Annotated in this window: 60 protein-coding genes and 1 pseudogene (2 of these 61 running past the window's edge); 30 read left to right on the forward strand and 31 right to left on the reverse strand. The window is 67.8% G+C overall.

Annotation, left to right across the window (positions count from 1 at the left end):
- From VFE83_RS05730 to VFE83_RS05760, 7 genes are all read right to left on the reverse strand, one after another.
- Window positions 1–45 carry the 5' end (the start) of an RNA polymerase sigma factor gene (locus VFE83_RS05730; protein ID WP_324903970.1) on the reverse strand. Its footprint begins 1,236 nt before the window's first position, so only the first 45 of its 1,281 coding nucleotides appear in the window; it begins with the start codon at window positions 43–45; its stop codon lies beyond the left edge, outside the window.
- Between the two features lie 53 nt (window positions 46–98).
- The gene (locus VFE83_RS05735) at window positions 99–647 is read right to left on the reverse strand and encodes an SRPBCC family protein (RefSeq protein ID WP_324903972.1); all 549 of its coding nucleotides are present in this window, start codon (window positions 645–647) and stop codon (window positions 99–101) included.
- A 14-nt stretch (window positions 648–661) separates the two neighbouring features.
- Window positions 662–1,084: a YciI family protein gene (locus tag VFE83_RS05740; RefSeq protein WP_324903974.1), complete on the reverse strand. Its 423-nt coding sequence runs from the start codon at window positions 1,082–1,084 to the stop codon at window positions 662–664.
- A 42-nt stretch (window positions 1,085–1,126) separates the two neighbouring features.
- On the reverse strand, window positions 1,127–1,534 hold the full coding sequence (locus VFE83_RS05745; protein ID WP_324903976.1) for a VOC family protein: 408 nt from the start codon (window positions 1,532–1,534) through the stop codon (window positions 1,127–1,129).
- 166 nt (window positions 1,535–1,700) lie between these two features.
- Entirely contained in the window at window positions 1,701–2,114 is a 414-nt protein-coding gene (locus VFE83_RS05750) for a VOC family protein (protein WP_324903978.1), read from the reverse strand.
- Between the two features lie 72 nt (window positions 2,115–2,186).
- A complete protein-coding gene (locus VFE83_RS05755; protein WP_324903980.1) occupies window positions 2,187–2,612 on the reverse strand; it encodes a YciI family protein in 426 nt (141 codons plus the stop codon).
- Window positions 2,613–2,725: 113 nt separating this feature from the next.
- Window positions 2,726–3,610 carry a LysR substrate-binding domain-containing protein gene (locus VFE83_RS05760; RefSeq protein WP_324903982.1) on the reverse strand — a complete coding sequence of 295 codons (885 nt, stop codon included), beginning with the start codon at window positions 3,608–3,610 and terminating at the stop codon, window positions 2,726–2,728.
- A gap of 132 nt (window positions 3,611–3,742) precedes the next feature.
- Between VFE83_RS05760 and VFE83_RS05765 the strand changes: the two genes are divergently transcribed.
- From VFE83_RS05765 to VFE83_RS05775, 3 genes are all read left to right on the forward strand, one after another.
- The gene (locus VFE83_RS05765; RefSeq protein ID WP_324903984.1) at window positions 3,743–4,156 is read left to right on the forward strand and encodes a cupin domain-containing protein; all 414 of its coding nucleotides are present in this window, start codon (window positions 3,743–3,745) and stop codon (window positions 4,154–4,156) included.
- Window positions 4,157–4,189: 33 nt separating this feature from the next.
- Entirely contained in the window at window positions 4,190–5,086 is an 897-nt protein-coding gene (locus tag VFE83_RS05770) for a DMT family transporter (protein WP_324903986.1), read from the forward strand.
- Window positions 5,087–5,341: 255 nt separating this feature from the next.
- Complete coding sequence (locus VFE83_RS05775) at window positions 5,342–6,229, forward strand: cyclase family protein (protein ID WP_324903987.1); 888 nt, start codon at window positions 5,342–5,344, stop codon at window positions 6,227–6,229.
- Between the two features lie 30 nt (window positions 6,230–6,259).
- Here the strand turns inward: VFE83_RS05775 and VFE83_RS05780 are convergent, their stop codons facing one another.
- The 6 genes from VFE83_RS05780 to VFE83_RS05805 all read right to left on the reverse strand — a co-directional run bounded on the left by VFE83_RS05780 (window position 6,260) and on the right by VFE83_RS05805 (window position 14,238).
- On the reverse strand, window positions 6,260–7,621 hold the full coding sequence (locus tag VFE83_RS05780; protein WP_324903990.1) for a DUF3999 domain-containing protein: 1,362 nt from the start codon (window positions 7,619–7,621) through the stop codon (window positions 6,260–6,262).
- Entirely contained in the window at window positions 7,618–10,287 is a 2,670-nt protein-coding gene (locus VFE83_RS05785; RefSeq protein ID WP_324903992.1) for a DUF2339 domain-containing protein, read from the reverse strand. The genes VFE83_RS05780 and VFE83_RS05785 overlap by 4 nt, the downstream gene beginning before the upstream one ends.
- Before the next feature lie 137 nt (window positions 10,288–10,424).
- Entirely contained in the window at window positions 10,425–11,750 is a 1,326-nt protein-coding gene (locus VFE83_RS05790) for an NTP/NDP exchange transporter (protein ID WP_324903994.1), read from the reverse strand.
- A 7-nt stretch (window positions 11,751–11,757) separates the two neighbouring features.
- The gene (locus tag VFE83_RS05795; RefSeq protein WP_324903996.1) at window positions 11,758–12,726 is read right to left on the reverse strand and encodes an aldo/keto reductase; all 969 of its coding nucleotides are present in this window, start codon (window positions 12,724–12,726) and stop codon (window positions 11,758–11,760) included.
- Window positions 12,727–12,994: 268 nt separating this feature from the next.
- Window positions 12,995–13,813, reverse strand: coding sequence for a DUF72 domain-containing protein (locus VFE83_RS05800; RefSeq protein ID WP_324903998.1), 819 nt, complete (start codon window positions 13,811–13,813; stop codon window positions 12,995–12,997).
- A 2-nt stretch (window positions 13,814–13,815) separates the two neighbouring features.
- Entirely contained in the window at window positions 13,816–14,238 is a 423-nt protein-coding gene (locus tag VFE83_RS05805) for a VOC family protein (RefSeq protein ID WP_324904000.1), read from the reverse strand.
- Between the two features lie 128 nt (window positions 14,239–14,366).
- Between VFE83_RS05805 and VFE83_RS05810 the strand changes: the two genes are divergently transcribed.
- Window positions 14,367–14,717: a GFA family protein gene (locus VFE83_RS05810; RefSeq protein ID WP_324904002.1), complete on the forward strand. Its 351-nt coding sequence runs from the start codon at window positions 14,367–14,369 to the stop codon at window positions 14,715–14,717.
- Window positions 14,718–14,939: 222 nt separating this feature from the next.
- Here the strand turns inward: VFE83_RS05810 and VFE83_RS05815 are convergent, their stop codons facing one another.
- The 4 genes from VFE83_RS05815 to VFE83_RS05830 all read right to left on the reverse strand — a co-directional run bounded on the left by VFE83_RS05815 (window position 14,940) and on the right by VFE83_RS05830 (window position 20,169).
- Complete coding sequence (locus tag VFE83_RS05815) at window positions 14,940–16,763, reverse strand: DUF885 domain-containing protein (protein ID WP_324904005.1); 1,824 nt, start codon at window positions 16,761–16,763, stop codon at window positions 14,940–14,942.
- A 126-nt stretch (window positions 16,764–16,889) separates the two neighbouring features.
- The gene (fdhD, locus tag VFE83_RS05820) at window positions 16,890–17,693 is read right to left on the reverse strand and encodes a formate dehydrogenase accessory sulfurtransferase FdhD (RefSeq protein ID WP_324904006.1); all 804 of its coding nucleotides are present in this window, start codon (window positions 17,691–17,693) and stop codon (window positions 16,890–16,892) included.
- Window positions 17,690–17,926 (reverse strand): hypothetical protein, encoded by a 237-nt coding sequence (locus VFE83_RS05825; protein ID WP_324904008.1) that lies wholly within the window; start codon window positions 17,924–17,926, stop codon window positions 17,690–17,692. Before VFE83_RS05825 ends, fdhD begins: the two co-directional genes overlap by 4 nt.
- A complete protein-coding gene (locus VFE83_RS05830; RefSeq protein ID WP_324904010.1) occupies window positions 17,923–20,169 on the reverse strand; it encodes an FdhF/YdeP family oxidoreductase in 2,247 nt (748 codons plus the stop codon). Before VFE83_RS05830 ends, VFE83_RS05825 begins: the two co-directional genes overlap by 4 nt.
- A 132-nt stretch (window positions 20,170–20,301) precedes the next feature.
- Here VFE83_RS05830 and VFE83_RS05835 point away from each other — a divergent pair, with 132 nt between their 5' ends.
- From VFE83_RS05835 to VFE83_RS05845, 3 genes are all read left to right on the forward strand, one after another.
- Window positions 20,302–21,087 (forward strand): DUF4349 domain-containing protein, encoded by a 786-nt coding sequence (locus VFE83_RS05835; protein WP_324904012.1) that lies wholly within the window; start codon window positions 20,302–20,304, stop codon window positions 21,085–21,087.
- The gene (locus VFE83_RS05840; RefSeq protein ID WP_324904014.1) at window positions 21,087–21,971 is read left to right on the forward strand and encodes a DUF2785 domain-containing protein; all 885 of its coding nucleotides are present in this window, start codon (window positions 21,087–21,089) and stop codon (window positions 21,969–21,971) included. Before VFE83_RS05835 ends, VFE83_RS05840 begins: the two co-directional genes overlap by 1 nt.
- A 100-nt stretch (window positions 21,972–22,071) precedes the next feature.
- Window positions 22,072–22,500: a hypothetical protein gene (locus tag VFE83_RS05845; protein WP_324904016.1), complete on the forward strand. Its 429-nt coding sequence runs from the start codon at window positions 22,072–22,074 to the stop codon at window positions 22,498–22,500.
- A 61-nt stretch (window positions 22,501–22,561) separates the two neighbouring features.
- On the opposite strand, the gene VFE83_RS05850 is transcribed toward VFE83_RS05845, so the two are convergent.
- Complete coding sequence (locus tag VFE83_RS05850; protein WP_324904018.1) at window positions 22,562–22,855, reverse strand: hypothetical protein; 294 nt, start codon at window positions 22,853–22,855, stop codon at window positions 22,562–22,564.
- A 145-nt stretch (window positions 22,856–23,000) separates the two neighbouring features.
- Here VFE83_RS05850 and speG point away from each other — a divergent pair, with 145 nt between their 5' ends.
- The gene (gene speG, locus VFE83_RS05855) at window positions 23,001–23,546 is read left to right on the forward strand and encodes a spermidine N1-acetyltransferase (RefSeq protein WP_324904020.1); all 546 of its coding nucleotides are present in this window, start codon (window positions 23,001–23,003) and stop codon (window positions 23,544–23,546) included.
- A gap of 96 nt (window positions 23,547–23,642) precedes the next feature.
- Here speG and VFE83_RS05860 read toward each other — a convergent pair.
- Together VFE83_RS05860 and VFE83_RS05865 are read right to left on the reverse strand one after the other, a co-directional pair.
- Window positions 23,643–24,660 (reverse strand): annotated as a pseudogene (locus VFE83_RS05860) (peptidylprolyl isomerase); the annotation flags it as partial.
- Window positions 24,661–24,702: 42 nt separating this feature from the next.
- On the reverse strand, window positions 24,703–25,269 hold the full coding sequence (locus VFE83_RS05865; protein ID WP_324904022.1) for a HupB: 567 nt from the start codon (window positions 25,267–25,269) through the stop codon (window positions 24,703–24,705).
- A 151-nt stretch (window positions 25,270–25,420) separates the two neighbouring features.
- Between VFE83_RS05865 and VFE83_RS05870 the strand changes: the two genes are divergently transcribed.
- From VFE83_RS05870 to VFE83_RS05880, 3 genes are all read left to right on the forward strand, one after another.
- The gene (locus VFE83_RS05870) at window positions 25,421–25,786 is read left to right on the forward strand and encodes a PadR family transcriptional regulator (protein WP_324904024.1); all 366 of its coding nucleotides are present in this window, start codon (window positions 25,421–25,423) and stop codon (window positions 25,784–25,786) included.
- The gene (locus VFE83_RS05875) at window positions 25,783–26,715 is read left to right on the forward strand and encodes a sensor domain-containing protein (protein WP_324904026.1); all 933 of its coding nucleotides are present in this window, start codon (window positions 25,783–25,785) and stop codon (window positions 26,713–26,715) included. Before VFE83_RS05870 ends, VFE83_RS05875 begins: the two co-directional genes overlap by 4 nt.
- 129 nt (window positions 26,716–26,844) lie before the next feature.
- Window positions 26,845–27,063, forward strand: a complete 219-nt coding sequence (locus VFE83_RS05880; RefSeq protein ID WP_324904028.1) for a DUF6289 family protein — start codon at window positions 26,845–26,847, stop codon at window positions 27,061–27,063.
- Window positions 27,064–27,132: 69 nt separating this feature from the next.
- On the opposite strand, the gene VFE83_RS05885 is transcribed toward VFE83_RS05880, so the two are convergent.
- The 3 genes from VFE83_RS05885 to VFE83_RS05895 all read right to left on the reverse strand — a co-directional run bounded on the left by VFE83_RS05885 (window position 27,133) and on the right by VFE83_RS05895 (window position 29,456).
- Entirely contained in the window at window positions 27,133–27,435 is a 303-nt protein-coding gene (locus tag VFE83_RS05885; RefSeq protein ID WP_324904030.1) for a zf-TFIIB domain-containing protein, read from the reverse strand.
- An 82-nt stretch (window positions 27,436–27,517) separates the two neighbouring features.
- Entirely contained in the window at window positions 27,518–28,759 is a 1,242-nt protein-coding gene (locus VFE83_RS05890) for a polyhydroxyalkanoate depolymerase (protein WP_324904032.1), read from the reverse strand.
- An 88-nt stretch (window positions 28,760–28,847) separates the two neighbouring features.
- Window positions 28,848–29,456 carry a class I SAM-dependent methyltransferase gene (locus tag VFE83_RS05895; RefSeq protein ID WP_324904034.1) on the reverse strand — a complete coding sequence of 203 codons (609 nt, stop codon included), beginning with the start codon at window positions 29,454–29,456 and terminating at the stop codon, window positions 28,848–28,850.
- A gap of 189 nt (window positions 29,457–29,645) precedes the next feature.
- Between VFE83_RS05895 and VFE83_RS05900 the strand changes: the two genes are divergently transcribed.
- Window positions 29,646–30,065, forward strand: coding sequence for a CopD family protein (locus VFE83_RS05900; protein ID WP_324904036.1), 420 nt, complete (start codon window positions 29,646–29,648; stop codon window positions 30,063–30,065).
- 178 nt (window positions 30,066–30,243) lie between these two features.
- Here the strand turns inward: VFE83_RS05900 and VFE83_RS05905 are convergent, their stop codons facing one another.
- Window positions 30,244–31,947 (reverse strand): alkaline phosphatase, encoded by a 1,704-nt coding sequence (locus VFE83_RS05905; protein ID WP_324904038.1) that lies wholly within the window; start codon window positions 31,945–31,947, stop codon window positions 30,244–30,246.
- Window positions 31,948–32,095: 148 nt separating this feature from the next.
- On the opposite strand from VFE83_RS05905, the gene VFE83_RS05910 reads away from it, so the two are divergent.
- Genes VFE83_RS05910 through VFE83_RS05920 form a run of 3 tightly spaced genes read left to right on the forward strand, consistent with a single transcriptional unit; the run spans window position 32,096 to window position 34,385 of the window.
- Window positions 32,096–33,394 (forward strand): dicarboxylate/amino acid:cation symporter, encoded by a 1,299-nt coding sequence (locus tag VFE83_RS05910; RefSeq protein WP_324904040.1) that lies wholly within the window; start codon window positions 32,096–32,098, stop codon window positions 33,392–33,394.
- Window positions 33,394–33,810, forward strand: a complete 417-nt coding sequence (locus VFE83_RS05915) for a GNAT family N-acetyltransferase (protein ID WP_324904042.1) — start codon at window positions 33,394–33,396, stop codon at window positions 33,808–33,810. Before VFE83_RS05910 ends, VFE83_RS05915 begins: the two co-directional genes overlap by 1 nt.
- A gap of 29 nt (window positions 33,811–33,839) precedes the next feature.
- Window positions 33,840–34,385 (forward strand): hypothetical protein, encoded by a 546-nt coding sequence (locus VFE83_RS05920; protein WP_324904044.1) that lies wholly within the window; start codon window positions 33,840–33,842, stop codon window positions 34,383–34,385.
- A gap of 18 nt (window positions 34,386–34,403) precedes the next feature.
- Here VFE83_RS05920 and VFE83_RS05925 read toward each other — a convergent pair whose 3' ends face one another.
- From VFE83_RS05925 to VFE83_RS05935, 3 genes are all read right to left on the reverse strand, one after another.
- A complete protein-coding gene (locus VFE83_RS05925) occupies window positions 34,404–34,892 on the reverse strand; it encodes an 8-oxo-dGTP diphosphatase (RefSeq protein ID WP_324904046.1) in 489 nt (162 codons plus the stop codon).
- Window positions 34,892–35,773 (reverse strand): subclass B3 metallo-beta-lactamase, encoded by an 882-nt coding sequence (gene bla / locus VFE83_RS05930; RefSeq protein WP_324904047.1) that lies wholly within the window; start codon window positions 35,771–35,773, stop codon window positions 34,892–34,894. Before bla ends, VFE83_RS05925 begins: the two co-directional genes overlap by 1 nt.
- 99 nt (window positions 35,774–35,872) lie before the next feature.
- Window positions 35,873–36,298, reverse strand: coding sequence for a hypothetical protein (locus VFE83_RS05935; RefSeq protein WP_324904049.1), 426 nt, complete (start codon window positions 36,296–36,298; stop codon window positions 35,873–35,875).
- 128 nt (window positions 36,299–36,426) lie between these two features.
- On the opposite strand from VFE83_RS05935, the gene VFE83_RS05940 reads away from it, so the two are divergent.
- Window positions 36,427–37,026, forward strand: coding sequence for an NAD(P)H-dependent oxidoreductase (locus VFE83_RS05940; protein WP_324904051.1), 600 nt, complete (start codon window positions 36,427–36,429; stop codon window positions 37,024–37,026).
- Window positions 37,023–37,517 (forward strand): acyl-CoA thioesterase, encoded by a 495-nt coding sequence (locus VFE83_RS05945; protein WP_324904053.1) that lies wholly within the window; start codon window positions 37,023–37,025, stop codon window positions 37,515–37,517. The genes VFE83_RS05940 and VFE83_RS05945 overlap by 4 nt, the downstream gene beginning before the upstream one ends.
- Before the next feature lie 65 nt (window positions 37,518–37,582).
- Here VFE83_RS05945 and VFE83_RS05950 read toward each other — a convergent pair whose 3' ends face one another.
- The gene (locus VFE83_RS05950) at window positions 37,583–38,209 is read right to left on the reverse strand and encodes a C40 family peptidase (protein WP_324904056.1); all 627 of its coding nucleotides are present in this window, start codon (window positions 38,207–38,209) and stop codon (window positions 37,583–37,585) included.
- A gap of 180 nt (window positions 38,210–38,389) precedes the next feature.
- Entirely contained in the window at window positions 38,390–38,941 is a 552-nt protein-coding gene (locus VFE83_RS05955) for a C40 family peptidase (RefSeq protein ID WP_414674695.1), read from the reverse strand.
- An 87-nt stretch (window positions 38,942–39,028) separates the two neighbouring features.
- Between VFE83_RS05955 and VFE83_RS05960 the strand changes: the two genes are divergently transcribed.
- From VFE83_RS05960 to hutG, 5 genes are all read left to right on the forward strand, one after another.
- A complete protein-coding gene (locus VFE83_RS05960) occupies window positions 39,029–39,508 on the forward strand; it encodes a peptidylprolyl isomerase (RefSeq protein ID WP_324904058.1) in 480 nt (159 codons plus the stop codon).
- Window positions 39,509–39,714: 206 nt separating this feature from the next.
- Window positions 39,715–40,971, forward strand: coding sequence for a DUF418 domain-containing protein (locus tag VFE83_RS05965; protein WP_324904060.1), 1,257 nt, complete (start codon window positions 39,715–39,717; stop codon window positions 40,969–40,971).
- A gap of 10 nt (window positions 40,972–40,981) precedes the next feature.
- Entirely contained in the window at window positions 40,982–42,238 is a 1,257-nt protein-coding gene (locus VFE83_RS05970) for an NAD(P)/FAD-dependent oxidoreductase (RefSeq protein WP_324904062.1), read from the forward strand.
- A complete protein-coding gene (gene gorA / locus VFE83_RS05975) occupies window positions 42,235–43,596 on the forward strand; it encodes a glutathione-disulfide reductase (RefSeq protein WP_324904064.1) in 1,362 nt (453 codons plus the stop codon). The genes VFE83_RS05970 and gorA overlap by 4 nt, the downstream gene beginning before the upstream one ends.
- A 9-nt stretch (window positions 43,597–43,605) precedes the next feature.
- Entirely contained in the window at window positions 43,606–44,403 is a 798-nt protein-coding gene (gene hutG, locus VFE83_RS05980; protein WP_324904066.1) for an N-formylglutamate deformylase, read from the forward strand.
- Between the two features lie 7 nt (window positions 44,404–44,410).
- On the opposite strand, the gene VFE83_RS05985 is transcribed toward hutG, so the two are convergent.
- Both VFE83_RS05985 and parE read right to left on the reverse strand, forming a co-directional pair.
- Entirely contained in the window at window positions 44,411–44,836 is a 426-nt protein-coding gene (locus VFE83_RS05985) for a hypothetical protein (protein WP_324904068.1), read from the reverse strand.
- Between the two features lie 56 nt (window positions 44,837–44,892).
- A complete protein-coding gene (parE, locus tag VFE83_RS05990) occupies window positions 44,893–46,800 on the reverse strand; it encodes a DNA topoisomerase IV subunit B (protein WP_324904070.1) in 1,908 nt (635 codons plus the stop codon).
- 298 nt (window positions 46,801–47,098) lie between these two features.
- Between parE and VFE83_RS05995 the strand changes: the two genes are divergently transcribed.
- The 8 genes from VFE83_RS05995 to ispF all read left to right on the forward strand — a co-directional run.
- Window positions 47,099–47,353, forward strand: a complete 255-nt coding sequence (locus VFE83_RS05995; protein WP_324904072.1) for a hypothetical protein — start codon at window positions 47,099–47,101, stop codon at window positions 47,351–47,353.
- 233 nt (window positions 47,354–47,586) lie between these two features.
- Window positions 47,587–48,048 carry a hypothetical protein gene (locus tag VFE83_RS06000; protein ID WP_324904074.1) on the forward strand — a complete coding sequence of 154 codons (462 nt, stop codon included), beginning with the start codon at window positions 47,587–47,589 and terminating at the stop codon, window positions 48,046–48,048.
- A gap of 138 nt (window positions 48,049–48,186) precedes the next feature.
- Window positions 48,187–49,851: a CTP synthase gene (locus VFE83_RS06005; RefSeq protein WP_324904076.1), complete on the forward strand. Its 1,665-nt coding sequence runs from the start codon at window positions 48,187–48,189 to the stop codon at window positions 49,849–49,851.
- 135 nt (window positions 49,852–49,986) lie between these two features.
- Entirely contained in the window at window positions 49,987–50,820 is an 834-nt protein-coding gene (kdsA, locus tag VFE83_RS06010; RefSeq protein ID WP_324904078.1) for a 3-deoxy-8-phosphooctulonate synthase, read from the forward strand.
- A gap of 141 nt (window positions 50,821–50,961) precedes the next feature.
- The gene (eno, locus tag VFE83_RS06015) at window positions 50,962–52,248 is read left to right on the forward strand and encodes a phosphopyruvate hydratase (RefSeq protein ID WP_324904080.1); all 1,287 of its coding nucleotides are present in this window, start codon (window positions 50,962–50,964) and stop codon (window positions 52,246–52,248) included.
- Window positions 52,249–52,266: 18 nt separating this feature from the next.
- Entirely contained in the window at window positions 52,267–52,611 is a 345-nt protein-coding gene (ftsB, locus tag VFE83_RS06020) for a cell division protein FtsB (RefSeq protein ID WP_324904083.1), read from the forward strand.
- On the forward strand, window positions 52,608–53,291 hold the full coding sequence (ispD, locus tag VFE83_RS06025; protein WP_324904085.1) for a 2-C-methyl-D-erythritol 4-phosphate cytidylyltransferase: 684 nt from the start codon (window positions 52,608–52,610) through the stop codon (window positions 53,289–53,291). The genes ftsB and ispD overlap by 4 nt, the downstream gene beginning before the upstream one ends.
- Window positions 53,288–53,427, forward strand: the 5' end (the start) of a protein-coding gene (ispF, locus tag VFE83_RS06030; protein ID WP_324904087.1) for a 2-C-methyl-D-erythritol 2,4-cyclodiphosphate synthase. The gene runs 355 nt beyond the window's last position; only the first 140 of its 495 coding nucleotides appear in the window; the start codon lies at window positions 53,288–53,290; the stop codon falls past the right edge of the window. Before ispD ends, ispF begins: the two co-directional genes overlap by 4 nt.

A 53,427-nucleotide genomic window follows, 5' to 3' on the forward strand; every position in this document is an offset into this window, starting at 1 on the left:
GCGCCAGACAGCATCGATGGTGCGGTGGATGTCGGTCGCCGTCATGGCGACCGATCAGACCACCGCACCTGCGTGCGTGCAAGTGCGAAGCGTCGCGTTCAGCCGTGCGCCGGCGTATCGGCGGTCTCGGCGATGCGTTCGAGGTTGCGCAGGCCTTCCTCGAGGTCCTTGCCGATCATCTTGTCCATGTCGAACACGAGCCCGAACAGCCGCGTCACATACGGCGCCGGACCGTGCATCGCCCAGGTCACACGGCTGGCGTTCCCTTCGGGGACGATGTCGAGTTCGGCCGTGCTGGTGTTTTCCATCGGCCGCACGAAATCCAGGCGGATGCGCACGCGCGAGGCGGGCACGGCCTCGACGATTTCCATCCGTCCGGCGCCGGCGTTGCGGTTGCCATCCCAGGCATATACCGCGCCGACTCCATTGGGCGCACCGGCGATCTCGCGCTTCATCGCCGGATCGAGCTTCTCGTACGGCGACCACGCCTGCCAGCGATGGAAATCGTGGATCTGGTCGTAGATGCGCTGCGGCGGGGCCTGGATCACCAGGCTGCGCTCGACGCGGAAGGTGTCGGGCCGTACCGCCGCGACCACCAGCACCAGGGCGATGACGGCCGCGACGACCAGGGCAATGATCTTGAACATGCGTGCGGGCTCCGTCAGTTCTTCTTCGTGGTCTGCGACTGCATGTCCTGGAAGCCGGCCGCGGCTTCCTGCACGTCGGCGGGGAAATCGTCGAACTCCTGCACCTGGCGTACCTCGATCACCTCGTTGTCGCTGGCCGGGCAACGCGAGGCCCACGCGATGGCTTCCTCGCGCGATTTCACCTGGATCATCCAGTACCCGCCCAGCACTTCCTTGGCCTCGCTGAAGGGGCCGTCGGTCACCGTGGGCTTGCCGTCGCTGAAGCTGACGCGCGCGCCCATCGACGGCGGATGCAGGCCATCCAGCGCCAGCAGCACGCCGGCCTTCTGCAGGGCTTCGTTGTATTTCATCATCGCGGCGACGCGATCGGCCGGCGGCATCGTGCCCGGGTCGGCCGATTCGTAGCCCTTGGGGATCATCAGCATCATGAAGCGCATGGGTGTTCTCCTGGAGTCGTTGTCGGGCGTTGTCGTTGCGGGTTACTCGGCCTTGGGCGGCATGCCGCTCATGTGCACGAACTCCCACAGGTGGCCGTCCAGGTCCTCGAATCCGTGCCCGTACATGAAGCCGTGATCCTGCGGTGCGTTGGGCGTCTTCGCGCCACCGGCCACCGCCTTGGCGACGATCTCGTCCACTGCTTCGCGGCTGTCCAGCGACAGGCAGACGATGGCCTCGGTGGTCTTGTGCGCGTCGGCGACGGGCTTCTTGGTGAACCCGGCGAAGAACGGCTCGGTCAGCAGCATCACGTAGATGCCGTCGGTGACGACCATCGAGGCGGCGTTGTCGTCGGTGAAGTCCGGATTGAAGCTGTAGCCCAGCGATTCGAAGAACGCCTTGGAGCGCGGCAGGTCCTTGCAGGGCAGGTTGACGAAGATCTGGGTGGCCATGATGTGTTCCTTTGATCGAGTGAGTGGTTGATTGAGAGAGCCTGGTGGTTCTGCGGGCAGCAGACGCCCGTTCCCCGTGCAGCAGGGAGTTTTGCGAAGGGTCGCCCTCATCGAGGGCGCGATTGCCGGTGTCGCGGAAGCGAAGCAGGAAGGCGCGCGGCTGCGCTCAGCCGTCCTTGTCGCAGTTCACCATCCACGACACACCGAAGCGGTCGACGAACATGCCGAAGCGCGCGGCCCAGAACGTCTGGTCCAGCGGCATGATCACGTGCCCGCCTTCGGACAGCGCGTTGAACACGCGTTCGGCCTCGGCGACGGAGTCCACGTTGAGCGCGATCGAGAACCCCTTGATCGGCTCGTACGGATGTTCGGGCACGGAGTCCGAACCCATCAATGCCTGGTCGCCCACGACCAGGCGTGCGTGCATGATGCGGTCGCGATGCGAGGCGGGCACGTGTTCGCACGCGGGCGTGTCGCCGAAGCGGTTCAGCGCTTCCAGCGTGCCGCCCAGGCACTGCTGGTAGAAGCGGAAGGCTGCCTCGCACTGGTCGTCGAAGGTGAGGTAGGCGTTGATCTTCATGATCCGGAGTCCATGTGGTGTGGCGCGCGCCATGGGGCGCCGTGGCGGGTTATGCGGGTGTGATCGCGGTACTTACTGGCGTGCGGCCAGTTGCTCGGCGATGCGCTGCTGCTGGGCGAGCAGTTCGGGCGTGAGCTCGGCGCCGCAGGTGTGGGATTCGTAGACGCGGCGGATCTCGATCTCGCTCTGCCCGCCGTCCGGATTGGGGCAGCGCTTCACCCATTCGATCGCTTCCTGCAGCGACGCGGTCTGGAACAGCCAGTAGCCGGCGATGAGTTCCTTGGTTTCGGCGAAGGGCCCGTCGATCACGCTGCGGCGGTCGCCGTCGAAGCGAACGCGCGCGCCCTGCGAACTGGCGTACAGGCCTTCGCCGCCCAGCATCACGCCGGCCTTGGCCAGCTCCTCGTTGTAGCGGCCCATCTGGGTGAGCAGTTCCTCGCTCGGCATCTGGCCGGCTTCGGACTCAAGGGAGGCCTTCACGATCACCATGAATTTCATCGTCGTCTCCTGGTGGAGGAAGCCGGCCCCTTGCCGGCTCTTGTCATGACGACGAAGCGGGGCGCGCGGAATCGACACGCTCCCGAAAAAAATTTTTCGCGCTGAGGGCAGGCCTACTGGCGGGCCGCTTCCAGCAGCCAGTCGACGAAGGTCCGCGCGGCCGGGCGCAGGCGCCGGTGCGCCGGGTAGACGACGTAATACGACCAGCGCGCCGTCAGGGGCGGAACCGGCAGGCGGACCAGCTGGCAGCGTTCGAGGTAGGGCGCGACGATGCGCGAGCGGGCCAGGGCGATGCCCAGTCCATGCACTGCGGCGTTCAAGGCGTCCGTGGTGTCGCTGAAGGTGTAGCGCTCCTCCACGCGCGCGCCGTGCACGTTGGCGCCGCGGAACCAGTCGTGCCAGCCCTGGCGGGCATGGTCGGCAATGAGCGGATGGCGGACGATGTCCGCGGCGGTGGCGAGGTCGGGCAGTCCGGCATACGCGGGCGAGACGACGGGAAACAGCGCCTCGTCCATCAGGAAATGCGCGGTCAGTCCCGGCCAGTGCCCCGGCCCGTGGCGCAGGCCCAGGTCGGGTCCGCCGTCGTCGAAGCGGGTCAGTGCGATCTCGGTGTCCACGCTCAGGCGCAGCTGCGGATGCGCGCGGGCGAAGCCGGGCAGGCGCGGCAGCAGCCAGGTGTAGGCCAGCGAGTGCAGGGTGGTGATGCGGATGCGGTCGCTTTCCTCGCGCCCGGTATGCAGGCTGCGCAGCACGCCTTCGACGTCCGCCAGCGCGGTGCCCGCCGCGTCGGCCAACTGGCGGCCCTCGGCGGTCAGCGAGACGCCGCGTGCATGGCGCTGGAACAACGCCACGCCCAGGCGCGATTCCAGCTTGCGCACGTGATGGCTGACCGCGCTGGCGGTGAGGTGCAGCTCTTCGGCGGCATGCGCGAAGTTCTGGTGGCGTGCCGCGGATTCGAACGCCGTCAGGGCCGGGAGCCAATCTGCGCGCAGCGCCATATGAGCCTCAAATATGATTCAAGTCTGCCTGTGAAAGTATGCGCTTGTAAGGCGCGGCGACGGAATCAGAATGGGCGTTCCGGCATGAGCCAGATTGTTGGTTCGCCGCAGGTGATGTCCCATCGGAGAAGCATGAGCCGCGCGCTGGATCTGGAACACCACACCGTAGTTCCGCCGCTAATGCAGGCGCTGGACGTCGACTCGGTGCCCGCGATCGAAGTCGGCGAAGGCTGCACGCGGCGCGATCTGCCGGCCGGTCCCGGCGTGCGCATGTGGGTGGTCGACATGGCGGCCGGTGCGCAATGGCCGGTGCTGGACCATCACGAGACCGGCGAGTCGTACTACGTGATCAGCGGCGAGGTGATCGAAGGGGACGCGCGCCACGGCGCGGGTACCTACGTGTACTTCGCGCCCGACAGCCGCCATCGTCCGCATACCGAAACCGGCGTGCGCCTGATCGGCCTCAACCTGGGCGATGCCGCGTTCCTCGCCGCTGGCGGCAGCCCCGATTCCATCGTCCACTGCTACCACCCCACGCAGGGTTGAGCAGCCTTCCGATTCCTCCCCACGAGGTTCCGCATGAACACCGTCGCATCCGCCTCCGGTCTGCCCGATACGCGCGAACGTGGCTGGCTCACCCCGGTCGAACTTGGCGTACTCGGCGCGATCTGGGGCGCCTCGTTCCTGTTCATGCGCGTCTCCGCCAACGACTTCGGTGCGGTGCCGCTGGTCGAGGTGCGCCTGGCACTGGGTTCGCTGGTGCTGCTGCCGTTCCTGTGGCGCGCGCGCGGGCAGTTCCCGCTGGGCCTGTGGCCGAAGATCGCGCTGATCGGCGCCATCAACTCCGCCGTGCCCTTCCTGCTGTTCGCATGGGCCGCGCAGCGTGCGCCGGCCGGTATCGGCGCCATCGCCAACGCGATGACGGTGCTGTTCACCGCGCTGGTCGGTTTCATGTTCTTCGGCGAGAAGATCGGCTCACGCCGCGCGGTGGCGCTGGTGGCGGGCTTTGCTGGCGTCGTGGTGCTGGCGGGCGACAAGACTGCCGGTGGCGACCAGGTCGGCTGGGCGGTGGCCGCCGGCGCAACAGCGGCCTTCCTGTACGGCATCGGCATCAACCTGGTGCGCCGCCACCTGACGGGCCTGCCGCCGGCTGCGGTGGCCTCGGCGACGCTGGGAACCTCCGCGCTGCTCACCTTGCCGTTCGCGATCGCCTACTGGCCCGCCGATCCCATCCCGATGAAGTCATGGTTCTCGGCCGGCATGCTCGGCGTGGTCTGCACGGGGCTGGCGTTCGTCATGTACTACCGGCTGATCGCCCGCATCGGTGCGAGCCGCGCGTCCACCGTGACCTACCTGATCCCCGTGTTCGGCGTGGCCTGGGCCTGGCTGCTGCTGGACGAGCCCCTGACGATCAAGATGGGCATCGCCGGCGCGATGATCCTGGGCAGCGTCGCGCTGAGCCAGCGGGCGAAGTAACGATCCGGCCCGCGGCCGCGCGCGGCTGCGGCTTTGCCGGATCGTTATCCCGGCGAAAGCCGGGATCCAGAGCTTCCCCTTCCTGTGCAGAAGCTGTCCGAATGGCAGGTGAGGGGTAAGCAACTGCGCGGCCCGCACCCGCCGTACCGATGAGCGTCACACGGAAAATCCTCTCCGGCGCTTCGCGGCGCCACCTCCTCAGCCCTGCACTGCACGAGGAGCGCCAGAACCCCTTCACCCATGACCGGAACCTCCATGACCGACAAGCGCGTCGTCTTCGATTTCGAATTCGAGTTCACCAACGGTGGCGGCATCCAAGGCCAGGACTTCCGCCTGGACATCGACGGCGACGACATCGACGATGCGGCGCTGGTCGACTACATCGTGCGCGACCTGCGGCTGCTGATGGTCGGCCCGACCCGCATCCTCAACAAGAAGATCATCGTCGAGCCGCACAAGCGCAAGGCACAGTCGGATGGCGCGCGACGCGCGTACGTGGAGCTCAGCCACGTGATCGAGGATGGACTGGTGACGTATCCCGGCCTGCCGGCGGCGCGCATCTGCGATTACCTCAGCCGCGAGCGCTCGCGCGAGGTGTACGCGCCGGGAACGGAATTCCAGATCGCGAAGATCGAGATGGTGGCCAACACCGGCACGTATCTGGATTGCCCGTCCCACCGCTACGAACACGGCCACGACCTGTCACAGATCGGTCCGGAGGCGTTCTGCGATCTGGAAGGCATCGTCATCCGCGCCGACCATCGCCAGGTGCGTGCCATCGACGCGTCGTGGTTCCGCGAGCGCGAACTGCGCCGCCGCGCGGTGCTGGTGCACACGGGCTGGGATGCGTACTGGCGCGAGGACGCGTATGCGGTCGAGCATCCATTCCTCACCGAGGACGCGGCGCACTATCTGCGCGACTGCGGCGTGAAGCTGGTCGGCATCGATTCGATGAACATCGACGACACCCGCGGCAGGTCGCGTCCGGTGCATTCCGTGCTGCTGGGTGCCGACATCCTGATCGTCGAACACCTGTGCAACCTGCGCGCGCTGCCGGACGAAGGCTTCGAGTTCAGCGCGATGCCGCCGAAGGTACGCGGCGCGGGGACCTTCCCGGTACGGGCGATGGCGCGCCTGCGCTGAGCCGGCCGGGACATCCGGCCGGCGTTGGCATCACGCGTCGCGCGATGCCGGTTTGCGCAGCAGGCTGAGCGCCAGCGTGACGACCACGGCCGCGCCGCCGACCAGCAGGCCCCACAGCAGCCACTGCTTCCAGTCCAGCGGTTTGGCGCGTGGCTGCAGTGCCTGTTCGCCAGCGAGCGGCTGGCCCTGCGAGAGCGTGGCAGACGCAGGCTGCCAGTCCGCTCCGCGCGAGTCGCGCAGCGCCTGCAGCAGTTGCGGCATCGGTGCGGCGGCACGCTGGGCCACGGCGCTGCCTGCGACGAGCGACCACGGTGCCTGGCCCTGCGCGAGGAACACGACCGATTCCGGTCGATAACCCAGGCGCAGCGTCGGGGATTGCGCGGGCATGCCACGCGTGGCCGACAACCGCCACTGCCGGTCGCGGACCGGTGCACCTTCCACCGCGACGGCGGCCGATGCGGTGACGCCGCCACTGCCGTCCACGCGGAATGCCATCCACGGCCCAGCGCGCCAGCGCCACGGTGCGTCGTCGCCGTCGCGACTTTCCAGCGTCCATTCCACGGCGGAGTTGCCGGCGACGATGTCTGCACGCTCCATCGGGAAGCGGCCCTCCAGCACGTACACGTGGTAATCGCGGTTGCCTTCGCGCAGCGCGCGGCCTGACAACGTCTCCCACTGCAGCGGAGACTGCGCCGGGGCGGTAGAAAGGCGGGCCGACGCCTGGGCGATGGGCAAGGGCGGACCGCTTTCGAGCAGCGTGATGCGGACGTAACGCGCGCTGCCCTGCAACGGAATCTCGTTCTGCTGCAGGCGACGGCCGCCCTGCGTCAGCGCTAGCAGCGGCTGGCGTTCGGACACGGTGTTCCAGCGCTGCAGGTCGTCGCTGGTTTCGACGCGAAAGGCGGCATCCACCACGGTGCCAGGCGTCCATTCCAGTTCCAGCGCCGAAACGCTGGAGCGGATCGCGCTGAGATCGAACAGCACGGCACCGCCGCGCGCACCGGCGGTGGATGGCGAACCGTCGGTGCTGGCCTGCAGCGACAGGATGCGGCCCTGCGCGTCGCGCTGCGCGATCAGCGCCAGCGATGCCGGTTCGCCCGCACGCGCACCGGGTACCGCGAACCACGGCACGGTCACGCGCTGGGCTGCCGGCGTCGCCGGTGCATCGGCACCGAGGATTCCCGCCGACACGGTGCGGCTGGTCGCATCGATCACGTCCACGTCCAGCAGCGTGGGCGACACGGCGGTCCGGTAAACCTCGCGGTCCAGTTGAACCCGGTACGCGCCTTCGTGTTCGCGAACCGGCTGTAGCGGCCATTGCCGCGAGTAGTCCTCGCGCGGCCCGGCGAGGGCCGTCATCGGCAGTACGATCAGCCACGCCAGATGCTTCATGCGGTCGCCTCCTCCTCGTGCGCACGCGGCGGCGCCGGTGCAAGGTAACCGACGACCGTGCACAGCAGGCCATACGCAATGAACGACGCGATGCCCAGGCCGTTGCCCAGGTTGCCGCGGTCGACGACGATGAGCTTGACCAGCACGACCGCCATCAGCACCGCGCCGACCACCCACAGCGGGCGGTTGCCGCGCCGCGAACCCAGCACCCAGCCGATCACGCCCAGCACGCTCCACGTCACGGTCAGCGTGGTCTGAGCCAGGCTGGCGCCGATCAACGCGCCGTTCCACGGCAGGCCGCCCCAGTGGTGCACGGCATGCAGCGGAATGGAGGTGATCAGCGCGAAGGTCAGCGCCGCCAGAACCGGCACGCGCACGCCCGCCAGCGTTGCCGGCGCATGGCCGGACCACATCCAGAGTGCGGCCAGCAACACCGCCATCAGCTGCGCCAATTCCAGCGGGTTGAGCAATGGCACCCACGGCAGCGGCGCACTGCCGCCCGCGGAAACAAGCGATGCCAGCCAGCCGATCACCGCGATGGCGAAGTACAGCGACTGCAGCACCGGCCGCATCGCATCGAAGCGTTCCTGCAGCGGCGTGCGCAGCCACGACCAGCGGACCAGGCTGATGGCGATCACGATCAGCCACGGCAGTGCCGTCGCGGCGATGCGCCAGCCTTCATCCAGCGCAAACCGTCCGCCCAGCCAGGCCAGCGACAGCGACGCGGCGAAAGGCAGCACCAGCCACCAGACCAGCTGCGCCCACGGCGCGAGTGGATGCTCGCCCTGGCGCAGGCAGACCAGGCTGCGCAGGCCCAGCGCGATGTAGACCGCCCACGCGACGGCGCCATAGCCGGCGAAGGGCTGCGCGTGCGCCTGGCTCTGCAACATCGCCAGCGGCGCGGCCGCCGCGAGCGCGGCCAGCGTGGTGCCGATCAGCACCAGATCAGGCTTGCGCCGATGCACCTCGGCAGCCAGCCAGCCGGTGAGTGCCGCGCAGGCCAGCGCCACGTCGGCGGCTGCATCGGCGCGGACGAAGCGCTCGATCTCGGTGAGCACATTGCCGCACCACCAGGTCAGGCCCCAGAGATAGGACAGTTGCGCCGAGACGATCCGCCCCGCGCCACGGTAAGCCCACGCCGTGGCCAGCGCGGCCGCCGCGATCAGCAGCGCACTCATGAAGCCCGCGTTGGCGATCGCCATACCGCCGGCTCGCTCGCCGGCGCCGATGCCGAACGCGATCGCCGCCAGGAATTGCAGCGCAATGCCCGAGAACTCCGGCAGCCTGCGTTGCTGGCGCAGGCCCAGCCACACCAGTGCCGCGCCTTCCAGCGCGAACACGCAGCCGGTCGCACGCGCCGACAACGCCAGCGGCACGGCCAGCGTGGCGAAGCCGACCGCCAGTAGGGCGTACGACGTGCCGAGCACGCCGAAGCCCTCGCGCCGGCGCAAGGCCCACGCCAGCGCCGCGTACACAGCGGCGAGTCCCAGCGCATTGAACGCCAGCGGCATGCGTGCGCCGTGCAGCAGGCCGGCCTGCAACGAGAACGCGATCAGCGGCGTGCCGAACACCAGACAGCCGTCGATGAAGTCGCGTCGTCCGGCCGGCTGCCGGCGCGCGAACAGCAGCGGGATCAGCAGGTACAGGGCGAAGAACAGCAGCAGGAAGGGTTCGGTGCTGGCGAACTTCGAGGCGTCGTAGTCCAGCACGCCCCACGCGATGCCGATGCCGAAGGTGAAGGCGAAGCCCAGCAGGTTGAGCACGCGCCAGGCTTTCCACCACGCGATCGCGAAGATGGCCGCGTTGAGCACCGCGTAGTACGAGAACAGCGCGACGTGGTTGCCGCTGCCGGTGGACAGCCAGATCGGCGCGAGGAAGCCCGCCAGTACCGCGAAGAACGCCAGCGCCTTCGCGTCCTGCAGTACCGCCAGCATGCCGGCGCCGGCCACCAGCACCACGCTCAGTGCGAAGGCCGCGGGTGCGTTCAACAGCCCGTACAGCTTGAACGCAGCGAACACCACCAGCAGCAGCACGCCGATGGCACCGCCCTGCAGGCTCAGCGCGAACACGCGATGGGCTTCGCGCTTGCGCCACGCGAACACCAGCGCGGCCAGCGCACCCGCGGCGACTCCGGCCAGGCGCAGCTCGATCGGTGCGTTCAGCCAGCCCTGGTCGGCCGCGTACTTGAGCAGCGCGGCCACGCCGGCGAAGAGCACGAGGATGCCGATCTTCACCGGCACGTTGCCGACGGTGAACCAGCGCTTGATCGCCAATCCCACCTTGTCGAACACGTCCGGCTCCCGGGGTTCGCGCCGAGCCGGCTTGACGCGCGGCGCTTCGGACTCTGCCTGCTGGTAGGCGGGCGGCTCGTGGTAGGCCGTCCGGGGCAACGGCGGTGGCACCGGTCGTGCCGCTCGCTGGGGTGCGGGCTCCGGTGGCGGACTCGAGGGCGGGCTCGGCCGGATCGGTTCCGGCGTGAGTTGCACATCGAACCGGGCATCGCCCTGCGGCGCCGGTTTTTGCGGGCGGGCAATGCGTAGGTCCGCGACCTCGCCTTCGAGCATCGCGACGCGTTCCTTCAGCCGGCTGAGGCCGACGAGCGCCGCGATCAGCAATACGGGGACGGCCAGTACGGCCAGTCCGATCAATACCAACAAGCCTTCCATCGCATCCCCTGGGTCCATGGGTGCGCGGCCCGCCGTCGGGCGTCCGCGTCCTGCGCATTGAGCCGCCAGAGCGGCTCAAACGCAATCGGACGATTCGCGGCCTCGAAAAAGGAACGAAGGGACGGCGTTGCGCCGCGTCAGCGACGCAGCCCCTCGCCGGCGACGTCGAGCCCGTCCGGCAACGATTCCCGGTCGGCAATACGGGCCTGCGCGCGTGCCAGTCCCGCGCCGGTGAGGCCCCAGGCCAGCGCGATGGCCGCGCCGATCAGTGCCGCGATCGCCGGCTGCTGTGCCAGGATGTCCACCAGCGCCTTCGCCCAGCCACTGACCGCATCGGCACCGCGATACACCACGCTGTCGATGAAGTTCTTTGCCTTGTACTTGGCTTCGGTCGGGACGACGGTGAACAGCATCTCGCGTCCCGGCCGCACGAATGCGTACTCGCCGGCGCGGCGCACCACCATCACCACCGCCAGTACCGCGAACGTCGGCGCCAGCGCCAGCCAGACGAAGCCGAGCATCGCCACGGCGGGCACCGCCACCAGCAGCACGCCCAGGCCCAGCCGCTGCACCAGCCGGCCGGTGATGAACAGCTGCGACAGGATGGTCAGGCTCTGCACCACGACGTCGATGGTGCCGAACACGCGCGTCTGGTCGGCTCGATCAGGGAACGTCAGTTCGACCAGTCGGGCCTGTTCGAAGTACAGGAACGTGCTGACGCTGGCCAGCAGCAGCACGAACAGCGAAATGCCCAGCAAGAACGGCGAACGCAGCACCGTGGTGAAGCCGGCGAAGGGGCTGCCGCCGAGCGGACGGCGCCGTGCATCGGCGGTGAGCTCCTCGCGCACCGGTTGCGCATCGCGCCAGCGCTGCAGGTGCCGTGCGACTGCGATGCCGGCCACCAGCAAGATCGAGGCCAGCCACAGCAGTCCCGCGTGGCCGATCACGCCCACCAGCGCGATGCCGAGCAGCGGTCCGACCAGTCCGCCCAGGCTGGCGCCCGCGGCCATCAGCGCGAACACGCGCTTGGCCTGCGCCATCGGGAACAGGTCCACGCACACGCTCCACACCACGGAGATGGCGATCAGGTTGAACACCGACAGCCAGATGTAGAACGTGCGCGCGATCCACAGGTTGTCGGGCTGCAGGTGGAAGCAGACCGCGAACAGCGCCAGGTTCAGCGCGAAGAATCCAAACGTCCACGGCAGGATGGTGCGTCGCGGCACCTTCGCGGCGATCCAGCCGAACAGCGGCATCGCCGCGAGCGTGGCCAGGAACGTCCCGGTGAACAGCCACTGCAGGTTGTCCACGCCGCCGGCCACGCCCATCGTCTCGCGCACCGGGCGCAGCATGAAATAGCCGGCGAAAAGCATGAAGAACAGCAGCGCGCCGGTCATCACCGGACGCGCTTCGTGGTCGGCGATGCCGAAGACGCGCGCGATGCGGACCTGCCAGGTCGTCATGCGGGACTCAGGCCAGTGCCGCGATCAGCGCCTGGCGCTGCTTCTCGTCCAGCAGCTTGCCGGTGCCGGCACGCAGGTTGTCGACCTGATGACGCACCTTCGACGTGGCCGGAATCACCACCGTCACCGCCGGATGGCTCAGCACGAACTTCAGGAACAGCTGCGCCCACGAATCCGCACCGACATCCTTGGCCCATGCCGGCAACGGCTTGTCGCGCACCTGCGAGATCAGCCGCCCGTCCTCGAAGGCGCGGTTGATCATCACAGCGCAGCCCAGTTCGCGCGCTAGCGGAAATACCGTCTGTTCCGCGCCGCGCGACACGGGCGAGTAGTTGATCTGGATGAAGTCGGGCTTGTGCCTGCGCATCTCTTCGGCGAGTTGCGCCTGGCCGTCCTCGCGGTAGTGGGTGAGGCCGACATAGCGCGTCTTGCCCTGCGCCTTCAGTTCGCGCGCCAGGGCGATCTGCGTGGCGGTGTCGCGCAGGTTGTGCACCTGCAGCAGCTCGACCTTGTCGGTGCGCAGCCGGCGCAGCGTGTCGTTGAACTGCGCCAGGCCTTCCTGCTTGCCGGTGACGCCCGACAGCTTGGTCGCGACGAACAGCTTCTGCCGCGCCTTGGCCTCGGACATCAGGTCGCCCAGCACGTCTTCCGCGGTCGAATAGGTGGGCGCGGTGTCGATGAGCGTGCCGCCCGCGGCGACGAAGGCGTCGAGGACTTCGCGCAGCGGTGCGCGCGCCGCTGCATCAGTGCCGACCTCGAAGCTGCCCGACGTGCCCATGCCGATCACGGGGATCTGTTCACCGGTGGACGGGATCGGTCGCGTGATCAGCTTGCCGCTGAACGGCCTGGGCGCCGGCGTCGCGGCGGACTGCGCGCGCGGCGTGGGCGATTCCTGGCTGCACGCGGCCAGCGGTGCCAGTGCCAGGCCGGCGGCGGCGAGGGAGACAGTGGAGATGAACTCGCGACGGTGGGTCATGGCGCTCTCTCTTCACGGCGAACGGTAGGTTCGACTCTGCCGTTGATAGTGTCGAGAAGGCGCGCAGGGGAGTGCCGTTCGGCACGGTCGGCGCGACGAAGCGCCGGGTTCCTGCGATGAACCGTGTCGTCAGGCCGTCATTCCCGCACAGCCGGGAATCCAGCCATCCCCGGCTCACGCCTCCGGACGAATGCCGCGGCTGTCTGGATTCCCCGTCTCGTACAGGGATGATGGCAAACGGCCAAGCCGACGCCTCGTGATGAAACCGCTACAGCCGCTCGATCAACGCCATTGCCGCGGCGGGGTTGCGTTCCTTGGCCGCGCTGATGAAGAACACGAACACGTCACGCTTCTGCTTCGCCGGTGGGTTGGCGGGGTCGAGATAGGGAAGGCTTTCCGGCTGCCCGCCCGCCGCCCACTCGCGTGCACGCGCGGCCCAGGCGTTCAGCTCGCCATCCGGGTATCCCGTTGGCACGTCGCTGCGCGAACGCATCAGCCGCGCGTAAACGAAATCGGCCGTCACGTCGGCGAACGACGGGTATTCGTCCGAATCGGTGAATACAGTGGCCATGCCATGGCGGCGCGCCAGTGCCAGGTAATCGGCATTGACGAAGGCGGCATCGCGCACGTCCAGCACGTGCCGCAGGGCACGTCCGTCGACCGATTTCGGCAGCAGTTCCAGGAAGGCGGAAAAGCTGTCCATCTGCAGGCGCTGGTTCGCATCGAACTGCCACACGATCGGTCCGAGCCGGTCCCCCAGCGACACGATGCCGCCGAGGAAATCCTCGATCTGCGGACCCGTCTTCGCCAAGGCGCGCGACTGCATGATGCGCATGGGGGCCTTTGCGGAAAACACGAAGCCTTCCGGCGTTTCCGCCGCCCATTTCTCGTAGGTGGCCGGCTTCTGCGCACCGTAGTAGGTGCCGTTGACCTCGATGGCGGTGAGCCGGCGGCTGGCGTATTCCAGCTCTCGACGCTGCACCAGGCCCTTTGGATAAAAGTTGTCGCGCCACGGCGCGAACGTCCATCCACCGATGCCCACGCGGATGCCATCGACGGGACTCGGATGTGTTTCGAACAGTTCCATGCTCAGGGATTCCAGGGGTCGTAGGTGCCGAACCACCACAGGTAGCCTTCCGGATCGCGGCAGGCGTAGCCGCGGCCACCGTAGTGCTGGTCGGCGATGTCGATCTCGATGGTCGCACCGGCGGCCTTGGCCTGCGCGTAGTGTGCATCGGCATCGGCGACGATTACGCACACGCCATGCGTCGCGCGCCCGCCGATGTCCTGCGGCGCGACCATGTGCTTGGCCCAGTCGCCGTCCTTGCCGGACGACCCGAGCATGACCATGCCGTTGCCGAAGGTGAGCTGCGCGTGCAGCACGACGTCGCCATCCATGTACACGGCCTGCTTTTCGAAACCGAAGGCACGGCACAGCCAGTCGATCATGGCGGGCGCGTCGCGACAGCTCAGCGTGGGGATCACGGTGCTGCCTGTACGGGAAGCGGGCATGGCGACCTCCGGCGTGCTGCGGTGCGGTGCGAAGGATAGCGCCACCCGGTTAAGCGGACGTCGCTTATGGCACTCCACAGGCAGCCTGCTGGAGGCACAATCGGGCCTTTCCACGGAGGAGGAGCGTCATGCCCCGTTACACCGGCGGCTGCCACTGCGGCGGCATCGCATACGAAGTCGAAGGCCAGATCGACCAGGTCATCGACTGCAACTGTTCCATGTGCGCCAAACGCGGTGGCCTGCTGTGGTTCGCCCCACGCACCGCCTTCACCCTGAAGACGCCGGAGTCGAACTACGGCACGTACCGCTTCAACACGCACAAGCTCGCGCACCACTTCTGCACCACATGCGGAATTTCGCCGTTCACCGAAGGCGCCATGCCGGACGGAACGCCGATGGTCGCGATCAACGCGCGCTGCCTGGACGACGTGGACGTGGCATCGCTGAAGGTCGTGCCATATGACGGGCGGAGCCGGTAGGCGCGCGTCGATCGGAATGCGGGCTGGGCGTGTGGTGGAGGAAACAACGTCGTCGTTTCCGCGGCGGACCAAAAGAAGCAGCCGCGGCTGCTTGCGCAACCGCGGCCCTGGATACCGGCTTTCGCCGGGATGACAGCTAGGAGTGAAGGCGCTGGATCCCCGCCTGCGCGGGGATGACGATCCGGCAAAGGCGTGGCAGCTTGGCGGCCACGCGCCGGATCGTCACTTGATCGGCTCGTCCAGCATCATTTCCCGGACGAAACGAACCGGCGGCGCGCCGTAGCTCAACACCTGGTCGTGGTAGGCCTTCGCGTTGAACTTGTCGCCCAGCCTGGCTTCCACCGCCTTGCGCATGTCGAAGTGCTCCTGTGCGCCGACGAAGTACGTCGGCAGCTGTGCGCTGGTCAGCTGTGCGCGCACCCACTTGCCGGCGGCCTCGCGCTCCTGCTGGAACGCCTGCTTCGTCATCAGCTCCATCGCCTGCTCGCGCGTCCAGTTGTCCACGTGCACGCCCTGGTCGAGGATCGCGTTGGCGATGGTGCGCAGGTAGAACTTCAGCTGCACCAGGCGGAACAGCGGGTCGTTATTCAGGTAGCCGGCGTCGGCCATCATGTCCTCGGTGTAAACCGCCCAGCCCTCGGCGAACAGGCCCGAGCGCAGCACCGAACGCAGCGTGGAGTGCGATTCCACCGAGTGCGCGCCTTCCAGGTAGTGGCCCGGCATCGCCTCGTGGATCGACAGCAGGTGGATCATGCGGCTGTTGTATTCGCGCAGGAACGAATCGACCTGCTCGGCGCTCCAGTCGTCCGGAATCGGCGAAATCGCGTAATAGGTGTCCAGGCCCTTGTCGAGCGGGCCCGGCGAGTCGCAGTAGGCCACCGCCACGCCGCGCTGGAACTCCGGCATCAGGATGATCTTGACCGGATCGTTCGGCACCGTGACCAGATCGTGCTTGCGGGTGAACTCCGTCGCGTCGGCCAGCGTCTTCTTGGCGAAGTCCACCACCTGGTCGCGCGCGGGCTTGTCGGCGTAGGCCAGTTCCAGCGCGGCCTCGATCGCCTTCTGCTGCTGGTCGGCCGACGGGTTGGCCGGCAGTTCCGGCGCGCCCGGCTTGTCCTTCAGCACGGTCTGCGCGATGGCGTACATCTCGCCGCGCACGCGCTTGAGCTCGGCCTCGGCACGCTGCTTGATTTCCGCACGCGACAGTGAGGAGTTGAGCGAGAACTGCAGCTTCTCGTCGTACAGCGTCTGGCCGATGCGGAACTCACCCTTGGCGTTGGGCACCAGCGTTTCGTCCAGCCACTTCTGCTGCTCGGCCACGGCCTTGCGCAGACCGGCCACGGCGGCGTCGAGCTGCTTGCGGTCCTCGCCCTTCAGCTGGTCGGCGTTGGGCACGATGAAGGTGTCGATGAGGCTGAGGATGCCGGCGTTCTGCTTGGCGACCGTCTCGGCGTGGATCTTCGGCACCCGCGCCGGATCCAGGTTCTCGCGCATCTGCGCGTAGACGGCCGGGATCTTTTGCATGCGCGCGGTCGCCGACTTCAGGCGCTGCGGCATCGGCGCGAACTCGCGCGCCATCAGGTTGTAGATCGCGCCACCGGCCAGGCCGCTGTACACCTGCGGATCCCACGCCCAGCTCTGCAGCGTCTCGACGCTCCAGATGTCGCCGCGCACCTGGTTGCGCAGGATCGCCGCGTCGATCTGGTTCTCGCGCGAGAGCTTGCTGGTGTCGATGCCGTCCAGTTCGGCGAGAATCTTCTTCGCGAAATCGACCTGCGCCTGGCGGCCGGCGGCGCTGAGGTCATCGACCTCACCGTCGTAATCGTGCTTGCCGATCTGCGTGGCGGCGACCGGGTTGAGCTTGAACCAGCCGTCCAGCCACTGCTGCGAAATCTCGCTGAAACGTTTGTCCACCGCCGGATCGGCAGCGGGCGCCGTGGCGGCGGGGGCGGAGTCGGCGGGTGCCGGTGCGTTCTGCGGCTGGCAGGCGGCGAGACTCGCGCTGAGCACGGCGGCGGCGAGCAGGGTGGGGCGGAACGACGGCATGGACGACTCTCGGGATGGGCGGCGCAGCGCCGCGGTCCGGCGAGGATATCGCCTGCACGCGCGCAGCGGCATGGGCCGATGGTTTGCGGGGCGGGGAGTGGGCTTGCCGATTCTGGCCGCGACGCTTCAGCTGCCGGCGTCGATGCGTTGCGGGTGCGAATAGACGTTGAGCGATCCACCGCGCGCGAATGCGGCCAGGGTCAAGTCTGCGGATTCGGCGGTGCGGATCGCCAGGTCGGTAGGCGCGGAGATCGCGACCAGCAGGCCCAGCCCGGCGGTCGCGGCCTTGTGCACCATTTCGTAGGAGGCGCGCGAGGTGATCAGGGCGAAGCCGTCGCTGGCTGGTAGTGGCGCGTCGTGCCGCGCCATCGCACCGATGAGCTTGTCCAGCGCGTTGTGCCGGCCCACGTCCTCGCGCACCAGCAGGCCATGCGTATGCGCGAATGCGGCTGCGTGCACGCCGCCGCTGAGCGCGTTGAGCGGCTGCCGGCGCGAAAGGTCGGCCAGCGCAGCATGGATGCGGGCAATCGGCACCATGCCTGTAGATGCCACCTTCGGCACCTCACGCAGCGCCGATTGCAGCGACTCGACGCCGCACAGGCCGCAGCCGCTGCGCCCTTCCATGCCCCGTCGGCGTTCCTGCAGCGCGTCGAAGCGCAATTGCGGGATGGCGCCATGCAGGGCCACGCCGAGTTCATGCTGGACGATGTCGACCAGCCGAAATTCCTCCGGTGTCGCAACGATGCCTTCGCCCAGCGCGAAGCCGAGCGCAAAGTCCTCCAGCGCATCCGGCGTGGCCATCATCACGGCGAACGATTCGCCGTTGTACAGCAGTGCCACGGGCGCCTCGACGATGACGCGGTCGTCCAGCGTGGCGCTGGCACCCGTAGTCATCCGCAGCGCCGTGACTGCGTGCAATGCGTCGTTCATGGCGTACTGCCCAGGCGCCGGCCCTTCTCGGTGAGCCACAGCAGCGTGCGTTCGCCATCCGGCCGTTGCTCGACCAGGTCGAGCCCGTCGAAGCGCGGATCCGGGCCGAGCGCCGACAAAACCCGCTGCAGCTCGCTCAAACCAAGTCGCAGGCGTTTTGCGACGCGGTGGACCGACTGCCCGTCTTCCTCGTGCAGCAATTGCAGCAGTACCAGCGCCGGGTCCTCGCTCATGCGGTTGCGGCGCTCCGATGCAGGCGCACCGGTATCGATTTGGATGCCGGCGTTCGCGCGCGCTCCGCGTGGTGGTCCAGCGGCACCAGTGCGTTGGTTTCCGGGAAGTAGCTGGCCAGGCAGCCGGGCGGGATGTCGTATTCGACCAGGCGGAAGCCGCGCACGGTGCGTTCACCGTCGTGCCAGACCGAGGAGATGTCCACGGTCTCGCCGGCGCGCAGTCCCAACCGTTCCAGGTCGTGGCGGGAGATGAAGCACACGCGGCGCAGGCCGTGCACGCCGCGATACCGATCGTCCAGACCGTAGATCGTGGTGTTGTACTGGTCATGCGACCGGACGGTCATGAGTTGCATCACCTCGTCCCGCGACTGCGTCTCGCCCAGTGCGTGCAGGTAGAAGCCGGCCTTGCCATCGCGCGTGGGGAACACGCGCTCGCGCCCCGGGTGATGCAGGTGGAAGCCGCCGGGTGCCCGCACGCGGGCATTGAAGTCGGTGAAGCCGTCTACGACCTGCGCGATGCGGTCGCGGATGCGGTCGTAGTCTTCGACCAGCCACAGCCACGGTGTGCGGCTGTGTCCCAGCGTGGCGTGCGCAAGGCGCGCGACGATCGCCGGCTCGGACAGAAGGTTGTCTGAGGCCGGTGGATTCATGCCGGACGACAGATGCACCATGCTCATCGAATCCTCCACCGTCACCGCCTGCGGCCCGGTCGCCTGCAGGTCGATCTCGGTGCGGCCCAGACACGGCAGGATCAGCGCGCGGCGTCCGTGGACCAGGTGCGAGCGGTTGAGCTTGGTGCTCACGTGCACGGTCAGCGAACAGCGGCGCAAGGCTTCGTGCGTGTGCGCGGTGTCGGGCGTGGCGGCGGCAAAGTTGCCGCCCATCGCGAAGAACACCTTGGCGCGGCCGTCGTGCATCGCCTCGATGGCGGCGATGGTGTCGTAGCCATGCTCGCGCGGCGGAGCGAAGTCGAACGTTGCGCCGAGCCGGTCGAGGAAAGCCGGCGAAGGCTGCTCGTAGATGCCCATCGTGCGGTCGCCCTGCACGTTGGAATGGCCCCGCACCGGGCACGGCCCCGCGCCCGGCTTGCCGATGTTGCCGCGCAGGAGCAGCAGGTTGGCCAGCATCTGGATGGTGGCGACGCTGCGCGGATGCTGGGTGATGCCCATGCCCCAGCACAGGATCGTCGCGTCGCTGTCGATGTAGGTGCGCGCGGCGTGCTCGAGCCAGGCACGGTCGAGGCCGGATTCGCGCTCCAGCGCGTCCCATTCCGTCGCGCGGAGCATGGACGCGAACACGTCGTAACCGCGCGTATGTGCGTTGATGAAATCGCGGTCGACCGCGTCGGCCTCCACGACCACCTTGCACAGCGCCGTCGCCACGGCCAGGTCGCCGCCGATGCGCGGCTGGTAATACTCGGAGGCGAGTTGCGTGCCGCCTCCGCCAAGCATCTCGGCCGGTGATTGCGGGTTGACGAACCGCTCCAGGCCGCGCTCGCGCAGCGGATTGAACGCGACGATGCGGCAGCCGCGCTTCGCCGCGCTGCGCAGTTCGCCCAGCATGCGCGGGTGGTTGGTGCCGGGGTTCTGGCCGAAGATGAAGATGGCCTGCGCGTGTTCGAAATCCTCCAGCGTCACCGAACCCTTGCCGCTGCCGAGTTGCTCGGTCAGCGCCACGCCCGAGGCTTCGTGGCACATGTTGGAGCAGTCGGGCAGGTTGTTGGTGCCGAACTCCCGCACGAACAGCTGGTAGAGGAACGCCGCTTCGTTCGACGTGCGACCGGAGGTGTAGAAGATCGCCTCGTTCGGCGAAGCCAGCGAGTTCAGTTCCGCCGCGATGGTCGCGAATGCCTCGTCCCAGCCGATCGGGCGGTGGTTGCCGCCTTCCGCGTCCAGGATCATCGGCTCCGTCAGCCTGCCCTGCGCCTCGAGAAAGTGATCGTCCTGCGTCTGCAGCCAGTCCACGCTGTGCTGCGCGAAGAACTCGCGCGTGACGCGTCGTGACGTGGCCTCGTTTGCGACGGCCTTGACGCCGTTCTCGCAGAACTCGAAGGTCGAATGCGGATTGCGGTCCGGCCAGGCGCAACCCGGACAGTCGAAGCCGCGTGGCTGGTTGGCGCGTAGCAGCGTGCTGCCGCCCTTCAGCACGACTTGCTGCTCGCGCAGCGCCTGCCAGGAGCTTCTCAGCGCGTCCCAGCCGCCGGCCGGCTTGTCGTAGGTTTCGATGGCTTTCTTGTCGGGCATCGCATGCAGGCATCGCCGGCCCGCGCCGGCATGGCGGGCATCATAGGCCCGCGCGAGGCACGCGGCGATGACGACGGGTGAAACATGCGCGTGCCGATGGCATAGTCGCGCCGACCAATACGGGGATCATCCGTGAAACGAATCCTGACAGCGCTCCTGCTGCCCCTGATGCTTGCCGCGTGCAGCCAGAAGCAGGGGGAAGTTCAAGCCGTAGGCGCCGCGTCCGCGCCGATGCAATCGCAGCGCGCTCCGCAGGGCGCGATGCTGGCCTACGAGCATCACGTCTCGGTATCGCTGGATCGCCAGGCCATTTCGCCACGCCTGAAGGCGGTGCAGGCTGCATGCGACCAGCGTCGCTTCGGCCAGTGCACCGTGCTCGACATGTCCGAGCAGGGCGGCGATTACGCGTCGGCCAGCATTACCGTGCGCGTCGTGCCGGACGGCGTCGAGCCGCTGATCGCACTGGCCGGCAAGGGCGGCGAGATCGGCAGCCGCAACACGCACGCCGAAGACCTGGCCGAAGTGGTGCGCGACAACGACTCGCTGCGCGCGCGCCTGGAGAACGAGCGCACGCAGCTGCAGGCGTTCCAGCAGCGCCGCGACCTGGCCGTGGCCGACATGATCGCCCTGTCGCGACAGCTGGCCGAAGTGGAGGCGCAATTGCAGCAGGCGCAGCAGGCGGCCGCGCAGCATCGCATGCGCATCGAGACGCAGAAGCTGACCATCCGTTTCGAGCTACCGGAAGGGCAGAGCGGCCGCAGCGAGATCGCACAGGCCGTGCGCGACTTCGGCGGTACCCTCGCCATGGGCACCGCATGGACGATCCGCGCGGCGGCGTTCCTGATTCCGGTGGTCATCGCGCTGGGTTTCGCGGTGTGGGCGCTGCGTCGCCTGCGTGGCTCGCGCAGGGGCAAATGATGCGTTCGATCGTGTTTTCGCTGATGTTGCTGGCCGTGGTGCCGGCGTGGGGCGGTCCGTGCCCGCCCAATGGCTGGAGCGCGGAACAGCTGTCCGTGCTGCGGCAGACCGGATTCGCGCTGGAGGATGCGGGGCAGCGCTCGGCATTGGCGCTGGGCCTGCTGGAGTGCCTGGGAGAGGCCGATCCGGAACTCCGCGACGGACTGGCCTATGGCGCGCTGTCCACCTGGATGCGCCGCAACGAGCTCGCACCCGAGACGCTGCGCGAGGTGCGAGAGCGCCTGTACACGATGCTGGCCCAGCCAGACCCGCACGGCTTCCGCTGGCCGTTCGCCGCGCTGGTGCTGTCGGAGGTCGCGCGTACCGATCGCGTCAACCCGTGGATGACGCCCGCCGAGCGCACGGCGATGGTGCTGCGCGCCGTCACCTACCTGGATTCGGTGCGTGACTACCGCGGTTTCGAAGCCGACGCGGGTTGGCGCCATGGCGTCGCGCACGGGGCGGACTGGCTGCTGCAGCTCACCCTCAATCCTTCGCTCGATGGGCCGCAACTGCATCGCATCGTCGATGCGATCGGTCAGCAGGCCGTGCCCGCGTCGGGTGTCGCCTACGTGTTCGGCGAACCGCAGCGCCTGGCTGCGCCGCTGGTCAGCGCGGCACGCCGCGGCGTGCGCGATGAAGCCGGTTGGAAAGCCTGGTTCGCAGCATTGCTCCCCCGCCTCGGTGCCCCGTCGTTGGCGTGGCGCGACGAAGGCTGGCTTGCGCGTCGCCACGATCTGGTCGCGTTCCTGCAGGCGGTCTACGTCGAAGCCGATCAATCGGACGACAAGCGCGTGCGCATGATGCTGCCAGGCGTGAAGGAAGCACTCAAAGCGGTTCCCTGATCAGCTTCAGGACGCACGCTGCCGAGAATCGGATGCGTCCGATTCCGGCAGTCGGGAACCCGCATGGACGATGCCGGCAATTCCTTGCAGGACGTCGATCATGCAGACCATCGGGCACGTCGCACGCATCTTCCGCTGCTGCCCGCGCTGCGGCAGCACGACGTTACGCAGCTTGCGCGTGTGCGGCCGCGATCGCACCCAGCACGTCTGCCTGCGCTGCGGCCATCGCCACGCCAGCGTCCACGTTGAAGAAGCGGCCGGGTACAAACGCACCGACAAGTTGGCCAGCTTGCGCGCGTTTGCGCTGGACGACCGCGATAGGGTCGAGACGCTGATCCTGGTGATGCTGGGTTCGGGCACCCTGGTCGGCCAGGTGGAAACCACGGGTCACACGCTGCATGAACTGAAGGCGCTGCACGGCGAGCCGACCTCGGCGATGCCTGGCTTCGCCTTTCCCGTGTTCAGCTGGCTGGTGGACCAGGCGGGCCGCCATGCCTCGCACCTGGTGGTGATCGACCAAGGCGCATAGAGGGTGTGTTTCCGCGTCCGGCGCCGCCGCGTCGTCGGGCCGGCATGACCGCACAGCGGAGTCATCCTTCGTCGTTGTCGAACTCCACGATCACGTCCAGATCGAACGCCAGCGCTTCCACCGCATCGCGCACGCGATTGGCAGTGGCCTGATTGGGTGCCTCGATTTCCAGCGCGTGCTGCCCGGGGCCCTGATCGTCGGGCAGTCCGGCCGAACTGGAATCGTCGTCGTCCATGTGCGGCATCAGGTCATCGACTTCCTCGATGTGCTCGATGCCGTCCAGGCTGGTGAGCAGGTTGCTGATGGCGCGAACGTCGTCGTCGCTGCCGGTCACACGCAGTCGCATCAGGGGCATGGCACAAACCTTCGTCGAAACCGATCCGGGAACATCAGGCGGTGAGCCTTCGAACGCAGGCTATTGAGCGAATCGGCAAGACCGCGTGATGGCCGCGTCGCGCATCGGGATGCCGGTGTCACACGCATGGAGTAGGGTGGCGATCATGAATCCGAAAACCACAGCTTCCGGCGTCACCCTGCGTCCGCTCGAACGCGGCGACCTGCACTTCGTGCACGTGCTCAACAACAATCGCAGCGTCATGGGCTACTGGTTCGAGGAGCCGTACGAGTCGTTCGTCGAACTGGAAGAGCTGTACCGCAAGCACATCCACGATCAGTCCGAGCGCCGCTTCATCGTCGAGGACGCCGCTCACGAGCGCGTGGGCCTGGTGGAGCTGGTTGAGATCGACCACCTGCACCGGCGCGCGGAATTCCTGATCATGATCTCGCCGGACCAGCAGGCCCGCGGCTACGCGCGCGCGGCCACGCGGCTGGCCATCAACTACGCTTTCCGCGTGCTGAACCTGCACAAGCTCTATCTGCTGGTCGACGTGGACAACACGCGTGCGATCCGCATCTACGAGGATGCGGGTTTCCGGCGCGAGGGTGTACTGGCCGAGGAGTTCTTCAGCGATGGGCGCTACCACGACGTGGTGCGCATGTGCCTGTTCCAGCGGGATGTGCTGCGGCTGGCCGCGGACGAGGCCTGACTGCGCTCAGCGGCGCGAGGTCGCCGCCGGCTGGCCGGTGCGTCCCCGCGGTTTCGCCTTGGCCTTCGCCTTCTTCTTCTCGACGACCGGCTTGGGCGGCGGCGCGCGCACCGGCAGCGGCACGTTGCACAGGTCGATGTGGCCGGCCATGTGCTTGTACCACTCGTCGCGGCGATTGCGGCGCGCCTCGACCACTTCCTGGAACAGCGGCGTATCGGTGCGCAGCACTTCGATGGCGACGCGTTCCTTGCGCGGGACTTCCGACGCCAGCCGGATAGCCTTGATCGGGGTGCGCTGCTCGGGCTTCTCATAGAAGCCCAGCGGGCCGGTGCCGCGTGGCAGCACTGACAGCAGCTCCATGCCCTGCAGCACGCGGCCGACGACGGTGATGTTGCGGTCCAACTGGCGCGGGGACTGGCCGATCACCACGTAGAGTTCGGTGCCGTTGCTGGAGTCGGCGGCCATGTCGCGGCCAGCTCCCACCGTGCCGTAGCAATGCGCGAGCCACGCGGCGTCGGTGGCGGTGTCGCGGCCAGCGGGGAAGCCGCCCACGAAGCCCACTTCCGGCGCCCAGCCGTCGACGTCGGGCAGCTTGTCGAACGCCAAGCCCTGTGCCTTGCGCGCGAACTCGGCCGGCAATTTCGCCTTGGCGCCGCGGCCCAGCGGCTTGCGATCCTTCTCTTCCTGCGCGGGGTCGCCCCACTGCACGACGAAGTTGTCCTGCGAACGGTTGATGCTCATGCCGTTCCAGTAGCCGTTCTTGGCCAGTGCGCGGATGTTGGCCACATGCGCGGGCGCGAAGGCCGGCGCCAGCTCGATCAGGACACGCCCGGAGTCCAGGTCCAGGTAGACCAGGTTCTTGGCGTCGGGGGTGCGCCAGTCCGACGGCTTGGATGCATCGAGGATCTCCTGCATCGAACGCGGCTTTGCCGGCGTCGCGTCCTCGCCCGCGGCATGCGCGGACGACAGGACCGCCAACAGGGCGGCGCAGAGCAGTGCGGACGGCCACGAACGCTTCGACACGGCGGGTTCCCCTTGTCCCATCGATCAATGAAGGAATTCTGGCCCAGCCCGCACTCGGCCGGCCAGCCCCATGCGTGTGAAACGTGCCCACGGTCAGCAGACCGGCCAGTCAGGCCGGTCGCCGGGTAGGGGGTCAGGACGATGCGCCGTTGCTGCCCTTGCGCGCACGCGTGCGCGCGGCCTTCTTGGCCGCGGCGCTGCGCGAAGCCGATTTGCGTCCTGTCTTGCGCGCGGTCTTCTTCGCGGACTTGCGTGCTGGCGACTTGCGTGCGGACTTGCGGGCAGTCTTCCTGGTCGCCTTCCTGGCCGTCTTTTTCGTTGGCTTCTTTGCGCCGCCCTTGCGGGCAGTCTTGCGCGCGGTCTTCTTTGCTGTCTTGCCTGCACTCCTGCGCGCGGTCTTCTTCGCGGCCTTCTTGGTCCCCTTCTTCGTTGCTTTCTTCGTTGATTTTTTCGCGGCCTTCTTCGTGGCCTTCTTCGCGGTCTTGCGGCCGCCCGTGCTGGCCGCCTTGCGCGTGGTCTTCTTGGCGCCCTTGCGCCCGGAACCGCTGCGCCTGCCGCCGCCGCTCTGCTTGTTGACCGTGGCCCAGGCGATGCGCTCGGCGTCCTCCTCGGAGCGGCCCTCTTCGCGCTCGCTCTCCTCGATGTGTTCGGCCTGGCGCTGCTGCTTGTCGGTGTAGGCGGACTTGTCCCCTCTGGGCATCGTCGGACTCCTCGCCGCGGGCCTGATGCGGCGCATGGCCCTTGTTAGCAGGGGCGCAGTGCACGCGGCGGCAAGGGCCGTGACTAATGGCAGGTTATGTATATAGAACCTAATAGTAGTGTGGTCCTCAGCCTAGCGGACCCCGCGTGCCATGACCGAGCTCGACAGCCAGTTGCGGAAATTCCAGAAGGAGCTCAGCGCCGGAACGGTTTCGCTGGCCCTGCTGGCGGTGCTGGGCGCGGCGCAGGAACCGATGTACGGCTACCAGATCGCCAAGCAGCTGGAGCGCATCGGCGGTGGCGTGCTCAGCGGCAAGCAGAGCGCGCTGTATCCGGTGCTGCGCAACCTGGAAGGCGCCGGCCTGCTCGACAGCCATGTCGAGCCGTCGGTATCGGGGCCACCGCGACGCTACTACCGCATCACCGAATCCGGGCGAACCGCCCTGCACGACTGGGCGGCCGCCTGGCGAGCCACCCGCGACTCCGTCGATTCTGTCCTCGAAGGACTCATCCCATGAACGCGTTCAACCCGGGCTCCGCCTCCACCACCGGCCTGCCGACCACTATCCCCGAATACCTGGAACACCTGCGCCGCTCGCTGGCGGGTGCGGACCCGGCGCTGGTGCAGGACGCCCTGTATGACGCCGAGGAATACCTGCGCTCGGAAATGGCCGAGAACCCCCACAAGAGCGAGGCGGAAGTCATCGTCGCGGTGGCCGGCAGCTACGGTGCGCCGGACGAGGTGGCCGACATCTACCGCGATACCGAGGCCAAGGTGCAGACCGCGCTGCGTCCACCCGCACCGAAGCCGCGTGCGTCGGCACTGGGGCGCTTCTTCGGCGTGATCGCCGAGCCGCGCACGTATGCCGCGCTGTTCTACATGCTGCTGTCGCTGGCCACCGGCATCTTCTACTTCACCTGGGTGGTCACCGGCATTTCGCTGTCGGCAGGCCTGGCGGTGCTGATCATCGGCGTGCCGTTCGTGATCCTGTACTTCGGCTCGGTGCGGGTGCTGTCGCTGGTGGAAGGGCGCCTCGTCGAGGTGATGCTGGGTGAACGCATGCCGCGCCGCCCGCTGTACAGCAGCCGCGGACAGCCGCTGCTCAAGCGCATCGGCGAGTTGTTCACCGACCCGCGCATCTGGGCCACGCAGCTGTACTTCCTGATGATGCTGCCGCTGGGCATCGTGTACTTCACCGTGGCGGTGGTGGGCCTGACGGTGTCGCTGTCGCTGATCATCGCGCCCATTGCCGCGCTGTTCGGATTCGGCGGCACGCTGTCGTTCGATGGAATCCCGATCGCGGCGAACGCGCAGTGGCTGTGGCCGATCGCGGTGCTGTGCGGCGTGGTGCTGCTGTTCCTCACGCTGCACGTGGCGCGCGGAGTCGGCTACCTGCACGGCCTGCTGGCCAAGCACATGCTGGTGAAGACCGCGCAGTACGACTGAACCTGCTACGCCTACGCGTGAAGCCCGCATTCACGCGCGGAGTGCGGGCTGGTTAACAGAACGGGTGCGATGCATCGCCTACGGTTCGCTCGCGGGAAGGTTGCCGCGACTCAATCAAAGGAGATGAACATGCGTCGTATCAGGATCTTTGCCCTGGCCGCCGTTGTCGCCATGATGTCGGCCGCTTCGTTCAGCGCGACCGCCAGCTGGCAGGGCACGTGGCTGTACTACGACGAGGAAGGCGCGCTGGTCGGCTCGTGGACCGCCGGTTGCGGCGAACTCGACGGGCGCTGGGGCGTGGCAACCGACAACAAGGTCTTCATCCAGGGTTGCCGCGCGTCCAGCTGACATGCGCTGACGCCACTACCAGGCCAACAGGCAAAGCCCCGCGGAAGCGGGGCTTTGTCGTCGTGGCGATCAGAAATCGAACAGCTCGCCGAGCAGGTTCTTTTTCTTCTTGTACTTGTAGTGATCCGACTTGTAGTGGTCGGACTTGTAATGCCCCTGCGCGCCGTAACCGCGCGGATCGTGGGCGGGTTGCGGCGGCGGAGGCGGCGGAGCGGCCTGGCGCGGCGCGGTGTCGGACGAAGCGCGTTCGATCAGCTTGTCGAGCTCGCCGCGGTCGAGCCACACGCCCCGACACTGCGGGCAGTAGTCGATTTCGATGCCCTGGCGATCGGTCATCGCCAGTTTCACGTCAGGGCAGACGGGGCAGTCCATTCACGGTTCCTCGGCGTGGGTGTGGAACCGATGATCTCAGGGCTGGCCCCGTGCGAATCAAGCCGCGGCTGAACCGCCTCGTTCAGCATGGGCGGGCGATGAAATCGCGCACCTGCGGATAGACCTGCGTGCGCCAGCGGCGACCGCTGAAGATGCCGTAGTGGCCTGCGCCCTTGACGGTGAGGTGTTCGCGTTCCGCTTCGTCGATGCCGCTGCACAGGGTGTGCGCGGCGCGCGTCTGGCCCTGGCCGGAGATGTCGTCGAGTTCGCCCTCGATGGTCAGCAGCGCGGTGCCGTGGATCTTCGATGGATCGACGCGTTCGCCGCGCACGTCCCAAAGGCCGCGCGGAAGCAGATGCTCCTGGAACACCACGCGCACCGTGTCGAGGTAGTACTCGGCGGGCATGTCCAGCACCGCGTTGTACTCGTCGTAGAAGCGGCGGTGCGCGGCCGCATCTTCCAGATCGCCCTTCACCAGGTGCAGGTAGAAATCCCAGTGCGACAGGAAATGCCGCTCCGGATTCATCGCCACGAAGCCGCTGTGCTGCAAGAAGCCGGGATACACGCGGCGGCCGTGGCCGGGATAGTTGTCCGGTACCTGGTGGATCAGGTTGTCCTGGAACCACGACAGCGGCTTGTGCGTGGCCAGGTCGTTGACCGCGGTGGGGCTTTCGCGCGTGTCGATGGGCCCGCCCATCATCACCAGCGAACGCGGCGTGGGCTCGCCGCGCGCGGCCATCAGCGACACGGCGGCGAGCACCGGCACGGTCGGCTGGCACACGCTGATCACGTGCAGCGTGTCGGCGCCGATATGGCGGATGAATTCCTCGATGTACTCGACGTAGTCGTCCAGCGAGAACGGACCTTCGCCCATCGACACCATGCGCGCGTCCACCCAGTCGGTGATGTACACCTTGTGGTCGCGCAGCAGCGTGCGCACCGTGTCGCGCAGCAGGGTGGAGTGGTGGCCCGAAAGCGGCGCGACCACCAGCACCGGCGGGTCGTCCTTCAGGTCGCGCAGGTTGCCGGCGTCGTCGGCATAGCGCTTGAAGCGCAGCAGGCGGCAGAACGGCTTGCGCAACATCTCGCGTTCGATGACGGGATAGGCCGTGCCGTCGATGTCGATGGCGTGGATGCCGAACTCCGGCTTCTCGTAATCCTTGCCGATGCGGTACAGCAGTTCGCAACCGGCGGCCGCCTGCGCCGCACCGGGCAGCGACGACAGCCATCCACCCTGTTGTCCGAACATCTTGGCGCCAGCTTCGGCCCAGTACGTCATCGGGGCCATCCAGGCGCGGCCCAGCTCATGCATCTGATAAAGCATCGGCGATAGGTGTCCGGAGTCAGGCCGCTGGGGCCGGGATGCTGCGGCGCAGCATAGCGGAACGGAATGGCGTGCGGCTGAACCGGGGTCAGCCCGGGCGTTCCAGCGCGACCAGCCGGTCCGCGAGGCCCTGCGCCAGCCACAAATGCGAACCTAATGGCGTGAGTCCCAGCCGCGCGAAGCGATCGCGATAGAAGCGCGCGGGGCGCGATTTGAAATCGACGTTGTCGCCGTCCGTGTCGTCCTCGCGGGTGAACGTCTCCAGGAACGCCACGCCGCCGCACAGCTCCGCCAGGCCCGGCAGGCCTCGGTCGAGTTCGCGCGTCTCCACGTAATGCATCACGTCGCTGCAGACCAGCAGGTCGACCGGAGGGCAGGGACGAAGATGTTCGAAGTCGGCGAAGCGCGCGTAATGCAGATTGCGTCGCGCGCCGAAACGCGCGATGGCGTATTCGCTGCTGTCGAAGCCGAGGTACCGCAGCTTCGGGCGCAGCTTCAGCAGCGGCGCACGCCATGGGCCCTCGCCGCAACCGATGTCGAGCACGGTGCGGATCGGACGTTCCAGGTAGTACTCCGCTGTGGCCACTGCCAGCGCGACCTTGCGCGCGAGGCGCGCGGAGCTGCCGACGGCGTGTTCCTTCTTCGCGGGATCGCGGTACCAGCGTTCGAAGTACGCCTGGTCGTAGTGTTTGGTCATGGGCGGATTCTACGGAACAGATTGAGCGCTGCTGCGTTTGCCGCCTTTCCCGTGAAAAACCAAAGTCCCCGGATGTTCGGCTGCGCCGAGCTAGAGCGGAGCCCGCCTACGCGGGAATGGCGAGCTAAAGAGCACCACAAGCAGCGCGGTCAGGTATGCAATCCTATTGCCCGCACCTTGGAGGAACCCATGGCCTATTTCTGGATCAAGACCGCCCATCTCGTGTTCGTCATGGCGTGGATGGGCGGCGTGTTCTACCTGCCGCGCATCCTGGTGAACCTGGCCGAGGCAGGAGGCGATCCGGCGGTGCGGACGAGACTGGTCCTGATGGGGCGGCGGCTGTATCGCTTCGGCCACATGATGTTCGGGCTCGCGTTCGTGTTCGGCCTGGTGCTGTGGCTGTACTTCGGCATTAGTGGCGGATGGCTGCACGCCAAGCTGACGCTGGTGGTGCTGATGCTGGCCCACTTCACCGTCAGCGGTCGCTGGCTCAAGGGCGTGGACGCCGGCCGCGCGCTGCCTTCATCCAGGGCGCTGCGCTGGTTCAATGAGTTGCCGGTGCTATTGCTGGTCGGCATCGTCTTCCTGGTGCTGGCGAAGCCGTTCTAGGGGCGAATCCCCCTTAATCCCCCTTTTTCAAAGGGGGAAACCACCAGGATCCATCAAGGGGGAAACCGCGCTGTCGTGGCGGTCCCGGCTCACGCCGGAGGGCCGTTTGCTCCCCTCTTTGAACCGGCTTTGCTCCCCTCTTTGAAAAAGAGGGGGCGGGGGAGATTCGCTTCCCGCGTCACTGCGTCCGGAACTTCACCGGATCCGGCAGCGTCACCGGCACGCCGTTGTCGTCGCAGTCGCCGGCCTTGCACAGTTCGCTGCGCAGCTTCGGCATCGCCTGCAGCAGGAAATGGAAGATGGTGTTCTGCTCGACACTGCCGCGCACGGCATCGCTGCCCGGGCCGCGCGCCCAGATGCCGACGTCGTCGCCGCCGTGCGATTCGGCGGAGGTGGGTACCAGCGCTTCCTGCAGGTAATCCGGCGCCTGGGTGTCGACCTCGCGCAGGTCGGGGCGGCCGCGCCTGGGAATCTGCACGCCGCTGACCGGATGCAGGAACGTCTTCGGGCCTTCGGGCTGCTGCGCGCTGGCGCCGACATAGCCCGGACCATTGCTGTAGTTCAGCGTGGTGTAGGGCAGGCCGAGTTGGTCGAGCGCGTAATTGGCACTTTCGCCTTCCTCGCCGCTGCTGCCGCGCACCTTGTCGAGGATCGGATTGCCGCGCACCGGATAGCCGACGAAGCTCAGCGTGTGCGAATGGTCGGCCGTGACCAGGATCAGCGTGTCCTCGGCCGAGGTCGCATCGGCGGCGGCCTGCACGGCTTCGCTCAGCGCGATCGTGTCGGTGAGTGCGCGGTAGGCGTTGCCGTAGTGATGCGCGTGGTCGATGCGTCCGCCTTCGACCAGCAGCACATAGCCCTTCGGGTTCTGCTGCAGGCGTGCGATCGCGGTGCGCGTCATCTCCGCCAACGTGGGCTCGCCGGCGCCGTCACGCGGACGGTCGTGCGAGAACTGCATGTGGTCGGGCTCGAACAGGCCCAGCAGCGGCCCTTGCGACGGCGCGTCCGCCAGCTGCTGCGCATTCCACACGTACGTGCCCTGTGGATGGCGCTGTTTCCACTGTGCGACCAGGTCGCGACCGTCGAGGCGCTGGCCGACCTTATCGTCGTATTCGGGATCGGTCTGCTGCGCGGGCATGAAGTTCGCGCGACCGCCGCCCATCAGCACGTCCGGGCCGTTGCCGTAGGGCGTCTCGACCAGTTGGCGCGCGATGTCGATGCAGCCGGCGGCCTTGGCATCCTCCGGCATTTCGGCGTCGTTCTCCCAGTTGCGCTCGGGCGAATGGGTGAACGTCGCGCCGGGCGTGGCATGCGTCACGCGCGTGGTGGTCACCACGCCTGTGGCGAAGCCGTGGCTCGCCGCCAGTTCCCACAGCGTGAGCATCGGCACTTCGCGCGACTTCGCGCAATCGCCGCGCGGCGACTGCTGGCCGATGCTGAGCACGCCGGCGCGCGTCTTCACGCCCGTGGCCATGGCGCTCATCGTGCCGGCGGAATCGGGTGTCTGCGCGTTGGTGTTGTAGGTCTTGCTGAGCGCGGTGGCGGGGAAGTTCTCCCAGCTCAGCCGGTTGTCCTCGCCGGGGCCGCCCTTGCGCTGGCCGTCGAGGATGCGCGCCGCGGCCACGGTGGTGAGGCTCATGCCGTCGCCGACGAACAGGATCACGTTCTTCGCCTTGCCCGACATCGCGCCGCGTGTCGCCGCCTGCGCCGCGCCGTCGCGGAACCACCACTGCGGTGTTTCCTCGTTCGGATGGCGGATCGTGGGAACGTCGACGCCAATCGCCGTGTGGCCGGCGGGTTCCGGGGTGGTGCCGCCGCTGGCGCAGGCGCTGGCCAGGAGCGTGGTGGCAAGGGCGAGGGTGATGCTGGGCAGACGTGACATTCGGGTGAGGGCGCGTGAAGGCAAAGCGCGATTATGGCCGTCGTTATTGCAGCGCTGGGACACCGGCGTTGCACTGACGGGGTCGCACCCCCTATCCACGTGGGCTATCGTGCCAAGCCGACAAGTTGTGTAAAGACGAGGTCCCCTGATGAAGCTGGTTTCGGCCTGGCTCCGAATCCCGTTCTGGCAGCGCGTGCTGGCCGGCTTCGTGCTGGGTGCGCTGGCGGGCTGGATCTTCGGTCACTCGGCCGAGACCTGGTTCGAACCGCTGGGCACCCTCTACGTCACACTGATCAAGATGATCGCCGTGCCCCTGGTGTTCTTCGCGGTGATGAACGCCATCGGCAGCCTGCACGGGCAGAAGTCGGTGATGGCATTGAGCGGACGCACGTTCCTGTGGTTCGGCATCACCGCGGCGCTGGCCGTCGGCGTGGGCCTGCTGGTTGGCTGGGTGCTGCAGCCCGGCCACGGGTTGACCGGGCTGACCGTCGCGCCCGACTACAAGGTGCGTGAGGTGCCGTCGCCGCTGCAGGTGCTGCTGGACATCGTGCCGGCCAATCCGTTCAAGGCGCTCAGCGACGGCAAGATCCTGCAGGTCATCGTGTTCGCCGGCCTCGTCGGCTTCGCGCTGGTGAAGCTGGGCGAACGCGTGGCGGGCCTGCGCAAGCTGGTCGGCGAAGCCAGCGACACCATGGTGCAGGTCACGCGCTTCGTGCTCGAAATGACTCCGCTGGGCACCTTCGGCCTGATCGCCTCGCTGGTCGGCGCGTACGGGTTCGAGAAGCTGCTGCCGCTGGGCACGTTCGTGCTGGCGCTGTACCTGGCCTGCGCGATACACATCGTGTTCGTGTACGGCAGCCTGGTGGCGCTGCACGGACTCAACCCGATCAAGTTCTTCCGCGGCGCGGCGCCCGGCATGCAGGTGGCGTTCGTCGCTTCCTCCAGCTTTGCGGCAATGCCGGCGGCGATCCGCTCGGTCACGCACAACCTGGGCGTGGACAAGGACTACGCCGCCTTCGCGGTGCCGCTGGGCGCGAGCATCAAGATGGACGGTTGCGGCGCGATCTACCCGGCGCTGACTTCGATGTTCGTCGCGCAGTACTTCGGCCTGCACCTGGAACCGACGCAGTACCTGATCATCCTCATCGCCTCGGTGCTCGGCAGCTTCGGTACCGCGGGCGTGCCGGGCACGGCCATCGTGATGGTGACGCTGGTGCTGTCCGCGGCTGGCCTGCCGCTGGAAGGCATCGGCTACCTGGTCGCCATCGACCGCGTGCTCGACATGATGCGCACCATGACCAACGTGACCGGCCAGATGCTGGTGCCCGTGCTGGTGGCCAAGGAGACCGGCATGCTCGACCGCGACGTGTACGAGGCCGCATCCAGCAACCTCGGCGTGGCCGAGGGCGAAAAGGCCGAAGTGCGCGCGGTGCGGGACGCCGGCTGATGGATACGGCACGGGTGGAACTGGTTGAACGGTTCCCCGGCCCAGAGGACTACTGCCGCCTGCGCGCGGACGCCGGCATGGCGCCGCGCTCCGTCGAGGCTGCGCGACAAGGCTTGTCGAACACCCTCTACGGCGTGAGCCTGCTGCTCGACGGCCAGCTCGTCGGCATGGGCCGCATCATCGGCGACGGTGGCTGCTTCTTCATCGTGGTCGACATCGCAGTGACGCCGTCGCTGCAGGGGCAGGGGCTGGGCAAGCGCATCATGGCCGCGCTGGACCGCTGGCTTCGTGCGAACGCGCCGCCGTCGGCCGTGGTCTCGCTGGTGGCCGACGGCGACGCCCGGCACCTTTACGCCAGATTCGGCTTTGTCGAGACCGCCCCTTTTTCGGTAAACATGGAGTACCAGGTCGGATAGGCCGGCCACGACTTCAGGGAGGGAAGGTCATGCGACACCGCCATTGGATACTGTCCACCGTACTGCTCGCCGGATGCGCGACGCAGGCGCCGGTCGCGAAGGAAGATCCAACACGTTCGGGTCAGGTCGGCATGAACGAGATCAGCGCGCTGATTCCGCAGCCTTCGCGCATGGAACTGGCGGATAACGAGTCGTTCCTGATGCCCATCGAGGACGACGCGAATCCCATGCCGGCGTATCCCGAAGCGCTGCTCTCGCAGCGTCTGCCATTGCAGGTGGTGTGCGTGCGCGTGGGAGTCGATCGCGATGGCGGCGTGCTGTCGTCGGCCCCGGCGGTGGCTCCGCCGAATTGCCCGGCCCCGAGTGACCCCGCGTTCTTCGAGGCGGTGCGTGGAGCTGTTGCTGGCTGGCGCTATGACCCGGCGCTGCGCTGCGTGTTCCCGGACGCGAAGACGAAGAACGACACCGAAGGCAGTTGCGGCGGACACACCGAGATCCGCGAAGCGGTGACGCTCACCTACCGCTTCATGTTCGAGCAGAAGGACGGGCGCGCCAGCGTGCGGATGGGGCGCTGACGCGCTCCCACCGGCGGATCAGACCCGCGAGTACGTCCACGACAGCATGCGGCCGTCGCGATACGGCATGACGCCGTGGAACGGCCGTGGATCGTTGTCGAACACCAGCGGCAGGAAGTTGCGGTCGCCTTCCCACATGGGCAGGTCGTGCAGGCGTTCCAGCGGCACCCATTCCAGCGTGCCCTCGGGGTTGCTCGTGTGCGGGGTGCCGCTGAAACGGGTGATCACGAACACGAAGCCCAGCCAGTCCTCGCCGTGCTTGCCGAAGCCGGGCCAGCTGATGGTGCCGCGCAGGGTCATCGCCTCGCACTCGATGCCTGCTTCCTCGAGGATCTCGCGGCGCATGCCTGCGACCACGTCCTCGTCCGGCTCAAGCTTGCCGCCCAGGCCGTTGTACTTGCCGAGCTGGTGATCGTCCGGGCGCGCGTTGCGATGGACCATCAGCACTTCGCGTCCATCCGGCGAGAGCACGTAGCCGAGCGTCGCTACGATGGGCGTGTACGGCATCAGCGTGCGTCCTTGCCCGCGGCCTTGCGCTGCTCCTGCAGCGTCTTGTCGAGCCCGCGTTCGGCCTTGTCGGCATAGGCGCGGCAGGTCAGCGTGGTCGGTTTGGTCGATTCACCGAGCTTCCAGCCCGAGGCGTCCGGATGCGGCGTGAGCAGCAGGTCGCAGGGCAGGGCGCGTACCGCCGCGAAGCCACGACGGTAGTCGTCGACGATGTGCGGGTAGCGGCGGTTGTCCACCAGGTGATAGCCCGGTGCGCTCAGGCTGTCGACGTAGGCAATGCGCACCGGCTTGCCGTCGCGCGTATCGGTCCACGTCCAGCTCAGGCTGCCCGGCGTGTGTGCGGGCGTGAAATGCGCGGTGAACTCCAGGCTGCCCAGCGCGACGACTTCGCCGTCCATCACAAAGCGGTCCGCCTGCACCGGCGGGAACAGCATGCCGTCGCCGAAGTGCAGGTCATCGAAGCCGCCGCGCGCCAGCAGCACCGCCGACTCCGCATTGCTCACCACCTGTGCACCGGTCGCGCGCTGGATCGCCGCGATCGGCCCGGCGTGGTCGATGTGCGCGTGGCTGTGCAGGATCAGCTTCAGATCCGACGGCGCCACGCCCAGCTCGCGCATGCGCGCCAGCAGCATGTCGGCCGCCTGCGGAAGCCCGCCGTCGATGAGCACCGTGCCGGCGTCCGTCTTGATCAGCAGCGCACCCAGGCCTTCGGTACCGATGTACCAGGTGCGGTCCGCCAGCTGGAACGGTGTGATCGGCCGGCGCCACGACTCGGGCGATTCGTAGGCCTGCGCCTGCGGGAGCAGTTCAGTGGCGTGGGTGGAGGTGGAAACAACGGCAAGGACGGACAGCAGTGCGGAAGCAAAGGCGGTCAGGCGCATCGATGCGTTCGGGGCGTCGCGAGGGGACGCATAGTGTCCGCGATTCGCATGCGGCAGGCCATGGCCGCGCACACGCATTCGGCATCGGCGCAATCGCGCCTACGGCACGCGCGGCAGCGTCGAGCGGCGATAGACCAGGCGCACCGCGAGCAGCGCGACCGGAATCGGCAACAGCACACCGGCGACGGCCAGCCACAGCGGATGCGGCAGCTTGAAGACCATGCTGATCACCGCCGCGATGACCACCAGCGCGACCAGCAGCGCCGCGGCGGTCTGGTGCCGCGCGATCTTTGCCGCGGACAGGGCGCCCACGAACGTGCCGAGCAACCAGGCCAGCAGCACGATCAGCTTGCCGGTCATCGGCATGCCGGCGACGAATGCCGCGAACGCGGCCTCGTTGGCGGGGTCTGTGATGTCCAGTCCGGGCGGCGGAGGATAGAAGCGATGGCCCAGCGTCTCCACGGCGATGATCACCGCGATGGCCACCACCACGCCCACCAGCATGCCCAGGATCGTGCGTCCCATCGTCGGCTCCTCCCTCGCGCTGGCGCGAGCATCGCGCGCACCAGCGTCTATCGCAAGGGCGCGCGGCGCATAATCGCTACCCCATGCGTTTCACGCGTGTCGGCGTGAAATCTCCACAGGAGCCATCGATGCCGGAAGCCGCACCACGCCTGCTCGCCTTCGCCGGAAGCCTCCGGCAGGGCTCGTACAACCGTCGCCTGATCCACGTGCTGGCCGATGGCGCGAGGGCAGGCGGAGCCGAGGTCACCCTGATCGAGCTGCGCGATTACCCGCTGCCCATCTACGACGGCGACATCGAATCCGAAGGTATGCCCGATGCGGTGCGCGCGCTGCAGGCGCTGATGGCGCGCCACGACGGCCTGCTGATCAGCACGCCCGAGTACAACGGTTCGATGCCGGCGCTGGTGAAGAACACGCTGGACTGGATCTCGCGGCCCACGGAAGAAGGGCGCTCTGGTGTCGGGTTGTTCCAGGACAAGGTGGCCGGCATCGTGTCGGCCTCGCCGGGTCCACTGGGCGGCCTGCGCTCGCTGCTGGTGCTGCGCGACGCGCTGTCCAAGCTCGGGCTGCTGGTAGTGCCCCAGCAGGTCGCGGTGGGGCAGGCGGCCGACAAACTGCCCGACTACGGCATCCTCAACGACGACCGGCTGCGTGCCGGCGTCCACAACGTCGCGGCCGCGGTGGTGCGGCACGCGCGCGGCACACAATCCAACGGAGCGACGGCATGAGCGGGAAGCAGCGCGAACTCAACCTCAGGTTCCTCGCCGAACCCACCGACGTGAACTACGGCGGCAAGGTCCACGGCGGCATGGTCATGAAGTGGATCGACCAGGCCGGCTACGCGGCCGCGGTCGGCTGGAGCGGCACCTACGCCGTCACTGTGGCCGTTGGCGGCATCCGCTTCGTCGCGCCGATCCGCATCTCCGACCTGGTCACCGTGCACACCAAGCTGGTGCACACCGGGACGACCAGCATGCATTTCGCGGTGGACGTGAAGGCGCGCGATCCGATGGAGGCGCCCGAGCAGGAGCGTCTGTGCACGCACTGCATCATCGTGTTCGTGGCGCTGGATTCGGTGGAGGGCAAGCCGACGCCGGTGCCGGCGTGGACGCCGGCCAACGACGACGACAAGCGCCTGGCCGAGTACGCGCTGAAGGTGATGGAGCTGAGCAAGGGCATCGAGGAAACCGTCCAGCGCCTGGCCGCCCTCAGCGACTGAGCCACAAAGGCAAAGGCCGCCCGGAGGCGGCCTTCACGACGGGATTCGGATGGGTGAGATCGCGCTCAGATGCCTTCGATGCGGCGCGCCTGCATGAACTTCTGGCTCCAGTAGCCGGTTTCCAGGCTGGACACCTGCACGTCCTTGCCGCGGCTGGGGGCGTGGACGAACTGGCCCTCGCCGACGTAGATGCCGACGTGGTCGACGCGGCCGCGGCGGCCGAAGAACACCAGGTCGCCTTCCGCCAGCTTGGCGCGGTCGGTCACCAGTTCGCCGCTCTTGGCCATGTCGCGCGAGACGCGCGGCAGTTCGATGCCCAGCGCATTGCGGAACACGTAGCCGACCAGGCCGCTGCAGTCGAAGCCCTTGTCCGGGTCGCTGCCGCCCCAGCGGTACGGGGTGCCCAGCAGGCCCATGGCGCGTTGCAGGACGGTCTTGATCTTGCTCTGCTCCTGCGCCGGCAGGCTGTTGAGCGAGGGATCCATCGCCGCGGCGCCGGGCACCAGCAGGCGGTTGAGGTCGGTGGCCAGGAGCAGGGCGCGGTCCGACAGGCTCATGGTCTCCGGCAGCATGGTGCGGGTGACCGGGGCCGGGGCGTCGGCCGAATCGCCGGCCAAGGACGAGCTGGGCATCTGCTGCGCGAACACCGGACCCGACAGCACCGCCAACGCGACGAACAGCCCGGAGCGCATGCGGCGCGCGCGGGGCGGGAGGGCGTTGGGAGGGCTCTGTTGGGGCATCACGCAGTCATCACAAGCACAGACGCGGGGATGATGCCTGCCGAACCGGCGGAACAGGTTCAGATTCCGTTAGATTTCCGTTATCTGAATTCGTGCCGTGTCACAAATCGTGCCAACGGCTTCACTGGGCCTTCACCGCAGGACCCGTTTTGCGCCGGTGTAATGGTCGCGCCAGTAACTGCCATCCAGATGGTCCAGACGCACGGTGCCGCCGGTGCTGGGCGCGTGAACGAAGCGGCCCTCGCCGAGGTAGATGCCCACGTGACTGACGTTTCCGCTGGCGCCGAAGAACACCAAGTCGCCCGCCGCCAGCCGTTCCGGGCTGATCCGCGGCCCCTGGAAGGCAGCCAGATCCCGGGAGGTCCGGGGCAGGCTCAGCGACAGCGTGTCGCGATAGACGTAGTTGACCAGGCCGCTGCAGTCGAACCCGCCCTCGGGCGTGTTGCCGCCAAACCGGTAGGGCGTGCCGACCAGGCTGATGGCGCGCATCAGCACGGCATTGGCGGCCTCGGGGTTGTCGGGAGCGACCACCGGCCACGCGCGCTGGGCGGGGCGGGTCTGCCGCACGGTCTCCTGCCCGCCGCAACCGGCCAGGGCGGCGATCACGAGCAGGAGGGGAAAGAAGCGGAGGCCACGCGCTGGCGTGGGGGCGGGCTTGCCGGGATAATGCGGCGCTTTCGTCACGGCCGATAGCTTGGCCGTTCATCCCGCCGGCGGCAAGCGCGCCGCCCGCCACCTGCCGCCGCTCGCGGCACATAGCCGGATCCTGCAATGAAAATCGAGAAAGACCGCGTCGTCCGCTTCCACTACACCGTGTCCGAGGTCGGCCAGGAGCCGCTGGAAACGTCCGAAGGTCGCGAGCCGCTCGCCATCCTGATCGGCCACGGCAACATCATTCCGGGCCTGGAGAAGGCGATGGAAGGCCGCGAGGCCGGTGAGAAGTTCGAAGTCGACGTGGTCGCGGCCGAAGCCTATGGCGAGCGTCGCGAGGGCCTGACCCAGCGCGTGCCGAAGAAGCACTTCAAGGGCGCCCGCCTGGAGCCGGGCATGCAGGCCGTGCTGCCGACCAACTTCGGCCCGCGCGCCGTGACCATCCAGAAGGTGGGCATGAGCGTGGTCGACGTGGACCTGAACCACCCGATGGCCGGCAAGGACCTGCACTTCGCCATCGAGATCGTCGAGGTGCGTGAAGCCTCCGCCGAGGAGATCGAGCACGGCCACGTGCACGGCGACGGCGGTCATCACCACTGATCGTCGATCCATCGCGTCATCCGACGGCCCGCGCAAGCGGGCCGTTCTGTTTTGGGCCTGCGGTCCGCGGTCCGGTCGGGCGTCGCAAGTGACGCGGCCTCTGCCACCTTTGGGACAGGCTGACCGCGGAGCGCGCTTCCGGAGACACAGTCCGCATGCTCCAATCGCATCTTCCGCCAGGGGGCGCGGTCGATACGACAAGGCCAATGAACCATTCGCCAGAACCGGGGGCAGCGCTGGCACCGGTCGTTCCGCACGAGCGCCTGTTGACGCTCGACGTGCTGCGCGGGTTCGCGCTGCTCGGCATCTTCCTGATGAACGTCGAGTACTTCACCCGGCCGCTCTCGGAGATGGGGTCGGGCGTGGATCCAGGCCAGGCCCCGCTGGACTACGCGCTGTCGTGGCTGATCTACGTCTTCGTGCAGGGCAAGTTCTGGATCCTGTTCGCATTGCTGTTCGGCATGGGATTCGCGCTCATCGGCGAGCGCGCGCGCGCCGCGGGCCGGGACTTCCGCGCGTTGTACCTGCGGCGCAGCCTGGCGCTGCTGGGCATCGGCCTGGCGCATGCGCTGCTCGTCTGGGGTGGCGACATCCTCGTCAGCTATGCGGTGGGAGCGCTGGTGCTGCTGTGGTTCCGCGACCAGTCGCCGCAACGGCAATGCTTCTGGGGCGTGGCCCTGTACGGCGGCGCGGTGCTGATGCTGCTCGGGCTGTCGGGATTGCTGCTGCTCGCGCAGATGGCCGGACCGGAGCTGGTCGACGCCGCGCAGGCGAATGCCGAGCAGGCGCAGCGGGCGGCCGAGATCGCCGCCTACTCGCAGGGCACGTGGGGCGATGCCGTCCGAACCCGCGTGGACTATTTCGTCATGCACCTCGGCGACCTCGTGGTGTTCGAGGTGTTCGCCGTCGGCATCTTCCTGATCGGCGCGTGGCTGCTGCGCAGCGGCGCGATCGCCGATCCCGCTCCGCACGAGGTGCTGCTCCGGCGCCTGCGGCATTGGGCGCTGCCGGCCGGTCTCGTCCTGGCGCTGGCCAGCGCAGCGATCACGGTGCGCATGGATTGGCACCACGATGCGGCGCGTTCGATGCTGGCGGTGGCGCTGATGTTCGCCGCCAGTCCGCTGCTCAGCCTGGGCTATCTGGCGCTGATCGTCGCCGCCCTGCAGACGCGGGCGCGTCGCTGGCTGCTGCTCCTGGCGCCGGCGGGACGCATGGCGCTGACCAACTATCTGCTGCAGTCGCTGCTGGGCACGTGGGTGTTCTACGGCCACGGGCTGGGCCTGTGGGGGCAGGTGGCGCGGCGTTGGCAGGTGCTCGGCGTGGTGATGGTGTTCGCGTTGCAGGTGATCGGCAGTCGCTGGTGGCTGCAGCGTTTCCAGTACGGCCCGGTGGAATGGTTCTGGCGGGCTTGCACATACGGTCGGTTGCCGCCGATGCGGCACGCGGCCGCGCACAGGCTCTAGACTTGCCGCCATGGAACAGCGCGAAGATGTGGTGATCGTCGGTGCCGGCGTGATCGGTCTGGCCAGCGCCCTGGCCCTGCTCGAATCCGGCCGCAGTGTGCGGGTGATCGACGCCGGTCGTGTCGGCGGCGGAAGCTCGCACGGCAATTGCGGAACCATCACGCCCAGCCATGCGCCGCCCTTGGCCGCGCCGGGCGTGGTGCTCAAGGCACTGCGCTGGATGCTGACGCCGGATGCGCCGCTGTACGTCGCGCCGCGCTTCGACCCGCGCCTGTGGTCGTGGCTGCTGCGCTTCGCGGTGCGCTGCAACGACCGCGACTGGCGCAGCAGCGCACGGGCCAAGTCGGCCATCCTCAACGACTCGCGCCAGCGCCTGGCCGACTGGGTACGTGATTACGGGCTGGCCTGCGAGTTCGCGCATTCCGGCGAGGATTACGTCTTCCGCGATCCGCGCGAGTTCGAGCACTTCCAGGACGAGGTCGGTTTCCTGCGCGAACTGGGCGTGCGCGTGGACGTGGTGGATGGCCCCACCTACGAGCGCATGGAGCCCGCGCTCAAGCCGGGCGTGGCCGGTGCGATCCGCTTCGATGGCGATGCCGTGCTGCGGCCGGACCGTTATGTGGCCGAACTGGCGCGCGTGGTTCGCGCGCGCGGCGGCACCATCGTCGAGCAGTGCGCTTTTGCCGGCGCGCAGACCGAAGGCGATCGCGTGCGCGTGCGCACCGCGCAGGGCGAACTGCAGCCACGCGAACTGGTGGTGGCGCTGGGTGCGTGGTCGCCGCAGCTGGCAGATGCAATCCGCGCGCCCGCGCTGAAGGGGGCCATCCAGCCCGGCAAGGGTTACTCGATCACCTATTCCTGCCCCGGCATGGTGCCGAAACGCCCGCTGGTGCTGCGCGAACGCCAGGTGTGCGTGACCGCCTGGGGCAGCGGCTTCCGGCTGGGCAGCACGATGGAGTTCAGCGGTTACGACGACTCGCTCAACCCGCGTCGCCTCGCAGCACTCGAACGCGGTGCCACCGAGTACCTGCACGAGCCCTACGGTGCGGAAAAACACGAGCAGTGGTTCGGCTGGCGGCCGATGAGTTGCGACGACGTGCCGATCATCGGCCGCGTGCCCGGCAACGAGCGCGTCGTGCTGGCCACGGGCCACGGCATGATGGGAGTGAGCATGAGCGCATCGACCGGGCAACTGGTGTCCGACCTGATCAGCGGCCGCACCTCTGCCATCGATCCTTCGCCTTACGCGCTCGAGCGTTTCCTGTGAGCACGCCGACCACGACCGAATACGACCTCATCGTCATCGGTGGCGGTTCCGGTGGGCTGGCCGGCGCATTCCGCGCAGCCGAGCACGGCGCCCGCGTCGCGTTACTGGAACCCAACCTGCTGGGCGGAACCTGCGTCAACGTCGGCTGCGTGCCGAAGAAGGCGATGTGGCTGGCGGCCGAAGTCGCCGGCAAGCTCGCCATGGCACCGACGCTGGGCTTCGACGTGCGGCCCGGCGCGCTGGACTGGCCGGAATTCATCGTCCATCGCGAGCGTTACATCGCCAACATCCACGCCAGCTATCGCAAGCGGCTGGACGCGGCAGGCATCGTGGTGATGCCCAGCCATGCGCACTTCATCGATTCGTGCACCGTCGGCTGTGGCAACGGCACACAACTGCGAGCGCCGCGCATCCTCATCGCCACTGGCGGACATCCCGTGCGCCCGCCGATTCCGGGCGCGGAGCTGGGTGCGGTGTCGGACGATTTCTTCCAGTGGCGCGCCGCACCACCGCGCGTGGCCATCGTCGGGGCCGGCTACATCGCGGTGGAAATGGCCGGCCTGCTGCAGGCACTCGGCAGCCGCGTCGAATTGTTCGTGCGCGGTTCGCGCCTGCTCAAGGGTTTCGACCACGAACTGGCCGAGCAGCTCGCCGAGGACTACCGGCAGGCGGGCATCCACCTGCACTGCGACTACGACGTCGCTGCGGTGGAAAAGGATGACGCGGGCATCCGCGTCCGCAGTCGCAAGGGCGAGATCAGCGAACCGTTCGATGCGCTGCTGTTCGCCACGGGTCGCGCGCCGAACAGCGAACGGTTGCAGCTGGATCGCGTCGGCATCGCCACCGACGTCGGCGGTCACGTCGCCGTGGATGAACGCCACGCCACCAATGTCGAAGGCATTTATGCGGTCGGCGACATCACGCCGAACCCGCCACTGACGCCGGTCGCCATCGCGGCCGCTCGCCGGCTGATGGACCGCTTGTTCGGCGGTGCCAGCGCGCTGCTGTATCCGCGCAACATACCGACGGTGGTGTTCTCGCACCCGCCCATCGGCCAGGTCGGCCTGACCGAGGTGGAGGCGCGCGAGGTGCATGGCGACGCGGCCGTGCAGGTGTATCGCGCCGGTTTCCGTCCGATGCTGCATGCGCTGGCCGACAGCCCGCAGCGCAGCCTGTTCAAGCTGGTGTGCGTGGGCGAAGATCGTCGCGTGATCGGCATCCATCTGCTGGGCGAGGCAGTCGACGAGATCCTGCAGGGTTTTGCCGTGGCGCTGAAGCGCGGCATCACGCTCGACGACCTGCGCGACACCGTCGCGATCCATCCGACCAGCGCCGAAGAAGTGGTCCTCATGCGCTGAGGGCATGCCATGAACGTCCCCCACGACAACGACATCTACACCCTGCATCGCGGCACCGCACCGCTGCTGGTAAGCCTGCCGCACGACGGCAGCCACATCCCCGACGAACTGGCCGCACGCATGGTGCCGTCGGCGCGCCGCGCGCCCGACACCGATTGGCACGTGTCGCTGCTGTACGACTTCGCGAAGGAACTGGGCGCGTCGATCATCGTGCCGCGGCATTCGCGTTACGTGATCGACTTGAACCGTCCCCCGGACGACACGTCCCTGTATCCCGGCCAGAACACCACCGGCCTGTGCCCGATCGTGCAGTTCACCGGCGAGCCGGTGTACCTGGAAGGCCAGACGCCAGGCGAGGACGAAGTGCTTGCGCGCGTGGATCACTACTGGCGTCCGTATCACGAAGCACTGCGCGCGGAGATCGAGCGCCTCCGCACGACGCATGGGCGGATGGTGCTGTGGGAAGGCCATTCGATCCGCGGCAGCCAGCTGCCGTTCCTGTTCGACGGCCGGCTGCCGGACCTCAACCTGGGCACTTCGGGCGGCGCCAGTTGCTCGCCCGCGCTGCAGCAACGCCTGCAGGCCGTGCTGGAAGGGCAGATCGATTACGACTACGTCGTCAACGGCCGCTTCAAGGGTGGCTACATCACGCGCCACTATGGCCGCCCGCCGCTCGGCGTCGAAGCGGTGCAACTGGAGATCAGCCAGCGCAATTACATGGACGAAGACAGCTTCGCCTACGACGCGGGCAAGGCGGCGGTGCTGCAGGCGGTGATCCGCCGCCTGCTGATGGCCACGCTGGCCTAGGACGTCGTCAGCGGGCGCAGTGCACCAGCGTCGCGCAGAGCGTCGCCTGGTTCGTGGCGATACCTGCAGCCGTGGTTGCGAATCCGACGCCCAGCGCCACCCAGGCGCGCGTGGATCGCATCCAGCGCAGGACCAGGCCGCCGCCCAGCGCGCCCAGCGCCGCACCGGGGAGCGAAGACCAGTAGCTCAGCCAGATCAGCCCGTCGGGCGAGCGCGACTGCACCCATGCAATGAACAAGCCCAGGTAGACCGCCAGCGCCACGGCGACGCCCAGGGCCATCGCGCCGGTTCGCGCGAGCCAGCCCGTGATGCAGCACAGCGCCAGTTGCGGCAGCACGAACCACAGCGTCGTCGTCAGCAACGAGGCGCCCGACGGCACCGCCAGTGCGACCGCGACGGTCATGACCGCGGCCGCGGCATAGCCGGACGTCATGCGGGGCGGCGTACCGGCTGAGTGCATGGCGATTCCCTTTGCCGTGCGCGCGATGTTCAGACTTCCAGCGTCGCCAGATCGCCCTTGGTTTCCAGCCACTGCTTGCGGTCGCCCGCCCGCTTCTTGGCCAGCAGCATGTCCATCAGCGAGTGCGTCTGGGTGTCGTCGTCGACGGTGAGCTGGACCAGGCGGCGCGTGTCGGGATGGATGGTGGACTCGCGCAACTGCCCGGGATTCATCTCGCCCAGGCCCTTGAAGCGGGTGACGTTGAGCTGGCCGCTGAAGCCCTTCTTCCGGTCGCCCTTCTCGCGCTCGATCTTCTCGATGAGGATGCGCTTCTCCTCCTCGTCCAGCGCGTAGAACACGTGCTTGCCGATGTCGACGCGGAACAGCGGCGGCATCGCTACGAACACGTGGCCGGCCGCAACCAGCGCGGGAAAATGCTTGAGGAACAGCGCACTCAGCAGCGTGGCGATGTGCAGGCCGTCGGAGTCGGCGTCGGCCAGGATGATCACCTTGCCGTAGCGCAGGCCCGACAGGTCGTCCTTGCCCGGATCGCAGCCGATGGCGACGGCTAGGTCGTGCACTTCCTGCGAGGCCAGCACGCTGCCCGACGCGACTTCCCAGGTATTCAGGATCTTGCCGCGCAGCGGCAGGATCGCCTGGAAGTCCTTGTCGCGCGCCTGGCGCGCGCTGCCGCCGGCCGAGTCGCCTTCCACCAGGAACAGCTCCGTGCGCGACAAGTCCTGGCTGGAACAGTCGGCCAGCTTGCCGGGCAGGGCGGGACCCTGGGTGACCTTCTTGCGGACGACCTGCTTCTCGGTCTTCAAACGCGCGGCGGCGCGCTCGATGGCCAGCTGCGCGATCTTCTCGCCCAGCTCGACGTGCTGGTTGAGCCACAGCGAGAACGCGTCGTGCGCCGCGCCTTCGACGAAGGCCGCGGCCTGACGCGAGGACAGACGTTCCTTGGTCTGCCCGCTGAACTGCGGGTCGGTCATCTTGATGCTGAGCACGAAAGCGACGCGGTCCCACACGTCTTCCGGTGCCAGCTTCACGCCGCGCGGCAGCAGGTTGCGGAAGTCGCAGAACTCGCGCAGCGCGTCGGTGAAGCCGGTACGCAGGCCGTTGACGTGCGTGCCGTGCTGCGCGGTCGGGATCAGGTTGACGTAGCTCTCCTGCACCAGGTCGCCTTCGGCGACCCAGGCGACGGCCCAGTCGGCGGTCTCGGTGTCCTTGGTCAGCTTGCCGACGAACAGCTCCGGCGGCAGCAGCTCGCGTTCGGACAACTCGCCGCGCAGGTAATCGCGCAGGCCGTCCTCGTAGTACCACTCGTTGCGCTCGTCGGTGGCCTCCTCGAACAGCTTCACCGTCAGGCCGGGGCACAGCACGGCCTTGGCGCGCAGCAGGTGGCGCAGGGCGCGCGCGTTGAACTTGGGCGTGTCGAAGTACTTCGCGTCCGGCCAGAAGTGCACGCGCGTACCGGTGTTCTTCTTGCCGACGGTGCCGACGACTTCCAGAGGCGTGGCGCGGTCGCCGTCCTTGAAGGTCATGCGGTATTCGTTGCCGTCGCGCTTGATGCGCACTTCGACGTGCTTCGACAGGGCGTTCACCACGCTCACGCCCACGCCGTGCAAGCCGCCCGAGAACGTGTAGTTCTTGTTGCTGAACTTGCCGCCCGCGTGCAGGCGCGTAAGGATCAGCTCGACGCCCGGGATCTTCTCCTCCGGATGGATGTCCACCGGCATGCCGCGACCGTCGTCCGCGACCGAGCAGCTGCCGTCGCTGTGCAGCGTCACCTCGATGGTGCGCGCGTGGCCGGCCAGCGCCTCGTCGACCGCGTTGTCGATGACTTCCTGCGCCAGATGGTTCGGACGCGAGGTGTCGGTGTACATGCCGGGGCGGCGCTTGACCGGGTCAAGGCCGGAAAGGACTTCAATGTCGGCGGCGTTGTAGCGTGAACTCATTCGTGCGGGCGCGTTGCGGGTGAGGCGGAGCGGGGATGGTCCGCGTCCGGCGCTGGAAATTCAACCAAGCCGGCGGGAAGGGCAGCATCCATGCGCCGTGTCGCCGGTCGTGAGACGCTGCCGGACGCATCCGGAGGGAGTGGCAGGGATCCGTCACCTTGAATCGTGCGGGTCACGGCCCCATTTCCGGCGTGCCCGCGTCGTTCAGTAGGGACTCCGCGGGCCGCCGCTACCGTGGCGTGGCTGGAGTCGCGAGACGCCCGGCGCCGTTCTTCCCGCTTCAGGAGGTCGTATTCCAATGAATATCCGCAAGCTTCTGCTCCCCGGCCTGGCCATCTCCGCCGTGATTGCTGCAACACTAGCCATGCCGGCCTTCGCCCAGCAGCGCGACGCGCAGGCGGACGGCAAGAACCGTGACGGCTCTGCGCAGCGTTCGGACCAGGACCGGAAGACCGACCGCTCCGGACAGGGCCAGTCGGACCAGGCCAAGGCCGACAAGGAAAAGAACAAGCGCCACCCCGAGCGCGAGCTCGAGGAAGAAGACGACCGCTGAGTCGTCCAGGCTCCAGACGTCCAGATGACGCCCCGGTTCGCCGGGGCGTCGTCGTTTCGTGCGGGCGTGTGACCGTCGTCCGGATTCGGCGTGGAGGTTCGAACACATCGCCGAACGGGTCCTGTACCGCGCACTTCGCGAGGGCCTGCGGTTCAGGCCGCGGCCGGGCAGCCGCCACTAGCGTCGGCCCCGTCGCAGCGATGCGGCATCCCGTGGAGACCGGAGAAGAACAGATGAAACACATCCGAGTGGTTCCCATCCTTCTGGCTGCAGCCTTCGTGGCGCCGACGGCATCGGCGCAGCTCGTGGGCGGTGCGGTGAATGCCGGCACCCAGATAGGCGCCGGCGTACAGGCCGGACCCGTGAATGCGGGCGCCAACGTGGGCCTGCGTGCCGATTCGAACGTACGTACCGACGTGGTCGACCGCAGCGCGCGTCGCGTGCGCGACACCGCCGGAACGGCTGCGACGCAGGCGCACGGTGCCGTCGATTCCACCCTCGACCGCACCGGCAGCCAGGCCGCCGCGCATGGCGGGCTGCAAGCGCAGGGTTCGGCGCACGCCAGCGACCAGGCGGGGGCAGCGATCAGCGGCAATGCCGCGGCCGAGGCGAACAGCGCGATCACGCGTCCGCAGGAGAGCCAGGCCCGGCAGGCCGACGGGAAGCCCGAACGTCCGGATCGCCGCGAACGCTGATCTGCTGCAGGCCTTCCAAGCGCCGCACGACGCCCCGGACCTCCGGGGCGTCGCTGCATGCAGCTCATGGCGGCGGCGTCAAGGTCGCGGCGGTCAAGCCGAGCCTGTAAACTACGGCTTTCCAGCGGCAGCAAAACCATGACTCCCCTGATTTTCGTCACCGGCGGCGTGGTGTCCTCGCTTGGCAAGGGCATCGCGGCAGCCTCGCTGGCGGCCGTCCTCGAAGCGCGCGGCCTGCGCGTGACGATGATGAAGCTCGACCCCTACATCAACGTCGATCCGGGCACGATGAGCCCGTTCCAGCACGGCGAGGTGTACGTCACCGACGACGGCGCCGAGACCGACCTGGATCTGGGCCACTACGAGCGCTACCTGCGCACGCGACTGTCCCGCAAGAACTCCATCACCACCGGCCGGATCTACGACAACGTGATCCGCAAGGAACGCCGTGGCGATTATCTCGGCGGGACCGTGCAGGGGATCCCGCACATCACCGACGAGATCAAGCGCTGCATCGTCGAGGCTACCGAAGGCTTCGACGTGGGCCTGGTCGAGATCGGCGGCACGGTCGGCGACATCGAGTCGCTGCCGTTCCTCGAGGCCATCCGCCAGATCCGCACCGAACGCGGCCCCGAGGGCGCGATCTTCATGCATCTCACCCTGGTGCCGTGGATCGCCGCGGCGGGCGAGCTGAAGACCAAGCCAACCCAGCACTCGGTGAAGGAGCTGCGCTCCATCGGTATCCAGCCGGACGTCCTGCTGTGCCGCAGCGAGCAGCCGCTGCCCGACAGCGAGCGCCGCAAGATCGCGCTGTTCACCAACGTGCCCGAGCGCGCCGTCATCTCGGCGGTGGACCTGGACAACATCTACAAGATGCCGCGCCGCTTCCACGAGGAAGGCCTGGACGCGATCGTGCTGGACCGCCTGCGCATCAATGCCGGGCCGGCCGACCTGTCGGAATGGGACGAGGTCGTCGACGCCAGCGAGCATCCGGTCGACAACGTCACCATCGCCGTGGTCGGCAAGTACGTCGACCACCAGGACGCATACAAGTCCGTCGGCGAGGCGCTCAAGCACGGCGGCCTGCGCCAGCGCACGCGCGTGAAGCTGAAGTGGCTGGAATCCAGCGACATCGAGCAGCACGGCACGGAGTTGCTCAAGGACGTCGACGGCATCCTGGTGCCCGGCGGCTTCGGCGATCGCGGTTTCGAGGGCAAGGTGCTCACCGCGAAGTTCGCGCGCGAGAGCGGCATGCCGTACTTCGGCATCTGCTACGGCATGCAGGCGGCGGTGGTGGACTATGCCCGCCACGTGGCCAACTTGGGCGGCGCCAACAGCACCGAGAACGACAAGGCTAGCCCGCACCCGGTGATTGGCCTGATCACCGAATGGCGCACTTCTTCCGGCGAGATCGAGCGCCGCAGCGAGGAGAGCGACCTGGGCGGCACCATGCGCCTTGGCCTGCAGGAGCAGCGCCTCAAGCCGGGCACGCTGTCGCGCGAGCTGTACGGCAAGGACGTCGTCGCCGAGCGCCACCGCCATCGTTACGAATTCAACAACCGCTACCGCACGCAGCTCGAGGACGCCGGCCTGGTGATCAGCGCCAAGTCGATGGACGACCTGCTGGTTGAAATGGTCGAACTGCCGCGCGACAGGCATCCGTGGTTCCTGGCCTGCCAGGCGCATCCGGAATTCCTGTCCACGCCGCGCGACGGCCATCCGCTGTTCGTCGGCTTCATCCGCGCCGCGCGCGAGCGCAAGGCGCAGGCGGGCGGACGGCTGCTGAAGGAAGCGACGGCGTGATGCATTGCTCCCTCCCCTTCAAGGGGAGGGCGGGGGAGGGGATGGTTTTTCCCTCCGCGCCACCATGTTCGGAAGGCAAACCCATCCCCACCCAACCCTCCCCTTGAAGGGGAGGGCTTAGAGGCAAAGAAGCCAATGAACCTCTGCGGATTCGAAGTCGGACTGGACCAACCCTTCTTCCTGATCGCCGGCCCGTGTGTGATCGAGTCGATGCAACTGCAGCTCGACACCGCCGGCAAGCTCAAGGAGATCACCTCCGAGCTGGGCATCAACTTCATCTTCAAGTCGAGCTTCGACAAGGCCAACCGCACGTCCGGCACCAGCTTCCGCGGGCCGGGCCTGGAGGAAGGCCTGAAAGTGCTGGCCGAAGTGAAGAAGCAGATCGGCGTGCCGGTGCTGACCGACGTGCACGAATACACCCCGATGCAGGAAGTCGCATCGGTCGTCGACGTGCTGCAGACGCCGGCGTTCCTGTGCCGCCAGACCGACTTCATCCAGAACGTGGCCCGCGCCGGCAAGCCGGTGAACATCAAGAAGGGCCAGTTCCTCTCACCGTGGGAGATGAAGCACGTCACCGACAAGGCCAAGGCTACCGGCAACACGCAGATCATGGCGTGCGAGCGCGGTGTGTCGTTCGGCTACAACAACCTGGTCAGCGACATGCGCTCGCTGAGCGTGATGCGTGACACCGGCTGCCCGGTGGTGTTCGATGCCACGCACTCGGTGCAGCTGCCCGGCGGTGCCGGCGGCAAGAGCGGCGGCCAGCGCGAATTCGTGCCGGTATTGGCGCGCGCCGCCATCGCGGTGGGCATCGACGGCATCTTCATGGAAACCCATCCGGTCCCGGACGAGGCCCTGTCCGACGGCCCCAACGCCTGGCCGCTGCCCAAGATGCGCGCGCTGCTGGAGACGCTGATGGAGCTGGACCGCGTCACCAAGAAGAACGGCTTCCTCGAAGCCGGCGTCTGATTTTTCGACGCAGATCAACGCAGAAAACACGGATAAGGCGGAAGCAGGGGCGGTTATGCCAGCCTGTTCCGGTTCTGCTTTAATCCGTTCCATCCGCGTTGATCCGCGTCCAAACCCACCTTTCGCCCTCACGACGAGCCCATGACGACCATCGCCAAAGTCCACGCCCGCGAAATCCTCGACAGTCGCGGCAATCCGACCCTCGAAGCCGAAGTCACCCTGAGCGACGGCAGCTTCGGCCGCGCCGCCGTGCCCTCGGGCGCCTCGACCGGCACCAAGGAAGCCGTGGAACTGCGTGACGGCGACAAGACCCGTTACCTGGGCAAGGGCGTGCGCAAGGCGGTGGAGAACGTCAACACGACGATCGCCAAGGCGCTGGAAGGCTTCGACGCCGACGACCAGGCCGGCCTGGATCGTCGAATGATCGACCTCGACGGTACCGAAAATAAGGGCCGCCTTGGCGCGAACGCGCTGCTCGGCGTGTCGCTGGCCAACGCCCATGCGGTGGCCGCGTCGAAGAAGCTGCCGCTGTGGAAGTACCTCGCCGGCAACCGTGAGGCCGTGCTGCCGGTGCCGATGATGAACATCATCAATGGCGGCGCGCACGCGGACAACAACGTCGACCTGCAGGAATTCATGATCCTGCCCGTCGGCGTGGACAGCTTCGCCGAGGCGCTGCGCGCCGGCACCGAGGTGTTCCATGCACTCAAGTCCGTGCTCAAGGGCCGCGGCCTGAGCACCGCGGTGGGCGACGAGGGCGGTTTCGCGCCTGACCTGCGCTCCAACGAGGAAGCGCTGGAAACCATCCTGGAAGCCATCGGCAAGGCCGGCTACAAGGCCGGCGAGGACATCCTGCTGGGCTTGGACGTCGCCTCCAGCGAGTTCTACGAGAACGGCAAGTACAACCTCACCGGCGAAGGCAAGCGCCTGACCAGCGAGCAGTTCGTCGACTTCCTTGCCAACTGGGCCGCGCAATACCCCATCGTCACCATCGAGGACGGCATGGCCGAGCACGACTGGGCGGGCTGGAAGCAGCTCACCGACCGCATCGGCAGCAAGGTGCAGCTGGTCGGCGACGACCTGTTCGTGACCAACCCGAAGATCTTCCGCGAAGGCATCGACCAGGGCGTGGCCAACGCCATCCTCATCAAGGTCAACCAGATCGGCACGCTGACCGAGACGCTGGAAGCCATCGCGATGGCCGACGCCAACCGCTACGCGGCGATCGTCTCGCATCGCTCGGGCGAAACCGAGGACACCACGATCTCCGACATCGCAGTGGCGACCACCGCCACGCAGATCAAGACCGGCTCGCTGTGCCGCAGCGACCGCGTCGCCAAGTACAACCAGCTGCTGCGCATCGAGGAAGCGCTCGGCTCGGCGGCGAAGTACGCAGGCCGCGACGCTTTCGTCTCGCTCAAGCGCTAAGGGCCGGAGTCCGCGCGCATGCGCTGGTTGCGACTGCTGCTGGTGGTGCTGGCCGGCCTGCTGGCCTTCCTGCAGTACCGCCTTTGGGTGGGCGAGGGCGGCAGCCGCTCGGTCGCGCGCCTGGAGCAGCAGGTGCAACAGCAGACCCGCGAGAACGCGGGTCTGCAGCAGCGCAACGATGCGCTTGCCGCGGAAGTCGAGGACCTCAAGTCCGGCGAGGCCGCGGTCGAGGAACGCGCGCGCAGCGAACTGGGCATGATCAAGCCCGGCGAGACGTTCTACCGCGTGGTCGAGCCCGACGGCGCGACGCCCCCTGGCGAGGCGCCGCCTGCATCCGAAGCGCCGCAGGCCGCGACTCCGTGATCTGGGCGGTCATTCCCGCGGCCGGACGCGGCAGCCGCTTCGGCAGCGAGATCCCCAAGCAGTACCTCGAAGCGGCCGGCCGGCCGCTGATCGCACACGCCCTCAATGCGCTGCTGTCGCACCCGCGGGTGGCGGGCGCCGTGGTGGCGTTGGCGGCGGACGACCCGCATTGGCCGGGCTGGACCGAATGGAACGGCAAGCCCGTCCTGCGCTGCATCGGTGGCGGCGAGCGCGCGGATTCGGTTCTGGCGGCGCTGCACGCACTTCCGGACAAAGCGGTCGACGACACGCTGGTGCTGGTGCACGATGCGGCCCGGCCGAACCTGCGTGGCGAGGACATCGATCGCCTGCTCGCGGCGGCACTTGCACGCGAGGACGGGGCCATTCTTGGCGCGCCAGTGCGCGACACGCTCAAGCGCGCGGACCCGAACGCACACATCGTCGCGACCGAGCCGCGCGCCGCGTTGTGGCGTGCGTTCACGCCGCAGGCCTTCCGTCGCGGCGCATTGGCCGATGCGCTGCAGCGCGCACGTGCCGATGGCGTGCTCGTCACCGACGAAGCGATGGCGATGGAGCGCGCCGGCGCGCGTCCGATGCTGGTGGAAGGTCGCGAGGACAACCTGAAAGTGACCACCCGGGCCGACCTGGCGTTGGCCGATTACCTGTTGAGGCAGCGATGAGCAGCACCGGCGTTCCCTTCCGTGTCGGCCAGGGTTACGACGTCCACGCCTTCGGCGAAGGCGACCACGTGATGCTGGGCGGCGTGCGCGTTCCGCACGATCGCGGCGTCATCGCGCATTCGGACGGTGACGTCGT

It is taken from the genome of Lysobacter sp., assembly GCF_035655815.1.
Taxonomy (GTDB): Bacteria; Pseudomonadota; Gammaproteobacteria; order Xanthomonadales; family Xanthomonadaceae; genus Lysobacter_J.

Bases quoted from the DNA above. Each gene is read 5' to 3' on its own strand.
- VFE83_RS05735 (WP_324903972.1), bottom strand. From the start codon at position 647: ATGTTCAAGATCATTGCCCTGGTCGTCGCGGCCGTCATCGCCCTGGTG.
- VFE83_RS05740 (WP_324903974.1), bottom strand. From the start codon at position 1,084: ATGCGCTTCATGATGCTGATGATCCCCAAGGGCTACGAATCGGCCGAC.
- VFE83_RS05745 (WP_324903976.1), bottom strand. From the start codon at position 1,534: ATGGCCACCCAGATCTTCGTCAACCTGCCCTGCAAGGACCTGCCGCGC.
- VFE83_RS05750 (WP_324903978.1), bottom strand. From the start codon at position 2,114: ATGAAGATCAACGCCTACCTCACCTTCGACGACCAGTGCGAGGCAGCC.
- VFE83_RS05755 (WP_324903980.1), bottom strand. From the start codon at position 2,612: ATGAAATTCATGGTGATCGTGAAGGCCTCCCTTGAGTCCGAAGCCGGC.
- VFE83_RS05760 (WP_324903982.1), bottom strand. From the start codon at position 3,610: ATGGCGCTGCGCGCAGATTGGCTCCCGGCCCTGACGGCGTTCGAATCC.
- VFE83_RS05765 (WP_324903984.1), top strand. From the start codon at position 3,743: ATGAGCCGCGCGCTGGATCTGGAACACCACACCGTAGTTCCGCCGCTA.
- VFE83_RS05770 (WP_324903986.1), top strand. From the start codon at position 4,190: ATGAACACCGTCGCATCCGCCTCCGGTCTGCCCGATACGCGCGAACGT.
- VFE83_RS05775 (WP_324903987.1), top strand. From the start codon at position 5,342: ATGACCGACAAGCGCGTCGTCTTCGATTTCGAATTCGAGTTCACCAAC.
- VFE83_RS05780 (WP_324903990.1), bottom strand. From the start codon at position 7,621: ATGAAGCATCTGGCGTGGCTGATCGTACTGCCGATGACGGCCCTCGCC.
- VFE83_RS05785 (WP_324903992.1), bottom strand. From the start codon at position 10,287: ATGGAAGGCTTGTTGGTATTGATCGGACTGGCCGTACTGGCCGTCCCC.
- VFE83_RS05790 (WP_324903994.1), bottom strand. From the start codon at position 11,750: ATGACGACCTGGCAGGTCCGCATCGCGCGCGTCTTCGGCATCGCCGAC.
- VFE83_RS05795 (WP_324903996.1), bottom strand. From the start codon at position 12,726: ATGACCCACCGTCGCGAGTTCATCTCCACTGTCTCCCTCGCCGCCGCC.
- VFE83_RS05800 (WP_324903998.1), bottom strand. From the start codon at position 13,813: ATGGAACTGTTCGAAACACATCCGAGTCCCGTCGATGGCATCCGCGTG.
- VFE83_RS05805 (WP_324904000.1), bottom strand. From the start codon at position 14,238: ATGCCCGCTTCCCGTACAGGCAGCACCGTGATCCCCACGCTGAGCTGT.
- VFE83_RS05810 (WP_324904002.1), top strand. From the start codon at position 14,367: ATGCCCCGTTACACCGGCGGCTGCCACTGCGGCGGCATCGCATACGAA.
- VFE83_RS05815 (WP_324904005.1), bottom strand. From the start codon at position 16,763: ATGCCGTCGTTCCGCCCCACCCTGCTCGCCGCCGCCGTGCTCAGCGCG.
- fdhD (WP_324904006.1), bottom strand. From the start codon at position 17,693: ATGAACGACGCATTGCACGCAGTCACGGCGCTGCGGATGACTACGGGT.
- VFE83_RS05825 (WP_324904008.1), bottom strand. From the start codon at position 17,926: ATGAGCGAGGACCCGGCGCTGGTACTGCTGCAATTGCTGCACGAGGAA.
- VFE83_RS05830 (WP_324904010.1), bottom strand. From the start codon at position 20,169: ATGCCCGACAAGAAAGCCATCGAAACCTACGACAAGCCGGCCGGCGGC.
- VFE83_RS05840 (WP_324904014.1), top strand. From the start codon at position 21,087: ATGCGTTCGATCGTGTTTTCGCTGATGTTGCTGGCCGTGGTGCCGGCG.
- VFE83_RS05845 (WP_324904016.1), top strand. From the start codon at position 22,072: ATGCAGACCATCGGGCACGTCGCACGCATCTTCCGCTGCTGCCCGCGC.
- VFE83_RS05850 (WP_324904018.1), bottom strand. From the start codon at position 22,855: ATGCCCCTGATGCGACTGCGTGTGACCGGCAGCGACGACGACGTTCGC.
- speG (WP_324904020.1), top strand. From the start codon at position 23,001: ATGAATCCGAAAACCACAGCTTCCGGCGTCACCCTGCGTCCGCTCGAA.
- VFE83_RS05865 (WP_324904022.1), bottom strand. From the start codon at position 25,269: ATGCCCAGAGGGGACAAGTCCGCCTACACCGACAAGCAGCAGCGCCAG.
- VFE83_RS05870 (WP_324904024.1), top strand. From the start codon at position 25,421: ATGACCGAGCTCGACAGCCAGTTGCGGAAATTCCAGAAGGAGCTCAGC.
- VFE83_RS05875 (WP_324904026.1), top strand. From the start codon at position 25,783: ATGAACGCGTTCAACCCGGGCTCCGCCTCCACCACCGGCCTGCCGACC.
- VFE83_RS05880 (WP_324904028.1), top strand. From the start codon at position 26,845: ATGCGTCGTATCAGGATCTTTGCCCTGGCCGCCGTTGTCGCCATGATG.
- VFE83_RS05885 (WP_324904030.1), bottom strand. From the start codon at position 27,435: ATGGACTGCCCCGTCTGCCCTGACGTGAAACTGGCGATGACCGATCGC.
- VFE83_RS05890 (WP_324904032.1), bottom strand. From the start codon at position 28,759: ATGCTTTATCAGATGCATGAGCTGGGCCGCGCCTGGATGGCCCCGATG.
- VFE83_RS05895 (WP_324904034.1), bottom strand. From the start codon at position 29,456: ATGACCAAACACTACGACCAGGCGTACTTCGAACGCTGGTACCGCGAT.
- VFE83_RS05900 (WP_324904036.1), top strand. From the start codon at position 29,646: ATGGCCTATTTCTGGATCAAGACCGCCCATCTCGTGTTCGTCATGGCG.
- VFE83_RS05905 (WP_324904038.1), bottom strand. From the start codon at position 31,947: ATGTCACGTCTGCCCAGCATCACCCTCGCCCTTGCCACCACGCTCCTG.
- VFE83_RS05910 (WP_324904040.1), top strand. From the start codon at position 32,096: ATGAAGCTGGTTTCGGCCTGGCTCCGAATCCCGTTCTGGCAGCGCGTG.
- VFE83_RS05915 (WP_324904042.1), top strand. From the start codon at position 33,394: ATGGATACGGCACGGGTGGAACTGGTTGAACGGTTCCCCGGCCCAGAG.
- VFE83_RS05920 (WP_324904044.1), top strand. From the start codon at position 33,840: ATGCGACACCGCCATTGGATACTGTCCACCGTACTGCTCGCCGGATGC.
- VFE83_RS05925 (WP_324904046.1), bottom strand. From the start codon at position 34,892: ATGCCGTACACGCCCATCGTAGCGACGCTCGGCTACGTGCTCTCGCCG.
- bla (WP_324904047.1), bottom strand. From the start codon at position 35,773: ATGCGCCTGACCGCCTTTGCTTCCGCACTGCTGTCCGTCCTTGCCGTT.
- VFE83_RS05935 (WP_324904049.1), bottom strand. From the start codon at position 36,298: ATGGGACGCACGATCCTGGGCATGCTGGTGGGCGTGGTGGTGGCCATC.
- VFE83_RS05940 (WP_324904051.1), top strand. From the start codon at position 36,427: ATGCCGGAAGCCGCACCACGCCTGCTCGCCTTCGCCGGAAGCCTCCGG.
- VFE83_RS05945 (WP_324904053.1), top strand. From the start codon at position 37,023: ATGAGCGGGAAGCAGCGCGAACTCAACCTCAGGTTCCTCGCCGAACCC.
- VFE83_RS05950 (WP_324904056.1), bottom strand. From the start codon at position 38,209: ATGCGCTCCGGGCTGTTCGTCGCGTTGGCGGTGCTGTCGGGTCCGGTG.
- VFE83_RS05960 (WP_324904058.1), top strand. From the start codon at position 39,029: ATGAAAATCGAGAAAGACCGCGTCGTCCGCTTCCACTACACCGTGTCC.
- VFE83_RS05965 (WP_324904060.1), top strand. From the start codon at position 39,715: ATGAACCATTCGCCAGAACCGGGGGCAGCGCTGGCACCGGTCGTTCCG.
- VFE83_RS05970 (WP_324904062.1), top strand. From the start codon at position 40,982: ATGGAACAGCGCGAAGATGTGGTGATCGTCGGTGCCGGCGTGATCGGT.
- hutG (WP_324904066.1), top strand. From the start codon at position 43,606: ATGAACGTCCCCCACGACAACGACATCTACACCCTGCATCGCGGCACC.
- VFE83_RS05985 (WP_324904068.1), bottom strand. From the start codon at position 44,836: ATGACGTCCGGCTATGCCGCGGCCGCGGTCATGACCGTCGCGGTCGCA.
- parE (WP_324904070.1), bottom strand. From the start codon at position 46,800: ATGAGTTCACGCTACAACGCCGCCGACATTGAAGTCCTTTCCGGCCTT.
- VFE83_RS05995 (WP_324904072.1), top strand. From the start codon at position 47,099: ATGAATATCCGCAAGCTTCTGCTCCCCGGCCTGGCCATCTCCGCCGTG.
- VFE83_RS06000 (WP_324904074.1), top strand. From the start codon at position 47,587: ATGAAACACATCCGAGTGGTTCCCATCCTTCTGGCTGCAGCCTTCGTG.
- VFE83_RS06005 (WP_324904076.1), top strand. From the start codon at position 48,187: ATGACTCCCCTGATTTTCGTCACCGGCGGCGTGGTGTCCTCGCTTGGC.
- kdsA (WP_324904078.1), top strand. From the start codon at position 49,987: ATGAACCTCTGCGGATTCGAAGTCGGACTGGACCAACCCTTCTTCCTG.
- eno (WP_324904080.1), top strand. From the start codon at position 50,962: ATGACGACCATCGCCAAAGTCCACGCCCGCGAAATCCTCGACAGTCGC.
- ftsB (WP_324904083.1), top strand. From the start codon at position 52,267: ATGCGCTGGTTGCGACTGCTGCTGGTGGTGCTGGCCGGCCTGCTGGCC.